We start from the raw sequence: 54,551 nt of genomic DNA, 5'->3' as shown, positions 1-54,551 counted from the left end.
TTACGAGGACGTGCTGCAGGTGGAAGGCGTGGTGCGCGCCCGCCATGCGGTGAACGACAAGATCGCCACCGGCAAGGTGGAAGTGATTGCCACCGCCATCACCGTGCTGAACAAGGCCGCCCCGCTGCCGTTCCACGCCCACGAGAACCCGGGCGAAGACACCCGCCTGAAGTACCGCTACCTGGACCTGCGCCGCCCGGAAATGCAGCGCATGCAGCGCACCCGCATCAAGCTGGTGCAGGCCCTGCGCCGTCATCTGGACGAGCGCGGTTTCCAGGACATCGAAACCCCGATCCTGACCAAGGCTACCCCGGAAGGCGCCCGCGACTTCCTGGTGCCGGCGCGCATGCACCCGGGCGAGTTCTACGCCCTGCCGCAGAGCCCGCAGCTGTTCAAGCAGATCCTGATGGTGGCCGGCTTCGACCGCTATTACCAGATCGCGCGCTGCTTCCGCGACGAGGCCCTGCGTGCCGACCGCCAGCTGGAATTCACCCAGCTGGACATGGAATTCGCCTTTGTCCGCGAGCGCGACGTGCAGGACTTCGTCGAATCGATGATCCGCGCCATCTTCAAGGAAGTGGTCGACGTCGAGCTGGCCGCCACCTTCCCGCGCATGACCTGGGCCGAAGCGATGCGTCGCTACGGTTCGGACAAGCCGGACCTGCGCATCGCGCTGGAACTGGTGGACGTGGCCGAGCTGGTCAAGGACAGCGAATTCGCCGTGTTCACCGGCCCGGCCAATGACGCCGAGGGCCGCGTGGCCGCACTGCGCATCCCGGGCGGTGCCACCCTGTCGCGCAAGCAGATCGACGAATACGCCGCGCACGCCGCCAAGTACGGTGCCAAGGGCCTGGCCTACATCAAGATCGCCGACAACGGCGAAGTCAGCTCGCCGATCCAGAAGTTCTTCAGCGAGGCGTCCTTCGCGGCCCTGGTCGCCCACGTGGGTGCCGGCAACGGTGACATCGTGTTCTTCGGCGCCGGTGGCTACAACAAGGTCTCCGACTTCATGGGCGCCCTGCGCCTGAAGGCCGGCAAGGACTTCGGCCTGGTCGCCGACGGCTGGGCCCCGCTGTGGGTCACCGACTTCCCGATGTTCGAGTGGGACGAGGAAGAACAGCGCTACGTCGCCCTGCATCACCCCTTCACCGCGCCGGCCGTGGACGACATCGCCGACCTGCGCGCCAACGCCCGTACCGCCGTGTCGCGCGGCTATGACATGGTGCTCAACGGCAATGAAATCGGCGGCGGCTCGATCCGTATCCACCGCCCGGACATGCAGAGCGCCGTGTTCGAGCTGCTGGGCATCGGCGCCGAAGAGGCCCGTGCCAAGTTCGGCTTCCTGCTCGACGCGCTGAACTACGGCGCCCCGCCGCACGGCGGCATCGCCTTCGGCATCGACCGCATCGCCGCGCTGATGGCCGGCACCGAGTCGATCCGCGACGTCATCCCGTTCCCGAAGACCACCGGTGCGCAGGATCTGATGACCGATGCGCCGTCGCCGATCGTCGATACGCAGCTGGCCGAAGTGCACATCCAGGTTCGCCCCAAGACCAACTGATCAGGAGATCCAGGCAATGACCGAGTTTGCGTTTTCGCTGGAGTGGGAAAAGCTGGGCAATGAAGGCTCCGAGGCCAACCTGGTCACCGAGCGTGCACGCGTCTTCGGTGGTTGGCTGGTCCGTGTCGGAACCAACCCGGCGGCGATGGCTCTGACCTTCGTCGCCGACGGCGAAGGCCGCTGGGACGGTGAGGACTTCGGCGTCGAGGATTACGAGGACGACGAAGAGGAAGAGTTCGACGAGGACGAGGAAGAAGAAGGCGAGGACGAGGACGAAGAGGAATACGAGGAAGAGGACGAGGAAGAAGAGGACGAAACCGAGTCGTCGGAACGGGCTTGACCCCGACCGTCGCCCTGGCGTCCACTCGACCCATGTATTCCATCCGCCGCGCCACCGTGGACGATGCGCCGACCCTGTCGGCGCTGGCTGCCCGCACGTTCACCGAGACCTTCGGCCATCTGTACCCGCCGCAGCACCTGCAGGACTTCCTTGAGGCGTCCTACACGGTGGAGCGGCAACGTACGATCCTGGCCCACCCCGATTACGCGGTGTGGTTGTTGGAGCTGGACGGGGAGGCGGTCGGCCATGCCGCCGCCGGCCCCTGCGGGTTGCCACACCCGGACGTGAAGCCCGGTGACGGTGAACTCAAGCGCCTGTATCTCATCAAGACCCAGCAGAGTTGTGGCTGGGGCAGCCGCCTGCTGGAAACCGCACTGGCCTGGCTGGAACAGGACGGCCCGCGCACCCTGTGGCTGGGGGTGTGGTCGGAAAACTTCGGCGCCCAGCGTTTCTATGCCCGCTACGGCTTCGAGAAGGCTGGCGAATACCTGTTCCCGGTCGGCGAAACCAACGATCTGGAATTCATCCTGCGCCGGGCTCCGCGTCCGGCGTAAGGTCGTTCACCGGCGCTTGCCGGTCGATTCTGTTCAATCACTGTACGTCCCGCCCCGCCGAACGCCAGGCTGTAACGCATGACTCCCCCCGTACTGCTGCTGCATGGCATCTGGAACGCCCGTGCCTGGGTCGGGCCACTGGCCTGGCGCCTGCGCGCCCGTGGTTTCCAGGTGCATACCTTCGGGTATTCCTCCATCTTTGGTGGCCCCGATGTGGCCGTGCCGCAGCTGCTGGAACGGCTGGCCGACGCCGGCCCGCTTTCGCTGGTCGGCCACAGCCTGGGCGGCCTGCTGGCGCTGGAGGCCCTGCGTCGCCAGCCGCAACTGGACGTGCAGCGGGTGGTCTGCCTGGGCTCGCCGCTGCGCGGCAGTGGCACGGCGCGTTCGCTGTCCGACCACGGCTGGGGCCTGGCCCTGGGCCGCAGCAGCGAACTGCTGCTTGATGGCCTGCCGGACTGGCAGGGCAGGGCGAAGGTGGGCCTGATCGCCGGTTCGGTGCCGCACGGGTTGGGCAGCCTGCTGGGCGCGCTGGATGACGTATCCGACGGCACCGTGGCCCTGGCCGAGACCCGGCTGCCGGGGCTGGCCGACCACTGCGTGGTGCGCACCAGCCACAGCGGCCTGGTGGTATCGCCCGACGCCGCGCGGCAGACCGCGCACTTCCTGCGCCACGGCCAGTTCGACCACAGCCGCGACGCCGCCGCCGCATAAACCGGTGGGTGCACGCCCTTCGCCGGGCATGGCCCGGCGCTACCGGTGCCTGGGTGGGTGCGAACTCCTCTCTCGGCGGGTGCGAACTCCTCTCTCGGTGGGTGCGAACTCCTCTCTCGGTGGGTGCGAACCTTGGTTCGCACGCTCTTCGTCGGCCATGCCCGGCACCCTCTCTCCGCCCTAGACACGGTTGCCGCCCACGATCAGGTAGAATCCGCGCCTTGATCCTGAAGCAGCCAGACGGTAGCACCCATGGGTAGAGGCCCCTCCATCGAAGCCCGCAAGAACGCGTCCGACGCGAAGCGTGGCAAGATTTTCACCAAGATCATCCGCGAGATCGGCGTTGCCGCGCGCGGCGGTGGAGGCGACCCCAACAACAACCCGCGCCTGCGCGTTGCCATGGACAAGGGCCTGGGCGTGAACATGTCCAAGGACGTGATCGAGCGCGCCATCAAGAAGGCCACCGGTGAACTGGAAGGCGTCGATTACGAGGAAATCCGCTACGAGGGCTATGCCCCGGGCGGCGTGGCCGTCATCGTCGACTGCCTGACCGACAACCGCGTGCGCACCGTGGCCGATGTCCGCCACGCGTTCAGCAAGTGCGGCGGCAACATGGGCACGGAAGGCTCGGTCGCCTTCATGTTCAAGCGCCTGGGCGTGCTGCACTTTGCCGCCGGTGCCGATGAAGAGGCCATCACCGAGGCCGCCATCGAGGCCGGCGCCGACGACATCGTGGTCTACCCGGACGACGGCGCGATCGACGTGGTCACCAGCCCGGACGCGTTCAACGCGGTCAAGGATGGCATGGCCGCCGCCGGCCATGCTGCCGACCACGCCGAGATCACCTTCCGCGCGGACAACGACATCAAGGTCGAAGGCGATGTCGCCCTGCAGGTGAAGAAGCTGCTGGACATGCTGGAAGACCTGGACGACGTGCAGGACGTGTATTCCAACGCCGAACTCGGCGCCGACGCCTACGCCTGAGCCGTCTTCGACGGCCTGGGCGCGGGCCGTTGAACGGTCACCGCGGACAGTCATGAGCCCATCGCCCTGCCAGCGTCATCCGTTCCACCCGGCCAGGAGCGCCGCATGACCCGCATCCTCGGCATCGACCCCGGTTCCCAGCGGACCGGGGTCGGCATCATCGATGTCGACGCCACCGGCAAGGTCAGCCACGTGCACCACCAGCCGCTGGTACTGCTGGGTGCCGACGATTTCCCCCAGCGCATGAAGCTGCTGGTGCTGGGCCTGGCCGATCTGTGCCAGCAGTTCCAGCCGGACGAAGTGGCCATCGAAAAGGTCTTCATGGCGCGCAACCCCGATTCGGCGCTGAAGCTGGGCCAGGCCCGTGGCGCGGCGATCTCGGCGGTGGTCCTGCGTGACCTGCCGGTGCACGAATACGCCGCCAGCGAGATCAAGCTGGCCGTGGTTGGCCGCGGTGGCGCCGAAAAGCAACAGGTTCAACACATGGTCGGGCTCATGCTCAACCTGAAAACCAAGCTGCAGGCCGACGCGGCCGACGCGTTGGCGGTGGCAATCACCCATGCCCACGTAAGGGCGACGGCCAACCGCCTGGGGCTCAGTGCCCGCCAGGCCTGGGGCCGCAAATGAGGAGCTGCACGCAATGATCGGTCGACTGCGCGGCATCGTCGCCTACAAGGCACCGCCGTGGCTGGTGGTGGACGTGAACGGAGTGGGCTACGAACTGGAGGCGCCGATGAGCACCTTCTACGACCTGCCCGAACTCGGCCGCGAGGTCACCCTGTACACCCACTACTCGCAGAAGGAAGACAGCGTCTCGCTGTACGGCTTCCTGCGCGAGGGGGAGCGCCGGCTGTTCCGCGATGTGCAGAAGGTCAGCGGCATCGGCGCGAAGATCGCGCTGGCCGTGCTGTCCGGCGTCACCGTCGAGGAGTTCGCGCGCATGGTCCAGGCCGGTGACATCACCGCGCTGACCCGCATCCCGGGCATCGGCAAGAAGACCGCCGAGCGCATGGTGCTGGAGCTGCGCGACCGCGCCGCCCAGTTCGGTGCCGGTGGCGCCCTGCCCACCGGCAGCGGCCCGGCCCCGGCCGATCCGCTGTCCGACGCCACCGTGGCCCTGCAGCAGCTGGGCTACAAGCCGACCGAAGCGGCGCGCATGGCCCGCGACGCCTTCAATGAAGGCGACGAAGTGGCCACCGTCATCCGCAAGGCCCTGCAGTCGGCGCTGCGCTGAAGCGCGCGCTGATCCTTTCCCATTCCCCCATCGCCTGAGCTTCGCCAGGAGTCCCATGTCCAGCAGTCAAACCCCGCACGCCGCCGCCCCCGGCGGCCATGGTCACGCCCCCCCGGCCGGGGGATTGGCGCTGATCATCGGTGCGATCGGCGTGGTCTTCGGCGATATCGGTACCAGCCCGCTGTACACCCTGAAAGAGGCGTTCTCGCCGCACTACGGGCTCAACAGCGACCATGACACCGTGCTGGGCGTGCTGTCGCTGGCGTTCTGGGCGCTCAACATCGTGGTCACCCTGAAGTACGTGACCATCATCATGCGCGCCGACAATGACGGCGAGGGCGGCATCATGGCGCTGATGGCGCTGACCCAGCGCACGCTGCGCAACGGGTCGCGCTCGGCCTACGTGGTCGGCATCCTCGGCATCTTCGGCGCTTCGCTGTTCTTCGGCGATGGCGTCATCACGCCGGCGATTTCCGTGCTCGGCGCGGTGGAAGGCCTGGAGGTGGCGGCCCCAGGCCTGCATGCGTTCATCGTGCCCATCACCGTGGTGGTACTGCTGGCGGTGTTCGCGGTGCAGCGCTTCGGTACCGAGAAGATCGGCAAGCTGTTCGGGCCGATCACCTCGATCTGGTTCATTTCGCTGGCCGCCATCGGCATCTACAACATCGTCGATTCACCGGAAGTGCTGAAGGCCTTCAACCCGTGGTGGGCCATCCGCTTCTTCATGGACCACGGCTGGCACGGCATCTTCATCCTTGGCGCGGTAGTGCTGGCGGTGACCGGTGGCGAAGCGCTGTACGCCGACATGGGCCACTTCGGCGCCAAGCCCATCCGTCATGCGTGGTATTTCTTCGTGCTGCCATGCCTGGTGCTGAACTACCTGGGGCAGGGCGCGCTGGTGCTCAATCACCCCGAGGCCCTGAAGAACCCGTTCTTCGAGGCCGTGCCGGACTGGGCGCTGTACCCGATGATCATCCTGGCCACCATGGCTGCGGTCATCGCCTCGCAGTCGGTCATCACCGGCGCGTTCTCGGTGTCGCGCCAGGCGATGCAGCTGGGCTACATCCCGCGCATGCGCATCAAGCACACCTCGCACGACACCATCGGCCAGATCTACATCCCTGGCATCAACTGGGGCATCGCAGTGATGGTCATCGGCCTGGTGCTGGCGTTCCGCAGCTCGTCCAACCTGGCCGTGGCCTACGGCATCTCGGTGTCGGCCACCATGCTCATCGACACCCTGCTGCTGGCCCTGGTGGCCCGCTCGCTGTGGCCGAAGGCACGCAACTGGATCCTGCCGCTGTGCGTGGTGTTCTTCATCATCGACCTGGGCTTCGTCATCGCCAACGGCGCCAAGCTGCTGCAGGGCGCGTGGTTCCCGGTGGTGCTGGGCATCTTCCTGTTCACCATGATGCGCACCTGGCGCCGTGGCCGCGAGCTGCTGCGCGATGAGATCCGCAAGGACGGCATCCGCATCGACACCTTCCTGCCGGGCCTGATGCTGGCGCCGCCGGTGCGCGTGCCGGGCACCGCAGTGTTCCTCACCGCCGACCCGACCGTGGCCCCGCATGCGCTGATGCACAACCTCAAGCACAACAAGGTGCTGCACGAGCGCAACGTGTTCCTGCACGTGGAAACCCTGCCCATTCCCTATGCGGTGGAAGGGCAGCGGCTGAAGATCGAATCGGTGGGCGATGAGTTCTACCGGGTCTACGTGCGCTTCGGCTTCATGGAAACCCCGGACGTGCCGCTGGCGCTGATGCGTTCGTGCGACCACGGCGGCATCTACTTCGACCCGATGGACACCACGTTCTTCGCCAGCCGCGAAACCATCGTCGCCACCGCCAACCGCGGCATGCCGATCTGGCGCGACAAGCTGTTCGCGCTGATGCACCGCAACGCCGCGCCGGCGACGGGCTTCTTCCGGATTCCGGGCAACCGCCTCGTCGAACTGGGCGCGCAGGTCGAAATCTGACCGCAGGGGTCGGATCCCTTTCCGCAGGAAAGGGCTCTGACCCCATGCGTCGCGCATCCGGCAGTGGGGTCAGAGCCGTTTTCCGTTGGAAAACGGATCCGACCCCGTGTCGACCAAGGTCGACACCTACCAGATCCGACCCCCTGTCGACCCACGGTCGGCACCCACCATCAGCAGCAGGTTCCCACAGCTCGCAGCAAACTGTCGAAGGCGGGGTGGGTCCGGTTGCGGGGGCGTGAGCCGCATGGATGCGGCGACCGAGCTTACATGGACGTACTTGCAGCGTCCCCCGCAACTGGACCCACCCCGCCATTCCCCAGGAAGCCCGCTTCGGCTGTTGCTCTGGATGTTGCCGTTGCTTCTGCGGGTGCCGGGCGCCGCCCGGCCGAAACCCACGCTTTTGCCGCATAATCACGGTATGACCGACGACCGCATCATCGGCGCCGGCGCCACCCGCGAGGATGACGCCGCCGACGCCAGCATCCGACCCAAGCGGCTGGCCGATTACCTCGGCCAAGCGCCGGTGCGCGAGCAGATGGACATCTACATCCAGGCGGCCAAGGCCCGTGGCGACGCACTGGACCACGTGCTCATCTTCGGCCCGCCCGGCCTGGGCAAGACCACCCTCAGCCATGTCATCGCCAACGAACTGGGCGTGGCGCTGCGGGTGACCTCCGGCCCGGTGATCGAAAAGGCCGGTGACCTGGCCGCGCTGCTGACCAACCTGCAGCCGCATGACGTGCTCTTCATCGATGAAATCCACCGCCTGTCGCCGGTGGTCGAGGAAGTGCTGTACCCGGCAATGGAAGACTTCCAGATCGACATCATGATCGGCGAGGGCCCGGCGGCCCGCTCGATCAAGATCGACCTGCCGCCGTTCACCCTCATCGGCGCCACCACCCGTGCCGGCCTGCTGACCGCGCCGCTGCGCGACCGCTTCGGCATCGTCCAGCGCCTGGAGTTCTACAGCGTCGAGGAACTGACCCGCATCGTGCGCCGGTCGGCCTCCATCCTGGCCATCGACTGCACTGCTGACGGGGCAGGGGAGATCGCCCGTCGTGCGCGCGGCACCCCGCGTATCGCCAACCGCCTGCTGCGCCGCGTGCGCGACTACGCCCAGGTGAAGGCCGGCGGCCACATCGACGAAACCGTCGCCCAGGCCGCCATGCAGATGCTCAAGGTCGACCCGGAAGGCTTCGATGAGCTGGACCGGCGCCTGCTGAAGACCATGGTCGATTACTTCGACGGCGGCCCGGTGGGCATCGAATCGCTGGCCGCGGCCCTGTCCGAAGAGCGCGGCACCCTGGAAGATGTGGTTGAACCGTACCTGATCCAGCAGGGCTTCCTGGTGCGCACCGCGCGCGGCCGCATGGCCACCCACAAGGCGTACCGGCACATGGGCCTGAAGCCGAAGAACCCGCCGCAGGACCTGTTCGCGGAGGTTCCCGATGTCGGTTGAGCCCCGATTCAGTTGGCCGACACGCATTTACTGGGAAGATACGGACGCTGGCGGGGTGGTCTACCACGCCCGCTACGTGGCCTTCATGGAACGGGCCCGGACCGAATGGATGCGCGCGCTGGGCTACGGCCAGGAGCGCATGCGCAGCGAGCACGGCATGGTGTTCGCAGTGCGTTCGATGCAGATGGACTTCATCAGGCCGGCCCGGCTGGATGACGCCCTGCAGGTGAGCGCCACCCTGGTCCAGCTGAAGAAGGCCAGCATGGTCTTCGACCAGCGGGTCGAGCGCGACGGCGAACTGCTGCTGTCCGCCCAGGTCCGCATCGCCGCACTGGACGCGGCAAGTTTCCGCCCGCGGGGCATGGACGAACCCGTCCTTGCCGCGCTGCAACCCCACCTCCACCCCGAATCCGAACTTTGAGGAACAACGGATGATCGCAACGCTCCTGGCCCTGCAGGCCACGGTCACCGAGGCACTGCCGGCCGATGTCAGCAACGCCGCGACCCAGACCCTTGCCCAGGCCACCACCGGCGGCGGCATCAACTACCTCGAACTGATGGCCAAGGCCAGCCTGCCGGTGAAGATCATCGTGCTGCTGCTGCTGATCGGCTCGTTCGTCAGCTGGGTGATCATTTTCCGCAAGGCCCGCGTGTTCAAGCAGGCCACCCGTGAAGCCGACGAGTTCGAGAACCGCTTCTGGTCCGGCGCTGACCTGGGCAAGCTGTACAGCTCGGCCACCGACCGCAGCCGCAATGTCGGCGGCCTGGAAGCCATCTTCGAAGCCGGTTTCCGCGAATACAGCCGCCTGCGCGACAAGCGTCGCCTCGACGGCCGCGCGCAGCTGGAAGGCGCCCAGCGCGCCATGCGCACCACCTACACCCGTGAAGTGGACCAGCTCGAGCGCAACCTCGAACTGCTGGCCAACATCGGTTCGACCGCCCCGTACGTGGGCCTGGTCGGCACCGTGTTCGGCATCATGGTGACCATGCACGACATGATCAGCAGCGGTGCCCAGGCCGGTATCGCCGCCGTTGCCCCGGGTATCTCCGAAGCGCTGTTCGCCACCGCCATCGGCCTGTTCGTGGCAATCCCGGCGGTGTGGGCCTACAACCGCTTCACCACCCGCGTGGAACGCATGTCGGTGCGGTTCGAGACCTTCGCCGAAGAGTTCAGCTCCATCCTGCAGCGCCAGAGCGCTGGCGACGAGTAAGCGACTGACCCGGGAGTCCAAGCCATGTCCGCTGCCATCGGTCGCCGCAAGCGCCGCAAGCTGAAATCGGAAATCAACGTCGTTCCCTATATCGACGTCATGCTGGTGCTGCTGATCATCTTCATGGTCACCGCGCCGCTGCTCACCCTGAGCTTCGATGTCGACCTGCCGCAGTCCAACGCCAAGGCGCTGGAAAGCAAGCAGGACCCGCTGATCGTCTCGGTCCGCCAGGACGGCCAGCTGAGCCTGAAGCTGCCCGACGCCAAGGAGCCGACCGCGGTCAGTGCCGAGGAACTGGAAGGGCGCCTGGCCGGCATCGCCGCGCAGGACAAGGACGTGCGCGTGATCGTCGCCGCCGACCGTGCCGTGGCCTATGAAAAGGTCATCGCTGCGATGGATGTCATCAAGCGCGCCAAAGTCGACAAGGTAGGCCTGGCCACCGATGCACGCTGACACCCTGCCACCGCCGCACAAGCAGGAACCAGGCTGGGGCCTGCCCCTGGCGCTGGCCGTGCTGGTGCACCTGCTGGTCGCACTGGTCTTCATCGTGGCCTGGCTGTGGTCGCCCGAGCGCAATACCGATGCCGCCGCAGGCGAGCCGTCGGTCGAAGCCAGCCTGGCGCTGTCCTCGTCCGAAGCGGCCGCCGCGCGCCAGGCCCTGCGCCAGTCGGAAAAGCTGGAAGACCTGCCCGAGCCGGTGCCTGAGCCGGTGCCAGCACCCGTGCCCGAGGACACCATCCCGCCGCCGCAGCCGATCGAGGCGCCGCGCCCGCAGGATGCGCCCACGCCGCAGCAGCAACAGGCGCAGGAACGCATTGCCCAGCCTGATACCAAGGACCAGGACGCCGCCAATGCCCTGGCCATTTCGCAGGAAAAGGCCAAGCAGGAGCAGGAGGCCAAGAAGCGCCAGGAGCAGATCGACCTGACCGAGCGCAAGCGCCAGGAAGAAGCCGAACAGAAGGCGCGCCTGGCCAAGCAGCAGGAAGCGGACGCCAGGAAGAAGATCGCCGAGCAGGAGAAGGTGGCTGCTGACAAGGCCGAGGCCGAGCGGCAGAAGAAGATCGCCGACATCCGCGCCAAGCGCGAGCAGGCCGAGAAGGAAGCCAAACTGGCCGAGCAGAAGCTGCGCCAGGTTGCCGCTGCCCGCAATGCAGCCGGCGCCGCCGCAGCCAGCAACAGCAGCCAGGCCCAGCCGGCGGGCGGCGGGGGCGGCACCAGCGATGATCTTTCGGCCAAGTACGCTGCAGCCCTGGTGAACAAGATCCGTGGTTCGTGGACCCGTCCGGACAGCGTGCCGCTGGGCCAGCGCTGCCAGATCACCATCACCCAGATCCCGGGTGGACAGGTGCTGCAGGCCAAGGTGGGCGCCAACTGTCCCTACGACGAAGCCGGCAAGCGCTCGATCGAGGCGGCCGTGCTCAATGCGCAGCCGCTGCCGTACCGCGGCTTTGAATCGGTGTTCGCGCGCACGCTCAACCTGACGTTCACCCCGCAGGACTGATCGCGGGTCGTCGGACAGCCCCGTCCGCCCAGTGCGGCGGGGCCATGATGTCAACGACGCGTGACCGCGCAGGCTGGCACTGACCCGGAATTCACGTACCCTTGGTTCATGATTGCGAAGCGGTTCACCCGCCGTTTGCTATCCCTCGTACCGGTTTCCCCCTATTGAGCGCTCCATGAAGAAGATGCCTCGCTGGCTTGCCGTGTTTGCGGCCCTGTTGCTGCCCTTCGCTGCCTTCGCGCAGCAGAGGAGCCTTGACCTTGAGATCGTCGGCGGCAATGCCTCCGCGCTGCCGATCACCGTCGTGCCCATGCCCTACCAGGGTTCGGCCGGTGCCCCGCAGACCGATGTGGCCGGTGTCGTCCGCGCCGATCTGGAACGCTCGGGCCAGTTCCGCACGCTGCCCGAAGCGCAGATCGTGGAAAAGCCGACCCGTGGCGGCGAGATCCAGTTCCCCACCTGGCGCGCGCTGAAGCAGAACTACATCGTGGTCGGCCGCGTGATGGACGCCGGTGCCGGCGCGTACCGCGTCGAGTACGAACTGTTCGACGTGCCCAAGGGCGAGCGCCTGCTGGGCCTGGCCATGACCGCGCGCGGCAACGCCATGCGTGATGTCGCCCACCAGATGGCCGATGCCATCTACGAAAAGATCACCGGTGTGCGCGGCGCCTTCTGGACCCGCATCGCCTATGTCACCGCCAGCGGCAAGGGCGACGCCATGCGCTACGCGCTGATGGTCGCCGATTCGGATGGCTACAACCCGCAGACCATCGTCCGCTCGGCCGAGCCGCTGCTGTCGCCGTCGTGGAGCCCGGATGGCGGCAAGCTGGCCTACGTCAGCTTCGAACGTGGCAACTCGGCCATCTACATCCAGAACATCTCCACCGGCGCCCGTGAGCTGGTCACCAGCTTCCGCGGCATCAACAGTGCCCCGGCCTTCTCGCCGGACGGCCGCAAGCTGGCCCTGACCCTGTCGCGTTCGGGCAACCCGGAAATCTACGTGATGGACCTGGGCAGCAAGCAGCTGACCCAGCTGACCAACCACTTCGCCATCGATACCGAGCCGACCTGGGCCCCGGACGGCAGCGCGGTGTACTTCACCTCCGACCGCGGCGGCCGTCCGCAGGTCTACAAGGTGGGCGCCGGCGGCGGCAGTGCCGAGCGCGTGACCTTCCAGGGCAACTACAACGCCAAGCCCTCGGTGTCCTATGACGGCAAGAAGATCGCCGTGGCGCAGGGCTCGGGCAACAGCTACAAGATCGCGGTGATGGACAGTTCGCGCGGTTCGGCCAGCTGGGATACGGTGTCGGTGGGTTCGCTGGACGAGTCGCCCAGCTTCGCCCCCAACGCCAGCATGATCCTCTACGCCGCCCGCGAAGGTGGCCGTGGTGTGCTGTATGCCGTCTCGGCCGATGGGCGCGTTCGCCAGCGCCTGGTCCTGGCCGATGGTGATGTGCGCGAACCGGCATGGTCCCCATACCGTACCCAGCGCTAAAAGAGTGTTAATATTTTCGCTGTCTTGACCCCTCATCGGCCTAGGAGCCACAAAGGTATTGCCATGAACAAGTCCACCCGCGTTCTGCTTGTTTCCCTGCTGTCTGTGGCCGTCCTGGCCGGTTGCACCAAGAAGGTGAAGGAAGAAGCCCCGGCTTCGGTCGACACCGGTTCGACCACCGCTCCGACCGCTCCGGCCACCTCCGGCCTGTACGGCCCGGGCGACCTGGACACCGACGCTTGCCTGCGCCAGCGCGTTGTCTACTTCGACCTGGACAAGGAAGACGTGAAGCCGGAATTCCAGGCGATCATGGCTTGCCATGCCAAGTACCTGCGTGACCGTCCGTCCTCGCGCATCACCCTGCAGGGCCACACCGACGAGCGCGGTTCGCGCGCGTACAACCAGGCCCTGGGCGAGCGTCGTGGCAACGGCGTCAACTCGGCCCTGCAGGCCAACGGTGGCTCGGCTTCGCAGCTGACCGTCGTGTCCTACGGTGAAGAGCGTCCGGTCTGCACCGAGTCGAACGAGTCCTGCTGGTCGCAGAACCGTCGCGTCGAAATCGTCTACACCGCGCAGTAATCCATGCGCATTGGCATCAAACTGATGCTGGTCGTTGCGGCAGCCCTCGTGGCTGCCGCACCGGCGCACGCACAGCGACAGAGCCTGGCCGACCGTGTCGGCGCGCTCGAGCAGCAGATGTACAACAACAGTGCCAACCAGGACCTGTTGAACCAGATCAATCAGCTGCGGCAGCAGGTCACCAGCCTGCAGTCGACCCTCGAGCAGATCCAGCACGAAAACGCCCAGCTCAAGCAGACCTCCCAGGACCAGTATCTGGATCTGGACAGCCGCCTGAACCGGTTGGAAGGGGGCGCTGCCCCGGCCCTGCCGCCCGTTCCGGCGACCACGTCGAAGGCCCCCGCGGCCCCGGCGCAGCCCACGGCGGCGGCCACTTCCGAGCGGCCGCCTTCAGTGCATGGCGACCCGGGCAGCCTGGCGGCGACCGGTGACGAACGCACTTCGTACAACGTGGCCTTCGATGCGCTCAAGGCCGGCAAGTACGACGATTCGGCACAGCTGTTCCTGAGCTTCCTGGAGCTGTACCCGAACGGCGTCTACACCCCCAATGCGCTGTACTGGCTGGGTGAGAGCTACTACGCCACCCGCAATTTCCCGATGGCCGAGTCCCAGTTCCGTGAACTGATCTCGCGCTATCCCACCCACGACAAGGCCTCCGGCGGCCTGCTCAAGGTTGGCCTCTCGCTGTACGGCGAAGGCAAGGTCGACCAGGCCCAGCAGACCCTGGAAACCGTCGTGGCGCAGTACCCGGGCTCGGATGCCGCGCGCACCGCGCAGGACCGCCTGCAGTCCATCCGCCTGGGCAAGCAGATCCGCTGATCCGCCTGCCGGGCGTACAATACGCAACCTGTAGAGCCGAGCCCATGCTCGGCTGCTTTCGTTTCCGGCGGCGGGTAAACCGGCCGCCCGCCCCATGAAGAACTGCCCGCCATGACCGCCGTTTCCCCGTCCGCCGCCGTCGCGACCCCCAGCGAAATCGTGCAGTCGCCGCTGCCCCGGCTGAAGATCACCGAGATCTTCACCTCGCTGCAGGGTGAAGCCGATACCGCCGGCTGGCCGACCGTGTTCGTGCGCCTGACCGGCTGCCCGTTGCGCTGCAACTACTGCGACACGGCCTACGCCTTCCACGGCGGCACCTGGTGGGATATCGACGACATCGTGGCCGAGGTGCTGGCCCAGGGCGTGCGCCATGTCTGCGTGACCGGCGGCGAACCGCTGGCACAGAAGCGCTGCCTGGTGCTGCTGCAGAAGCTGTGCGATGCCGGCATGGACGTCTCGCTGGAAACCTCCGGCGCGCTGGACGTCAGCGCAGTCGATCCGCGCGTGTCGCGCGTGGTCGACATCAAGACCCCGGGCTCGGCCGAAGCCGCGCGCAACCGCCTGGAAAACCTGCCGCTGCTGACCGCGCGCGACCAGATCAAATTCGTCATCTGCAGCCGCGAGGATTACGACTGGGCCAAGGGCATGCTGGCCGAGCACGAGCTGGTGAAGCGCTGCACCGTGTTCTTCTCGCCCAGCAAGGGTGAGATCACCGCGCGCCAGCTGGCTGACTGGATCGTCGAGGATCGGCTGCCGGTGCGCTTCCAGATGCAGTTGCATAAGATTCTGTGGAACGACGAGCCGGGACGATGAGCCCGGGCGTGGTGCCCTGATGTAGTTCCGGCGCGGGACAGCGTGCTGGCTTTCCCCTCCCAACCGGAAGATTTCTCCATGAAGAAGGCAGTCGTGCTTCTCTCCGGCGGCATGGATTCAGCCGCCGTCATCGCCATGGCCCAGGAACAGGGCTTCGCCGTCCATGCCCTGAGCGTGCGCTATGGCCAGCGCCACACCTCCGAGCTGGACGCCGCCGTGCGCGTGGCCAAGGCCCAGGGCGTCATCGCCCACAAGACCGTCGACGTGGACCTGCGCAGCATCGGCGGCTCGGCCCTGACCGATGACATCGACGTGCCCGAAGCGGGCGGCGAGGGCATCCCGGTCACCTACGTGCCGGCGCGCAACACCATCATGCTGTCGCTGGCCCTGGGCTGGGCCGAAGTGCTCGGTGCCAACGACATTTTCTGCGGCGTCAACGCGGTGGACTATTCGGGCTACCCGGACTGCCGCCCCGAGTTCATCGCTGCCTTCCAGGCGCTGGCCAACCTGGCCACCAAGGCGGGCGTGGAAGGGGCGGGCATCACCGTGCACGCGCCGCTGCAGTTCCTCAGCAAGGCGCAGATCGTCAGCGAAGGCGTGCGCCTGGGCGTGGATTTCGGCCTGACCGTGTCCTGCTACAACGCCGACGCCAGTGGCGCCGCCTGTGGCCACTGCGATGCCTGCCGCCTGCGCGCACAGGGCTTCGCCGATGCCGGCGTGGCCGACCCGACCCTCTACGCCTGATCGGCTTGCAATGGTGGGGGCCCCTCGCCAACGGGTGGGTGCGACTCGCCGACTGGTGGGTGCGAACCACCTCATTGGTAGGTGCGAACCTTGGTTCGCACTGCTCCTCGCCGGGCACGACCCGGCGCTACCTCGACTACCTTCCCACCAAGCCATCAAAGTAGGTTAAAATGCCGACCCCGCCGAAAGGCAGGGCATGCACGGGCCGTTAGCTCAGTCGGTAGAGCAGAAGACTTTTAATCTTTTGGTCGATGGTTCGAATCCATCACGGCCCACCAATGCAATCAACGACTTAAAGCGCCCGAGTGGCGCTTTTTTCGTCATATCCGTAATTCCCTCCGTAAAACCGGATCACGCCAGCGTTGCATTGCATGCTCGTCGCGTCACAATTGCGACGACAGCGGTGCAACAGGAAGGGGAGACATGGAGTCATCACAGAGAGCTTGGACCCATCTGCAGGTCATCCTCAGCTTCTTCCCGCGCGTGGATGCGATGCTCGCCGTACTGCTGGGCGTGAACACGGCCATGGCAGGGGTTCTGTTCTCCAAATGGCCCGGGGCAGCGGGCGCTGATGGATGGATAGTGATCACTACCATTTGCTTTGCTCTGTTCTCAGCGTTGTGTTACCTGGCTATATATCGGGCTGCATTCCCGAATCTCGAGCCTGCGGGGAAATCCACCATCTTCTTTGGTGACGTGGCGAAGCTGTCTGCGCCAGAATATTCGCGACTATTGCTTGATGTATCCGATAGAGAGTTAGCTTTGGAGATTGCCCATCAGGTGTGGAGGAACTCATCGATCTTGATGATTAAGTACGGATTCCTCAGAAATGCATTTGGTTGGTTGCTCGCATCAATCGCCCCCTGGGTAGTTTCGCTACTCTCCATCTCTGTTGCTCGCTAACGTAAAAGGAGTTCGTCGATGGGTCTCAAGGAAGATGTGCTCGCCGAGGTTGATGCGGTTCTAGCAACAGCTTGGGACTTGCGAAAATCCGAAGCAGTTCCAGCAGCAGAGGACGTGGCCCTAGGCTCAGGAGCCGTGGAAATTGACGCTGCGATGCTGTATGCCGACTTGGCTGAGTCCACCAAGATCGCAATGACACTCCCTGCATGGTTGGCCGCCGAGATCGCCAAAGCATTTCTGGCTACTAGTTGCAGAATAATCCGACACCATGGTGGCCATATTCGAAGCTTCGACGGTGACCGCGTCATGGGTGTTTTCGTTGGGAGTGATCGCTGCGCCAAGGCCGCCAAAGCATCTCTGCAGATCAACTGGGCGGTCGTGTATGTGCTAAGGCCCAAGTTTGCGAAGTACCCATCAATCTCAGCCAATGACATAACAATTCAGCATGGCGTCGGTATAGATGCCGGGTCAGTTTTCGTTGCTAGAACTGGGATTCGTAGAAACAACGATCTTGTCTGGATAGGAAGGGCCCCAAACGTCGCCGCGAAACTCGCAGCCATCCGAGAGCGGAATTTCAGCACGTACATCACCAAAAGCGTCTTCTCGCAACTGGATGATCGGACTTGGTGGCACTATCCGCCGGCTGGTGGGGCCAGGCAATTGATGTGGGAGGAGAGGAGCTGGCCTCAAGGACCGACGGGACTGTCGGAGCCGATCTACAGATCGAGCTGGTCTTGGGGTCCTTAGACCGGCTTAGCTACTAGAGCCGGAGGGTTTAACCCTTGGTACGCTCTTGTCGTACACCTTCATCATGGCATCGGTTACGCCGAGGGCATCTTGCCGCTCCGCCCGATTCCCGACCGTATCCGTGCCGCCTTTTCTTTTTAAGTCATGCAGGCTGAAGCGTTCTTCGGCCAGGATGACCTCTGAGCTGATAGCGAGTTGGATGAAGCGCTGCCACGTACTGTCCAGACTTGTCTTCTGCAAGGGTTCGCCATGCTCTGCAAGGAACAGATGGCGCTGATCGGCCCGCAACTGCACTGGCAAGCTGTGGCGCTCGATGATGGCTTCACGGCGTGCGATGGCGGCGTCCCATGCGCTCCTTAGCCGCGGGGTCCACTCCACCAGATTGTCGCGACTGCGCTTCCGGCGATTCGTGTGCAACCCCTCGACCGTGCCTTGTGCCTCGGTCAGCGTGAGCGTCTCAATGCCGCGCAGTCTGCAGAGGTAGCCCAGCTCCATGATCATCCACAGATAGGCCGGTACCGAACCCTCGGTCCGGGCCGTTCGCATGGAGCGCTCATGGGCGAATGCCAGCAGCTTTGCATAGGCTGCATCGGTAGGAAGACGCTGGCGCTTACGCTCCTTCGCCTGTTCCAGTCCCTGTGCGGGATTGTGGTCAACGATTCCTCGATTAAGCGCCCATCGGAACACGAGTCGCGAGTAGCGCAGCACCTTGTTTGCCTTTGTGGGCGTACCTGCCGATTCGATCTTGTCGACTAGGCGCTGGAAGTTGTGGTTCCGCAGCTTTGCCACCTGGAGTTTGCCGAATGGCACGCCAAGGTTGGTGGGATAGCTGATCAGCACGTTCCGCGCGGACTCGTAGTCGTCACGGGTGCCTGCTGCGAGGCCCTTGAACTTGGCGCTGTCGTGATACTGGACGCACACCCATTCCACGGTCCCGGTGTTCTCGCCCGTCTCCATGATGCTGTGCAGCTCGGACAGCTTCGCCTCCGGCCCGGCGACGGTGCGGCGGATCTTCTTGGGTCCGTCGATGCCCGTCGCCGTCGCCAGTACGTACCATCGTCCACGGCCGGTCGCATCCCAGTACATTCCCTTGGGGATCTTCGCCTGGTCTATGTGCGGCGGGATCGATGGATTGTGCTTTCTCGGTCGAGGTGCCATCAGATGACGTCGCTTCCATAGGTGTCGTTGGAGGCCTGCTGCAGGCCGAGTGCTGCGTTCATCGCGGCAGCGGTGGTCCAGATGCCACCCTTGCCGTCGTACTTGTAGCGAATCCCTTCCTTGCGAGCCCACGCTTCAACGGTGGACAGGCGTGGTCGTTCGCCAGGCCGGCAAAGTTCCTGCAGATCCTGAAACTGGAGAACTTCTCCGATCATCGATCCCCCTGGCCTGAGCGTGGGGGCGGATCTATCTCGCAGACAGCCGCGAAGGCATCGGTGAGCCGATACGCGGTCACGCGGCTACGGCCATGCTGTTGGGCACGCGGTCCAGATTGGCCTCGGCCAAGGCGCGCAGCGGCGGCGGGCTGACGCTGTTGCCCACCATGCGCACCTGCGCGGTGGTCTTGAGCAGTGTCCCGTTGGCAGTTCGGTCGATGATGTAGTCGGGCGGGAAGCCCTGAGCGCGGAACAGCTCATGCGGCTTGAGCATGCGCAGCTTGATATCCACGATGACGTAGGCCGCGCCCTTGATGTGGACGGTCACCAACGCGAGCCGGTCACGGGTGGTGATGGTGTCGACCGGGTCGGTCAGGCTGGGTACGTTTGAGCCGGTGCCGTAGTACTTCACCAGGAAAGCAGCCACGCGCAGCGCACCGGCCTCCTGTTCCGGGGTCAGCTCGGACAGCTCTGCGCTGACCAGCCGCTGCTGGCTGCCGCTGGCGGTGATCGTGCTGACCGGATCACGGGCATCGTTGCCCGCGCCCTGGTAGAAACCGCCGTTAGCCTGCTCGAGGAAGGCTGCCATCACCCCATGGCCGCCGCCGCTGGCGACGATGGTGCCGATAGGGCCCTGGATATCGTTGATGCCGTGGCTGAAGCGCCGGCCCGGTGTCTTCCCCTCACCATGGCCCATCTGGACGAGGCACGGCGCCACCAGCGCGGTGTCTGCCTTCGTGGTCATGGTGTAGAGCGGTTCGTCGCCCGAGCGCGGTTCGGACTGGCCGGCGCGGCCGCCGACGCCAGCAAGGATCGGCGTCACCACCGAGAAGTGGCCGCCCTTGACCCCGGCACACACCGTGCGCAGCGGTTCGTCGGCAGCCATGGTGCGCTGGTTGCTGGCGTTGGCGTGCTCCGCGATGAAGGGTGCCAGCTCCGGAGTAGCGAGCATCAGCTCGCCGCGGTTGGCGGCCGTGATCGTCTTGAGGGGCTCACGGATGCTGTGCACCCGGTCGGCGCCCTGGTGGGTGACCGGGACGATGAACGGATCGGCGGCCTCTATGACATGGCGCCGCACGCCCTTGGCGATGCGGCGCATGGTCGCGTCGGCCAGATCCTTCTTGCGGCCGAAGATCGAACGGCCGAGGTCGGAGAAGTCCAGGCAGTCGGCGGCGGTGACGCGGGGCGTCTGGCCCTGCGCGATGCCGTGGCTGACCTTCGGCCACGCGATGGCCTCGCCGTCGCGGCGCGCGAGAAGGAACAGGCGCTCGCGGCTGGTTCCGGCGCCGTAGTCGCTGGCCACGAGCTTGCGCCATTCGACCGCATAGCCCAGTGCACGCAGCGCGGCAACGAAGTGCCGCCAGGTGCGTCCAGCGTGACGCTTGTCCGGCACCAGCAGCTGGCATTCCAGCGGTACGCGCTCGCCCGGTGCCGCGACCTCGGTGCGCACGTGGACGCGCTCAGTGTCGACCTCGCCGGTCTTGCGCTTGACCTCGCGGAATTCAAACACCGCCTTGAACACCCGGCCGGTTTCCTTGCAGCGCTTAGCCACCAGCGGGCCCCAGGTCAGGATCTGCCAGACGTTCTCCATGGAGATGACGCGCGGCGCGGTGTTGGTGCCGTGCAGGCGGTCAGCACGCAGCAGTTGGCCAACCCACTTCAACACCACCCACGACAGGGCGCGGGTCTTCCGGCTGCGCGGCTGGCCGCCCTTGGCCTGGCTGAAATGCGTGCAGTCCGGGGAGGCATGGAACCAGCCGATGGGGCGGCCGGCCACGTCCACGCGCGGGTCGGCGTGCCAGATATCTTCGCGGTGGTGCTGGGTGAGCGGGTGGTTGGCGGCGTGCATGCCGATGGCCAGTTCGTCGTGGTTGTACGCCAGGGCGGGATCGATGCCGAGGGCCTGCTTGAGGCCTTCGCTGGCACCGCCGCCGCCGGCGAACAGGTCAACCACGATTTCGCCCGGGCGCAGGCGGGAGCGCTGCGGCGCGGGGAAGTTGAAGGAGCGGGAGCCGTCAGCCATTGGCGGAATCCTTGGTCCTGATGGAGGCCTGACCACTGGAAACGGCTCGATCCGTGAGCCGATTACGCTCGCTATTCGGCTCACGGCCAGCGTGGCTGTCGATCAGAGCCAGCAGGCGGTCGGCTTTTGCAATGCAGCGGTCGAAGTCGTGCGTCTGGGTTCCGTGCTTATCGCAATCACGCTTCCCCGCAACGGATTCAAGCCTGAACAGTTCGACCGCCTCCCGGAACTGCCCCAGGTCCACGGCCTGCGCAGCCGCATCGGCACGCGCCGCTTTCCAGAACGGCTCGGCCCAGTGACCGGCCGGCGGCCGCGTATGGCCCTGAGCGCCAAACGTCAAAACGTCGGAGATTACGCCGGCCACCATGGCGCGGATGCCTGATGGGTCGGCATCGAGCGAGTAGGGAAGGTCCACGGTCCGCGCGGGCGGGGCGGCGTAGAGCTTGGTTCCAAGCGGCAGACTTGGCGTGATGATGTTGCTCGTTCCGTCGGTGTTGAAAGATTTGCGGGACACTTCTGCCACCGGCTCCTGCGCCACCGGCTGCCCATCAACGCCCAGTTGTTCGACGTTTTCGACTACCTGATTTGATGCCACCGGCTGGCGGGCGGTGAGGGCGGCTTGAAGCGCGGCATAGGTCGCTTCCGAAATCTCGCCGTGGTAGTCGCCGCTATCAATGTCGCTGATTACGCGGCGCGCGGCTTCGACCAGCGCATCCGCCTGACTCACCGGGGAGGGCTGGGCGGCGGTGGCGGTATTGCCGGGTTTGGTGGCCTCGTACGCTGCGGCCGGATCGCGTTCCAGCAGCTTGCCCACAGCGGGGTTGAGCGCACACACGACGGACCACAGCGCGCTCAGGTAGTCGCTGTTGTCATCGAAGTAGATGGCGCTGACAGCTGCATGCAGTGCAGCCGACTGTCCATCCGTGGCGATCTGCGTCCCCTTCACCTTCTCCGCCAGCTCCATCAGGGTCAGGCCCGGCTGGCCGAACAGCGCCTCGCCGATCTGCGCGACCAGGCGATCACGCGCGCCGTCTGCCATCGAGGTATTCATGCGCGGACCTCCATGGCTTCGAGAGCGGCGATAGCCAAGGGCCGCACGAACCACGCGGCCAGGCCATCCTCCGTTTCGCCCAGCCAAACCAAACGCCAGTCAGCGCCAGGGGCTTCCGGGTTCCAGTCGATCATCTGCTGGATGTTGGCGTACACACCGGTACCGACCGATTCCTCCTCGAATTCGGCCTCCACCACGACCAGGTCGAAACCTTGGGCGTAGAACAGCGGCAGGAGGGACGACTCGCGGCCGTCAGCCCACGCAGGCACGTCCGGGTGGCACAGGATTTCGCCGTAGCCGTCGCGCGCCGGCAGTCGGGCGGGGTCATACAGTCCTCGCCACGGATCGGCTGGATCAATGCCGGTGCCATTCTGTCCGCGCACCAGCTGCAGCAGCTGCGCGGCATGCGCCAGCCGGGCCTTGGTGGTATCGCAGAGCGGCGTGTCGCCCTCCTGGAAGCTGCTGCGAAGCGAGGCGTACCACGCGGCAACCGGTGCCTCGAACACGCGCAGATCCTGCACGCGCGGCAGGCGGGCATGCAGGTCGAGCAGCGCGGTCGAAGCCTGGGCCAGAGGAACCACCTTTGCAGTGTTGGGAATCCACACCGCCTCTACGGCGATTGCCTCCAAGGTGCGGACGGCCTCGCGCAGCACGGGGCACGCGTAGGCGATGGGAAGTTGTTTCGTCGGTTGGGTCGCGGTCATCGGTGTTCCTGCTAGAAGTCGACGTCGGTGTTGACGAATGCGCCGCCCAGCGGCGCGAGGTTGGGCTCTGCTGCAGCGCCAGCCGGGCGAGGGGGAATCGGCCCGGCGCGGCGGTACCGGCGGTGTGGATCGGCCGCGTATCGGCCATCGTTCAAGCGGGTCACCTGGTACTGCGGGAACGCGTCCACTGGCAGGTAGGCCCTGGCCTCCGCAATAAGGCCGATGTAGCGCTCCTGCCACTCGGCCGGCATCGACTGCAGGGTGCGGCGGGGCACCACGAAGTACGCCGCGCGGGACTGGCCGAAGGCCTGGTGGGCAGGGCCGGTCGCGTACAGCACTTTCCTTGCCGTTGCAGCGTCGGTTGAGAGATCTGTGGAAGGGGCGCTCATCGATTTCACTCCGCGCTTCTGCCGGGCAGGCGGTCCATGTCGCCGCCGTGGTTGGCCGCATGGCGGCTCAGCGTTGGGCGCAGGGGCGTGGTGCCCAGCTGCTCGATACGCCCACCCTTGGCACGGAACGCAGCCAGATCCTCCGCCAGTTGATCCCGCTCGTAATCCTTGTGTCGCACGGTGGTCGACGCATCACTCGCGCGGCCGTTCTCGGGCAGCGCGGTGACCAGGGCGCGACAGGTCCTGCGCTCTCGGGGCTCAGCCGCGCGCAGCGGGGCAATCGCGTGCTGAACGTGAGGGGCGAGACGCCAGATACCGGTGCGGCCGGAGCGCGCGCAGGTTGCGTGGCCGGTGCGGGCCAGCCCGGTCAGCGTGAGGCTGATTGCGTGGCTGGACGCGTTGACGCGGCCGATGGTCTTCAGCTGCTCAATCGTTGCACCCTGCGGGAACTGCGCGAGGGCCTTCCGCACCAGGTCGGCGCGGCCGGTGTGCTGCGTCGAAGTACTCATGCGCGCGCCTCGGCAACCATCTGTCGCATCGCGCTACCCAAGTGCAGCACGCGGGACGACTGATGCGCGACGGCATCGGCGTTGTTGGTCAGCACCAGCGTGTCATCCAGCGGGTAGGCGGTGTGCCCATCCCAGTCGTCCAGCACATCCTTCATGCCGAAGTGCTCGCGCAGCTCCTGCGCGTTGGCGGTTTTGCCGCAGCGTTGCGGCCCATAGATCACGACAGAGCGGCTCATGCGTGGATTCCTTTCGTGCTGCGCGTAGCGCGGTTGTTGGGGGAGATCGACCGGACGCGCACGCCCTGCCGGTCGAGCCAGCGGTGTGCGGCCTGAGCGGCCAGACGGTTGAGAGGGAAGGTCGTGCCGCCCAGGCGCAGCGAGTTGTGCGAAACCCCCACGCTCCGGCTGGCGCTGGCGGCGAGCTGCAGGAGCGATTCGCGCGGCGCAGCGGTGTACAGCCCGGCCCAGATCCAGCCTTGGCACACCATCAGCACCAGCGACTCGCCCTGGTGACCGGTGGCGAACTGCTGCTCGACCGGAAGGGTTGCTGCGGCGCTCATGCGGAGGGCGCCAGGGCGCGGGCCTTGGCAACCTCTGCCTCGGCAGCAGCGAGGCCGGCGGCGGTCAAGGTCGCGGTGCGCGGCAGCTGCGGGTCGTCGTAGCGCATCAGCACACGCTCATCCAGCCAGTTCATGACGCGACGGGTGAAGACCTTTTCCGGGCGGTTGTTGGGCGCGAAGCCCGCACGAGTGCGGTGCAGTGCGTGGTCCGAAGCGGCATGCGCTGCCAGCAGCGCGGCGCGTTCTTTCGGCTTGAGTGCGGCGGCCATGGCGTGTCTCCTGGTCAGGCTGCGATGGAGGTGGAAGGGGCGGCGGAGGCGAGTTCGGCCAGTACTTCGCCGCGGTGGCGGGCGAGGTGGGAAATCGGAATGCGGTAGTGCGCCAGGGTGGGATCGGTCCAACGCAGCTCGGCCAACGCGGCGCGGTCGTAAGGCACAGGCCGGGTCGCCATGCCGCAGCGGTGGCACTCGATGTGGACCAGGTCGGGGCAGGCCGCCCCCAGGCGATGCCCGGTGGGCGCGCCGCTGGTGGTAACGATCTGGGGCCGGTGGCCGTGGCCGCAGGCGGGAACCGAGGTGGGCAGCGGGCGTGAGGTCTGGCGCATGGTCAGCCCCTCACCGAACTGCTGGCGGCCCAGCGGGCCTTGGCGGCATCGCGGTCGGCATGGGCGCCGTGGATCTCGGCGATACGCAACGGCACGACGACGGCCGCCAGCAGCGCAACGGCCAGCCAGGTGATGCGGAGGCGGCGGCTCACGCCCGCACCTCCGCCGACATATCCCGCGAGCAAGCTTCCAAGCGAAGGCTCGCAACCCCCATGCGGCGCGAGCGGCGCAGCTGGTTGCGGCTGTGCTCTCCCTTGCTGCGGGTCCACAGAGTACGGGCGGTGCTGTGATCGCGGGCCGCCAGCGCCAGCAGGGCCTTGACGGCCAGCAGCGGCAGCAGGGTGGGGCTCGGTTCGGCGTGGCGATGAGACATGGCGCGCTCCTGGTTAAGAGAGGGCGCCAGCGGGTCATCGGCCGTGGGGAGCGGCAGCGGCTGGGAAGGGAGGCCCGGGCCGCTTGGCGACCCGCTGGTCGCCCGCCAGCAGTGCTGGCAGACGGACCATACAAGCAAACTTGCGCGCAAGTCAACAAGAAAACTTGCGCAATTGCTGAGGCGCTGTGGACGCGCCTGAACGAGTTGATACCCTTAGGGCACCAGACAGGGAGTGGGAAAGATGGAACTGCTTATTAGCACCGTTGGCGCTTTCGGGATTGCTGTCATCACGCTGGCGCTGCTGTCGCTGATCGTGATGGGGCTGCTGATGCCGCTCGCTGTGTTCGGAATAAAGCCGCTGTTGCGTGTGGCTATCGAAGAGCTGCGCAAGACAAATCGGCTGCTCGCCAGGCAAAGCATGCGCGACCAGGGAGTGGACGCTGGTGGCATTGGCGAGATCGCTACGTCACGGGATGATTCGGCGCCACAGTCCTTGCAGGACTTCATCCGCGACCGCGATGCGCGGTCCTGACAAGCAGTAGGCACGTCTGCACGCTGGAAACGCAGCTGGGGCGTTTCCAGCGCTGCCGGGTTAGGGCTTCGGTAGTACCGAGGCCATGTTCTTGATCAGCCCTGTCTGCTCAAGGGGGAGGCCCTCTGTGATTGCTTCTCTGGCTTCCTCGAGTTCGATCAAGAGACAGCGCAGCTCGGTCGGCGACAGGTCGGTGACGCTCTCCCTTACTACCAGGTGCTGATCAACTAGCCAGCCGAGCTGGTAGGCGTCTGTAAGTATCCGAATGCGACGGATATACGCTGAATTTGTAGCGCTCGGATCCACGCCTTCTGGATAGATCGCGGGAAGGTCTCGGTCTGGAGGCCTGTCCCGTTTCCTAACTTTGGCCGCCAGCGCGTGTGCGAGTGCTTCCAGTGCTGCTGCTTCCTTCATCATCGACCCCCTTCGAAATCTGGCGCTTCCGCAAATGCGCGGTGAAGTCGACCACATTGTCCGGAGTGACTGCCTGCTCTGAGCGTGCACTGAGATACTGGTGCGCAAGTAGAACAATGGCAGCGTCGTCAGTGCTTTCTGGATCAAACGATGTTCCAAGAGCGAGGCACGCAAGCCGGACAAGTTGGTACGACGCGGCCAGAGTAGGGGCGTCGAGTTGCAGCGATTGAGACTGAACAGGATATGCAGCGAGGGATCCGTTTGCTGCGCCACCATCCCACTGTAGGAACTGCTCCACGGTCAAGCCAAAGGCCTTGGCGAGTTCGGGCAAGTATCTGGGGCGGCGGGTCGGGATGTCCAACAACTGCTGGAGGTGTTGGTACTTCACGTTAGGGGCGCCTGCAGCGCGCACGCGGGCAGCTAGCGCCTCGACCCCGAGGCCGTGCGCATCCATCAAACCTCTGGTTATGTCGCCTATCAACATGCAAGCAATCTTGCACTGTTGAAACACAAGAAAGATTGCGGTAGCTTTGCGCAAGGTTTCTTGTGTGAAGGCGTCCGATGACCCCGCTGGACAGAGCTATTTTGATCTGCGGCACCCAGAGTGAGCTGGCCCGGCGTGTGACCGGAAAGCCAGCCACTGGCTACGTCTACCACTGGCGCAAGAATGGTGTGACGGAAGAGGTCGCAATCGCCATTGAACGAGCGGTAACCACCGCGGTGGGAGAGGACCCGGCTGCGGCAGCACGCGCAGCAGCCAATGGTGGGGGCGTGACCGCAGACGAGCTTCTTCCTGGTGTGCGTTGGGAACGGGATGAGGCCGGGGCCGTCGTCGGCTACTTCAAGAACGTCCCGCCGTTGGCTGGAGTCACCGATGCCCATGCGTGATCCGGCTCTCACAGTTGCAATCGTGCGTCATGGCTGGGTTGCTGGGCACCGCCACTATCGGCTGCGTTGTCTCGGGGCAAAGCTCCGCAAGTGCGGGATGTCCGCCGCTTTTCTGATTCTGTCCGTTGCGATTGCTGCGAGCGTTTACCGGAGCCCAGAGCACCGCAACCACACCACCGATGCCGGTGGCGGTGTCATAGGTGCGGAGAGCGGTGAAGTGCATGCGCTGCGGGAAGCTGATGATCTCTGCCATGGCGCCAATGTTGCGCCGGCTGCCGGCCGCGTTCCTACGATGATCGGTGTAGCGTTTCAGGGGGGAGCATGACCTGCCAGCGCTCTGACCTGTACTGGCGGGACGCCCTGCACAACGCAGTGGCCCGCGCCCCCGGTGGCCTGCAGGATGCGGCAACGCACATCAGCAAGCGCCGCGGCAAGTCCATCTCTGCCGAGACGCTGCGCAAGAAGCTCAGGGGCATCGATGGAGAGTCCATCTCCATGGAGATGGCCGAGATCCTGACCGACTACCTGCAGCAGTTCGTGATCACGCAGGAGGCTGCCACCGACTGGGTGTGCTCCCTCGCAGGCCAATATGACCTGATGGTCGACTACGTCCCGCCTCCGCCCGAGGGTGGTTGGCCCGATGAGCTGGCTGCGATCCAGGCAAAGCTGCTGGAGCTGCACAAGCTGACCGGCGCACTCGCGGGGGCGGGTATCGACGCACTTGCCGACCAGCGCTTGACCATTCCCGAGGCGGATCGAATCCAGGACCTGTCGCGCGACGTGCGCAGGCTCTGCTACCGCTTGGAGCGAAACGCGTGCCGTGCTGCTGGTCAGCAGGGGATGGAGGACTGACGTGGCAACTGACCACGCCCATCGATCCCGATATCGACGGCGTGGCATAGCCAGCGCATCTGCGCGGCAAGCAATGGAACTGGCCGCCCTGGCGCTGACTGATGCGGTGCCCGGGTTGGTAGGTGAAGAAGCATTGGCAGAGCGCGAGCGCATCCGCCAGCGACAAGAGCAGATAGACAACCGGCAGCACAGCCTGCCTTTGGGGAACCCTGATGTACCACGCAAGCATTGATTCGGCCCCATCCCCCCGGGTGGCTCGTGAAAGGCCGCGTGCTGCCCGCGCTACTGAATCCGCCCTGGCATTGCGAGCCATTCGCGATACCGGCGATGGGTCCTCCCTGGCTTTGGCGGACGCGGGTAATCAGACGCGCATTTCCTGGGTAGATAGCGGACCGGGAAACTACTGAATGTCTGAGAACTATGGGGATGTGCTGCAGCAGCTGCAGTCCGCCGGCCTTCTGGTCACCGAACTGGACACCACCGGGCGCATGGTCCGCTGCCGGGTCGAGGGCTCCCGCGAGCGCCGCGGCTGGTACGCGCTTCACGAACTGAACACCTCGGCGGGCGAAGTGCTGGTCGTCGGCACATACGGCGTCTGGCACGGCAACGAGAACGGTGCGACGAAGGTTGATCTGCGCAAGCGCGACAAGACTTTCTCCGATGAACAGCGCGAAGCGCTGCGCAACCGGCTTGCCGAGGACCGCCGCAGGGCCGAATCTGCCCGCCAGACCCAGGCGAAGCGCGCCGCTGAGAGGGCAACGTCGGCTTGGGCGAAGGCCAACGCCGTTGGCGACTCCGACTACCTGGTCAGCAAGGGCGTGCAAGGTTTCGGCCTGCGCTATGGCACCACGGGCGCCGCACTGGTCCCGCTGCTGGACGTCAACGGCCAGGTGCACGGCTTGCAGGTGCTGCGCAGCGCGAGATTGGCGGCGGAAGGGCGCAAGCCCGCCAAGGAATACTGGCCGGCCGGTATGGTCAAGAAGGGCCACTTCCACCTGATCGGCGGAAGCCCGCAGTGGATCCTGCTGGTGGCCGAGGGCTATGCCACGGCGGCCACGCTGCACATGGCGACGGGCTACCCGGTGGCCGTGGCGTTCGACGCCGGCAACATGCTGGCCGTCGCCTCGGCCCTGGCGAAGCGCTATCGCGGCATCAAGATGCTGCTGTGCGCCGACGACGACGTGTTGCAGAAGTGCCGGCACTGCAAGACCCGCCTGGTGCTGGCCGACCATCCGCAGTTCTGCCCATCCTGCGCGCAGCCGCATGGCGCGGCGAATGCCGGCCTGCTCGGTGCAGAGGCCGCAGCGCTGGACGTAGGCGGCGCGATGTTGCACCCGGTCTTCGCCGATGAGCCGGGCAGGCGCGAGCGCTTCATCGACAACGGCCGTAAGGTCAGCGACTTCAATGATCTGCACGGACAAGAGGGCCTGCATGTCGTGCGGTCGCAGGTCGAAGCCCGTCTCACGGAGCTCTCATGGCGGGTGCCTGCAGAAAAACGCGCGCCTTCCATCACCAGCGACGGGGGCGAGGGGAATGATCGCCTGTCCCCCATCCATTCGCTGACCGAGCTGCTCGAGCGCTTCGCGTTGGTCTATGGGCAGGGCGGCACGGTGTTCGACCACAAAGAGCACATGCTGGTTGCCCTGGGCGACATGCGCGATGCCTGCGTGCGCAAGGAACTGCACCGTGCGTGGATGGAACACTCGGATCGGTCCATCGTGCGTGTGCGGGAGGTCGACTTTGACCCGTCGTGCGAAAAGCCTGGGGTGACCTGCAATCTCTTTGCCGGTTGGCCGACCGTACCGCAGGAGGGCAACTGCGACCGGCTGCTGCAGCTGCTCTGGCACATGTGCGGCAACGAGGCCAACCAGAAGGCGCTGTACGACTGGGTGGTCAAGTGGCTCGCCTACCCACTGCAGCATCCTGGCGCCAAGATGAAGTCGACCATCGTCATTCATGGTCCGCAGGGCACCGGTAAGAACATGTTCTTCGATGAGTACATGAAGCTCTACGGCGAATACGGTCGCGTGCTTGACCAAGCTGCTCTGGAAGACAAGTTCAACGACTGGGCGAGCCGCAAGCTGTTCCTGCTGGCCGACGAAGTCGTTGCGCGCACCGAGGTGTACCACCTCAAGAACAAGCTGAAGGCGCTGATCACGGGTGATCGCATCCGCATCAACCCGAAGAACATCCAAGCCTACGAGGAAGACAATCACGCCAACCTGGTGTTCCTCTCGAATGAAGCGATGCCGGTCGTTCTGGAAGAGGACGACCGGCGACACGCGGTGATCTGGACGCCGGAGAAGCTGAGCCTGGAGTTCTACACCGAGGTGCTGGCCGATATCCGCAACGGCGCGACGGCAGCGTTGCACCACTACCTGCTGCAGGTTGACCTGACCGGGTTCACCAACGGCACCCATCCGCCGATGACCCATGCGAAGGAAGAGCTGATCGGCTTGAGCCAGGACAGCCCGCAGCGCTTCCTGGACGAGCTCTACGGCGATGACATTCCCGGGCTGAAGCCCATGCCGGCGCTCTCGAAAGAGTGGTACGAGGTCTACAAGGCCTGGTGCGCGCGTGAGGGCTTGCCGCGCCCGGCACCGTCACCAAAGTTCATCAACGCATTGGTGCGCAAGCGCCAGATCATCCACCCCGACCGGGCTCGGAAGCGCTACCAGATCGAGCAGACCGTGAACGGGCCACATGGCTTCCTGATGCTCGGCGATTGCAAGGTGCCTGACGGGAAGACAGAGGCAGCATGGCTGGGCGACCAGGTCGTGTCCTTCCGCCGTATGTACTCCGACTACAAGGGGCGTGCGTGATCACTATGCCCATTGACGTGCGGTGTGTGCGGGATGTGCGGGCAGATGTGCGGGCATTGAATTGCCGTGAATCGCTTGCGGCAGTAGGCGTGTGCGGGACGTGCGGGCATCGGCCTACATGGGCGGGCGCGGGCGCGAACGGGTATCGCGTTGCTACGCCGCAATGCGCCTCGCGTGCGTATGTGGGTGACCGCACATCCCGCACAAGCCGCACACGCCTTGTGCCGCGTCGATTCAGCGGCTATCGCGTCCCGCACATGCCGCCGCACAGCCCGCACATGCTCACGCGCGCGCGTTTTTCCGCTTTAACGATCTTCGAAGGAAATGGAGAAGGGGGTAGTAATGTCTGAGGGAGACGTCACGATCACTGGCAAGGAGCTGGCCTCGCTGATCGGCTGCAAGCCGTCCTACGTGGTCGACCTGAGGAAGAAGGGCAGGGTGGTGGTGGGCGAGGGCGGCAAGGGATTCCTGAAGGCTGCCTCCCTGGAGCTCTACGCTCGCACCGCAGACCCGGTCTATGCCGGTGTCGCCCAGCGCCACGCAGATGAGCGCGGTAGCGCGCTGGTGGGGAGCGGGGAGGCGGCCAGCGCTGGCGACGCCGACATCGATGACGATGAAGAGGATGGTGACGACGACGATGCCAGGCCCTCTCGCGCCGGCCGCCCGCAGACCCCGGATTCCGCACGCAAGGCCAAGGCGCTGGCCGACAAGGCCGAGACCGACGCGCACATGGCCCACATCGCGCTGCAGAAGGAGCTGGGGCTGCTGCTGCCGCGCGCGGACGTGGAGGCATTCCTCGCTGAGCATGCAACGACGTTCCGGGGTGCGATGGAGCGCCTGGCCGACACGCTGGCGCCGCAGCTCGCCGCAACGTTGGATGAGGCCGGTTGCCGGCGGCTGGTCTGGGATGAGGTGAGCCACGCCCTGGAAGAACTCAGCCAGGGCTTCCGCACGTTGGCGGCCAAGGCGGCGGAGGCTGCGGAATGATGGAGGCACAGAGCTGCCTGGCGTCGGTGCTGGCGCGCTCGCTGCAGCCGCGGCGGCCCATGAGCGTTTCGCAGTGGTGCGACGAACACATGCGCCTGTCCACCAAGAGCGGCAGCAAGCCCGGGCGCTGGGTGACGGACCGCAACCCGCCACTGCGCGAGCCGATGGACAACATGTCCGCCCGTAGCCCGGTGCATGATCAGGTCTGCATGTTCCCGATCCAGTTCGGCAAAAGCCAGCTGGCGACCAATGCCATGGCCTACTGGATGGACTATGCGCCGGGCCCGATGATGTATGCGCTGCCGGGTGAGGTGTCCATGAACAAGTGGATCGCCCAGAAGCTGAACCCGATGATCGAGGTCTGCGCAGCAGTTAAGAAAGCGCTGACCAGCACCGCCAGCCGCGACAGCGCGAACCAGCGCACGTTCAAGGACTTCGCTGGTGGGCAGCTGTTCGTGGAGCACATGGGTAGCCCGCAGCGCCTGAAGTCCTCGACGGTGAAGTACCTGCAGGTGGATGAGATCGATGAGGCGCCACAGCAGCTCTCCACCGGCGACGACCCGGTGAAGATGCTGGACGGCCGCACGTCGTCCTTCCCGACCACTTACAAGCGCCAGTACATCAGCACGCCTGGCATCGCCGGACTCAGCCGGATTGCGAAGCTGTACGACAAGAGCGACCAGCGCCGGTATCACGTACCGTGCCCCCACTGCGGCCATTACCAGGCGCTACAGTGGAGCGGCCTGGTCTGGTCGCCCGACAAGAGCCACGCGTGGTACGCGTGCTGCGAGTGCGGTGTCGCCATCGAGGAACACTTCAAGACCGACATGATTGCCAACGGGCGCTGGGTGGCGGCCAACCCTGACTCGCCGATTCGCGGCTATACCATCAATTGCCTGTACTACCAGTTCGGCCTGGGACCGCGCTGGCTGGACCTGGTGAAGGAGTGGCTGGAAGCCCAGGGTGATCCTGCCTCCCTCAAGACTTTCGTGAATGACCGGCTGGCCGAGACGTGGGAAGACCCGTCGATGCGCGCGGTCAAGCACAACGTGATCAAGGATCGCGCCGAGCCTTACGCCCTGCGCTTGGCTCCCCTCGGGGTGCTGGCGGTGACGGTCGGTGTCGATACCCAGGATGGACGCTTGGCGGTCCACACCATTGGCTGGGGGCGTGGTATGACCGCCTGGACCCTCGACTATGTGGAACTGCAAGGCGATCCCGCAGAGGATGCTGTGTGGGTTGCGCTGACGGATCTGCTGAACCGCGCCATCGAGCGAGCGGACGGCGCTCTTCTGCGGCCGATGGCAGTTGCTATCGATGCCGGTGGCCACCGCACGGAGGCAGTAAAGAACTTCGTGCGCCAGCGTCGTGTCACCAGGCCCATGTGCATTTTCGGCGCCGTTCCGAATAACGCGCCGGTGCTGTCGAAGGGAAAGCTGGCTGACGTGACCTGGAACGGCAAAACGGACAAGCGTGGCATCACCATCCACCACGTCGGCACCGTGGCCGCGAAGCACTATCTGTATAGCCGCCTCTCCGCCGATGCAGAGCGCGCCGTCGAGTCGCGCCTGGTGCACTTCAGTGATGAGCTGCCGGATGAGTACTTCCCCGGGCTGGTGTCGGAGGTCTACAACCCGGTGAAGAACCGATTCGAGAAAAGGGTCACACGCAATGAGCCGCTCGATACCTGGGTATACGCATACGCTGCCGCGCATCACCCGGAGGTCCGCCTGCATCGATACACGCGAGCCGACTGGGACGTGCTGGAGGCCCGCCTGCTGCTGACCGTGAACAGCTCGGATTCCCGTGAAACAGAGGAGGCGCCTGCCAAAATCGAGGCGAAGAGTGTTTCGCGTGGAACGCAACAGGTACGGCCGCGTAGCAGCGGACTGGCGCGAGATGGGTGGGCGCTGTAATGGCAAAACGTACCGAGTCAGCCGAAGAGCTGAGGGAGCGGATCCTAGCCGCAATGCGGGCCGACATCGGAATCAGCGAACGCATGGCGCTGCCGTTCGTTGAATCAGTGATGCAGTGCTTTGCCGGTGAGCGACCATATTTCCCTGCGGCGCCTCGGGAGTACCCGATGGCTGAAATAAGAGCCGCGCTGGTAGCTGGGATTCCCGTGAAACAGGTCATGTCCAAGTTTGACCTTTCCCGGGCGAAGCTCCACGACCTGTTCCCGGGAGGGCTACCGAGGGCCACGAAAGGGCAACTGTCCACGACTTTGACAAAAGTGGAGACAAAATAGTTTTTCTTTCCTTGTAGATCAGTGAGTTGCGACCGCCACTGTCCACGAGTTTGCCTAGAACGTGGACAGTCGTGTGCCTAGCCTATGTAGTCATGAAGACTGCTCAGGAAATGCTGGATTTCTACATCGACGCGGAGGTCGCCGTCCTTTCGGGCCAGACCGTTCGCATCGGTGATCGCCAGTTGACCCGAGCGGACCTGGCTGAGATTCGTTCCGGTCGGAAAGAGTGGCAGGCGGTGGTCCTGCGTGCAGGCTCTGCTGCCGGTCGGCGTGCGCGCTGGGCCAATGCCGACTTCGGTGGGGTGACCTGATGTCATCCGCGCAGATCGCCAAGGCACGATTGGACGCCGCACTCGGCGCGGATCGCGCCATTCAATCGGCGCGGGCACAGATGGCTCCGGTCATCGCCCGCGCGCACGAAGTCACGCGGCCCTCGCGAAACCGAAAGCTGGCGAGGGACTGGGGCAGTGGCAATGCCATCGCCGGCATGGATGCCCGCCAGCTCCGCGATCAGGCCCGCCATCTGGAGCGCGACCTCGATCTGGCGGACAACGCGTTGAACGTCCTGGTCCAGAACACGGTTGGCTCAGGCATCGACGTGCTCTCTGCACCTCGGCTCCCCGGGCAGCCGATCAACCGCGATCTGGCACTGCAGCTGGACGATCTCTGGGACGCTTGGTGGGACGCGCCCGAGGCCACCCGCACGCACGACTACGGCATGTGCCAGCAGCTGCTGGCACGCAGCTGGTTCCGCGACGGTGATGCGTTCTACCAGGACCTGATCGGCGCCGTGCCGTATTTCGAGCACGGCACCGTTGTGCCGTACAGCTTCGAGATGTTGGAAGCCGATCTGGTGCCGTTGGACTTCAACGATCCGGCACGCAACATCCTGCAAGGTGTCGAGCGCAACGCCTGGGGGCGGCCTATCGCGTTCCACGTCTACAAGAGTCATCCGGGTGATCCGATGGGCACGCGGCTGGAGACCAAGCGGGTCTCTGCCGAGTTCATGCACTGCATCGCGCTGATGAAGCGCCTGCACCAGGTGCGTGGGCTCAGTGTGTTCGCGAGCGCCATGTCCCGCTTTGAGGACGTGAAGGACTACGAAGAATCCGAGCGCATTGCTGCCAAGGTGGCGGCGTCGATGACGTTCCAGATCAAGAAGGGCAGCGGCGAGCAGTACGGCGCGGACTTGGGCGGCCAGGCCATCCTCCAGGACGGTGTTCCGATTCGTGAGCTGCGCCTTGCCCCCGGTGCGATCTTCGATGATCTGTTGCCCGGCGAGTCGATTGAGAGTCTGGGCACCGACCGGCCGAATCCCAACGCCGCCACCTGGCGGAAGGAGCAGTTGCGCGCAGCTGCCGGTGGCATCGGTGTCAGCTATTCCAGCCTGTCGCTGGACTACAACGGAACCTATTCGGCACAGCGTCAGGAGCTGGTCGAGAAGTGGGGCAGCTACCTGATGCTGGCCGAGCGCTTCATTGCGCTGTGCGTGCGACCGCAGCGCATGCGTTTCGTGGAGGCATGCGTGCTTTCGGGCCGCGTGCGCCTGCCCCGTGGCTGGACGCTGCGGGATCTGGCCGCCTCAACGTACGTCCGACCGGTAATGCCGTGGATTGATCCGTTGAAGGAGGCCTACGCGCGCGGCGAGGCTGAGGACCGCGGCTGGGTGTCGCCGCAGCAGAACACGCTTCAGTACGGCAACAACCCCGCTGAGGTCCTGCGTCAGCGTCAGGACTGGCAGGAGCAGACCGAGACCCTTGCGCCGCCGGCGCCCCACACCAGTGCAGAAGCGCGTGCCCAAGTCTTGGGCCAGCTGACGCGCGATCTCTCCAGGAGCGAATGACATGCGTGCACGCCTGTTGGCCAGCGCGATCCAGAACACCATCCGCGCGGACGCGGCAACCGAAGCCCAGCTCGGCCCGGCCTTGTATCAGGTCCGGGCAGAGGCCGATGTCTCCGACGTGATGATCTATGGCGCCATCGGTGGCTATCTGTTCGAAGAGTCGGTGTCCGCTGCCGACCTGGTCGAGCGGATCGGCCAGATCACGGCAAGCACCATTCACGTGCGCTTGAACAGTGTTGGTGGTGTCGTCGCTGACGGCATGGCAATCCACAACGCGCTGCAGGCCCATCCGGCGCACAAGATCGTCACCGTGGAAGGGCAGGCCGCTTCCATCGCCTCGCTGATCCTGCAGGCCGGCGATGAGCGGCGGGTCTATGCCAGCTCCCTGGTCATGGTTCATGCGCCGCGTACCGTTGCTGCCGGCAGCGCTACGGCATTCCGCCAGAACGCAGAGGCCTTGGACGCGCACGCGTCGGCCATGTTGGAGGCCTACGCGGCCCGCTCTGGCCGGCGTGAAGAGATGGAGCGATTGCTTACCGACGACGCCGACCACTGGTTCTCCGGTCCGCAGGCCGTCGATGCCGGTCTGGCCGACCTGGTGGTGGATGCCGACCCCGGGGCCACAGCCATGTGGTCGTCGGCATCTACCGTCGCCATCAGCGGCTATCTGCAGTCCATCGAGGGTGCTGGCGCGCCCGTGTTGTCCCAGCTGCGTCGAAGCATCGTCGCCAGCCTCTCTCCGCAAGTATTCGCCTCGCTTCCCGAGGTCAGCCAGTCGGCCGTGATCGGCCATATCGAGGATCCAACCATGAAGAAGCAGTACAGCGCCATCCTCGCGAACGCCGGTCGACAGAGCCCGGCAGTCGCAACCACCGCTGCCGCGCCAGTCACCCCGGTCGTCGCCGCGGCTCCCGTTCCCGCGTCGACGCCGGCCGATCCGGTCCAGGCCGCTCTGGTCGCGTTGCGTGAGCGCAACACCCAGATCCAGGCCATTGCGCTCCCGCACATGGGCAACGCGCAGGTCCGTGAGTACGTGGATGGCGTGATGGCGCAGGCAGACTCCAACATCACCGCCGACGCGGTGGGTCGCCACATCCTGGCACTGCTGGGCAGCAACGCTGCACCGCTCAATGGTGGTGCGGCCGTCACTGCTGGTACCGACCAGCGCGATCTGACCCGCTCGGCCATGTCCAATGCGATCCAGGCTCGGGCCGGCCTGGTCCAGGCGACGGACGGTAACGCCTTCCGTGGCATGTCCCTGACCGAGATTGCCCGCGCCTGCGTGCAGCAGGCCGGTGTGGATACCCGTGGTATGGAGCGACTGGAAGTGGTGGGCATGGCCTTCACCCACAGCAGCTCGGACTTCCCGCAGCTGCTGGGGGACGCCTCGCGCCGGGCGCTGCTGCAGGGTTACCAGGAAGTGGAAGAAACCTTCGACCAGTACACCCGCCCGGTGAATGTGAGCGACTTCAAGCCGACCAACCTGGTCGGTCTGGGCGCCTTCTCTGATCTGGATGTCGTCCCGGAAGGCGGCGAGTACAAGCAGGGCTCGTTCTCCGAGCAGTCGCAGGCCATGAAGATCGTGACCTACGGCAAGCTGTTCACCATCACCCGCCAGGCCATCATCAACGACGATCTGGGCGTGTTTGGCGACGTGCCGCGAAAGATGGGCCAGGCTGCACGCCGTACGCTCGCCAAGGCGGTGTTCGACCTGATCAACAGCAACCCCAGGCTGGCTGATGGGAAGACCCTTTTCCATGCTGACCACAACAACCTGCTGCCGGCTGCGTTGATCAGCACCGCCAGCGTCGGCGCGATGCAGGCCGCCATGCGCCTGCAGAAAGATGCTGATGGCAATCTCATCCAGGTGCCGATGCGTGGCCTGCTGACGCCGGTGGCCCTCAGCGGCTTGGCAAAGACCGTACGCACAGCCCAGTTCGCCGTGGGCGCGGGCGTTGGCAGTAATGACCCCAACATCGTGCGTGAGACTTTCGAAGTCTGGGACGACGGTCGTCTGGACGCCAAGAGCGCTCAGGCCTGGTACGGCATCTCCAACCCGGCCTACGTCGACGGCATCGTGGTGGGCTATCTCGATGGTAACCAGACGCCGTATCTGGAACAGCACCAGGGCTTCACCGTCGATGGCGTGGCCTGGAAGGTGCGCCTGGATGCTGCACCGGCCATTGCCGACTACCGCGGCATCTACAAGAACCCCGGCAACCCGGCACCCGCCCAGGGCTGATCGCCCGGCATGGAGATCGCCGCAATAGCGGCGGCCTCCTGAACCCCTTCACGCATCCGGAGAGTATTTATGAAGAACGCACATCAGGACGGTCGCGTGCTCGACGTGACCCTGACCGCTGACACCAAGAGTGGCGAGCTGGTGGTACAGGGCAAGCTGGTCGCCGTCGCCGTGACCGATGGCAAAGCCGGCGAGACCATCGCTACGCACGTCGAAGGCGTGTTCGAGCTGCCCAAGCTGCCGGCCGCCGTCTTTGCTGTCGGTACCGCCGTCAACTGGGACACCGATGCTGGGCACGCGACCGCCGGTGCAACCGGTGCCGAACAGGTGGCCGACATCGGCTTCGCTGTCTACCCGGCCGAGGCCGGCGCCCTGACCGTTTTCGTCCGGCTGACGCCGGGCTCCGCCGCAGTAGGCGCGTAACCGAACAGGCCGGCACCGCTCACAGAAGCCCGGGTGGCGTGAGCGGTGCCGGTTCTTCCACAGCGACAATGGGGGGATCGCATGGGCACCACCAGCACGCCGCGTGGCGTACGCAACAACAATCCTGGCAACATCGACCGCACCAGCACGCCGTGGCAGGGTGAGGATCGGTCCGCCGCGGCGATCGCCCGCGAGCAGCGCTTCTGCGTGTTCCTGACGCCGCAGGCCGGGTTCCGTGCCTTGGCGAAGACCCTGCTCACCTACCAGCGCAAGCACGGCCTGCGCACTGTGAAGGAGATCATCGGGCGCTGGGCGCCGCCGGTGGAGAACAACACCGGTGCCTATGTACAGCAGGTTGCCACTGCCGTGGGCGTCGCGCCCTCGGAAGTCATCCGGCTGGACAACGTGGTCACCCTGTGCCGCCTGGCCTCGGCCATCGCCAAGCACGAGAACGGTGGCATGTACTGGCGGCCCGATGTGATCGAAGCGGGCGTTGCAGAGGCGCTGCGCTGATGGTCGGCGGCGGCGTTACCGCCCAAGCGCCCTGGTGGGCAGCCGGAAGCGTCGTCGCGCTCTGGCTGTTTCGTGAGGCCTGGACGGCATTGCTGGCGCGTCGTAAAGACCGCACCGAAACCGATGCCAATGTCGATCTGCTCAATGGGCTCATCCAGCGCGTGAAGTCGCTGGAAGAGTCACAGGCTCAGACCACCTTGAAGCTCACTGAAGAAATCAAACTGCGCATGACTGCGCAGGAGCAAGCTCACCGGCTGCGGTTGCGGATCATGTCGCTGGAGGCGGCGATGCGCGGGGTTGGTGCGGTCATTCCCCCTGAAGAGCCTGTGGAATCCACATGACGCGCGCCCTCATCGTCGCCATCCTACTGCTGCTGGGCGTCATCGTCTGGCAGCGCGGCTCGGTCTCCATCGCGCACCGTGCTGCCGACCAGGCCGCGTCGAGCCGTGATGCCATGGAAGGTGAGCGTGATGTCGCACGCGCTGAGGCCGATGCCGCGACCGAAACCCTGAAGGCAGAGCGCAGCAGCGCCGCCGCCGCGAACGCCCTGGCCTCCCAGTACGAAAAGGAAAAGTACGATGCACAGACGGCATCTGATCGCCTTGTCGCTGATCTTCTCAATGGTAACAAGCGCCTGCACCAGCGTTGGCAAGCGTCAGTCGCCACCGCCGAGCTGTCCGCGGCCGCCGCTGCCGCCAGCCAGCCTGATGGTCGAGCCGACGACCGAATTGAAAGTGTCGGCCGAGCTGTTGGCGCCGCCGCCCAGTGCGACGCCCAGGTGAGGGGGCTGCAGGCTTACGCGCTTCTGTGCTCGGGAGGTGCCTGGTGAGCGAGCGGGATTTCCTGCGGCACATGGACGCAACCATTCATGGTGCGCTGGCAATCGCCGGCATGGTCTCCACTGCCACGGTCACGTCAGAGAAAACCGGCGTCGTGACTGCGGGCGTACGGATCTACATCGACCGCGACGTGGAGACCATCGGGGATCTACAGCAGTTCGTTGCTGGACGGGTCGAAATCGTCTATTTGCGAGCCGATGTTGATCCGGATCAGGGTGATCGTGTCGAAGTTGATGGCGAGACCTTCGTGAGCGCGAAGAGGCTCAGTGACGACGGCTCCCGCAGCCGCTGGCTGGTGCGCCGTGGCTGAGCTGGCTGAGCCTCTTTCCTGGCAGCTGGTCGAGTTCCTGCGTGATCGCGTGAAACTGATCCGTACCTCGGCCGGCTTCCGCACCGATATCGGCGGCGGCCTGATCGTGGTGGACGATGACGAGGTGAGCGAGGACCAGTCCGAGCCCGCCACCGTCATCTCGGTCCCGCAACTCTCGCGCAGCGGCGGCAGCAGCGCCCAGGTCAGCTCCGATGCGGCAATCACCATCGAGTTTGAAGTGCCGCGCGGAAGTGGCCGGGAGAACCCGAAGCTGCTTGTGCACCGTGCCAGGCACGACTTGATCCGTGTGTTGACCTTCAACCCGAAGCTGCTGCCGAAGGGCGTCACTGCGTTCGAGCTGGTTTCAACCCAGATGGCAACCCTGGAAGACGACGCAGGGCATTCCGCCGTCGTCGCTCAGATCACTGCGCGGGCTGGTCTGACCGAGACCTTCGAGCCCGTCCCCAACCCGAACCCGTAGGAGCAACACCATGGCACAGCCCAAAGTCCGCAAGTTCGCAGGCGACCTGCGTTTCTGGGAGCACGGCGCGAACGGCGCCCGCATTCCCGTCATCCCCGAGCCGGCCGACAAGTTCGGCAACCAGCCGCTGGAACAGTCGTCGCTGACGTTCAGCTATGAAGCCGGCGACTCGGTGGAGATCAAGAGCAAGCGCCGTGATGCGCGTTACCAGCAGATCATCCACAAGGACTCCAACCCTGGTGTCACCAGCGTGTCCATCACCGCGCTGGAAGTGCCGACCGCTATCCTGGCCCGCATGCTGTACGGCACCCTGGTGGCCACCCAGGTTGCCGCTGGTACCGCCAGCGACGTGTCCGTGACCGTCGGTAGCGTGGACACCCCGGTCAAGCTGCCCCACAACTTCCTGATGGCCGACACGCCGCCGAGCTTCAAAATGGGCTCCGTCGACCTGGTGGAAGGCACCGACTACACCCTCGATCCGGTGCATGGCCTGCTGATCCCGAAGCCCGGCGGCGCGCTGCAGGCAGGCAACACCGTGGTGGCCAACTACACCTACGACGCCTATCTGGAAACCGCCATCAGCGGTGGCACCACGCCCAGCAAGTCCTTCCAGATCCTCGGCGACATGCAGGACCGCATCAGTGGCGATGAAGGCCTGCTGACGATCCCGAACGTCGACCTGACCGTGGACGGCGACGTGGACTGGTTCAGCGATGAGCCGATCCAGGTGACCCTGACTGGCCCGGTGATCTTCCAGTCCGGCGAGACCGATCTTTACACCTTCAAGATCGCGGCGCAGTCGGCGGGCTGAGCGGGCTGGTGACCTCGGCAAGGGGAGGGCGCCTGTGCGGCGCCCTCCCGGCATGAATTAGGAAGGGCTTCGTGGCATCCAATCGCGCCAACAACCTGCTCAAGTACTACGTCAGCGGCCGTCGCGCGAAGGGCTTCCACGGCCTGACCGACCTGGCCGGCGAGGTGCTGAATCGCTATGACCTGTCGGTGCAACGGGCATTCATTGGGCTGCAGCGGCGCGCTGGGCCGGCCACCACGCAGGAGGTCCGGTCCTCCTACAACATCAAGGCGTCCACGCTGCGGGGGAAGTACCGCGTCGAGACCGGCGAGCGGGGCTACAGCACGGGCAAGCGCGGCAAGGACGATTTCCTGTCCATCTGGGCGAGCACGCGCCAGATCTCGCTGATTGAGTTCGGCGGCCGCTGGGCGGGCCGGAAGTCAAAGGGCGCGACGGCCAGCATCGGCCTGGGCGAGTCGAAGACCTACGAGGGCGCCTTCATCGCCACGATCAAGGGGCGCAAGGCCATTCGGGTGCGCAGTTGGGATCGTGCGCAGCAGAAGCGTCACGGCCGCGGCCCGGTTCGCATCCTGCGCGGGCCCAGCCCGTTCGAGATGCTCTCCGGCGCTGATGGCAACAGTCGCGCCCTGGCGGCGCGCCGCCGGTTGATCGACCGCTTCCACACCACCTACCTGACTGAACTGCGCCGCCAGTGGCGCATCAACGGAAGTTCCAATGGCTGATCGGCTGGAAGAAGCAATTCGCGTTGTCATCGAGACGCAGGGTCGCGAGGGCGTAGACGACCTGCGCGCGGCGTTCGGCGAACTGGGTGATGTGTCCGTCGAGACCGCGGGCAAGGCCTCCAAACTGCTCGACTCGCTCACCGGACTGAACGCGGCGGCAGCGAAAGCGGACGCCTACGACGGCATGCTGACCGACCTTGCCGAGCTGGAAAAGCAGTTCGGAGCCAACCAGCAGGCTGCGCTGTCCCTCAGCCTCAGCATCGGCGAGATGGAGAAGCCGTCACGCGAGGTGCTGGCTGTCCAGCGCGAGCTTCGCAAAGAGGGCGAGCGGCTGCAGAAGGCGCTTACCGAGCAGTGGGACGCGGTTGCCAAGGCAGATACCGAACTGTCCTCGCTCGGCGTCAACACGGCCAACCTGGCCGATCACCAGCAGCGTCTGCGTGTCGAGGCCACTCGCAGTGCTGCCGCGCTGACCGAGCAGGCCCGTGCCGCCGCCGCCGAGGCCGAGGCCGGCCGCCGCCGCAAGCAGCAGATCGAGGAAGGCGAGGCCGCCTTCCGCAAGCAGGCCACCACCAGCAAGGCGGCCGCAAAGTCGCTGGCCGAGTACCGCGAGCGTGCCGCTGATGCTGCCGCCGGCAGCGGTGACCTGGCCTCCGCCACCGAGAGCACAGTCAGTTGGTTCGGCAAACTCAAGGCCGTGGCCGCTGGTGCGATCGCATTTGTCGGCCTGAACCGGGTGGTCGATGGCATCAAGGCCATCGTGAAGGAAGGCAGCGACGCGGAGCAGGAGCTGGCGCAGCTGGAAGCCGCCCTGCACGCCACCGGCCGTACCAGCGAGTTCACCGCACAGAGCCTGGCGGCGATGCGCCAGCAGCTGCAGAGCGGGCTGTTTGATGATGGGCAGATCAGCGCCGCGCAGGTGCGCCTGCTGTCCTATACCAACATCGTGGGCGAGCAGTTCCCGGCAGCAATGCAGATCACCATCGACCAGGCCCAGCGGCTGGGCATGTCGTTGGAGCAGTCGGCCGAAACGGTGGGCAAGGCCCTGCAGACACCATCCAAGGCGATGGAGAGCCTGAGCAAGCAGGGCTTCACGCTGGATGACAGCCAGAAAGCTCTGATCAAGAGCCTGGAGGCAACGGGCCAGGTGGCCAAGGCGCAGGCGGTCATCCTCGATCTTCTGGCCGAGTCCTACGGCGGCGCGGCGGCGGCCGCGAAGGTGGGTACCATCGCTGGCCTGTGGAAGACGGCCACCGATCGCTTCAAGGATTGGAAACAGGAAGTCGCCGACCAGGGCGTGCTGACCTATTTCAAGGAACAGCTGACCACCCTGCTGACCACGCTGGATCGCCTGGCCGCCGATGGCAGCCTGTCGCGCTGGGCCAAGCAGACCGCACAAGCCATCATCACAATGGCCGAGGCGGTGAAGGGCACGACGCAGTGGGTAGTCGACCACGCTCGCGTGATCGGGCTAATGGCCGCCGCGTATGCCCAGTTTAAGATCGTCGGCGCGCTGATCCAGCTGAACGCTTGGCGCGCCGGTCTGATCGCGGCCACGAATGCCCAGATCGCCAACAACGCCGCAGTCGCCAGTGGTGGGCGAGGCATTACCCGGTTCGGCGCTCTGTTGCGCGGCCTGCCTAAGGCCGTGTCCATCACCGTGGCCGTGCTGGGGCTGGAAGCGGCCATGGGTGGCTTGGACGCGCTCAAGATCGTCGCCCAGGACATCTGGAAGCACCACGACCCGGCACTGAAGCGTGCAGGTGAGGCACAGCGCGCATACATCAACCAGGTTCGCGACTCGGCGACCCAGCTACGGCAGCAGTCGCTGGAGTTCATCGCCTATCGTGACGTGGTCATCAAGTCGGCCGAGGAGGTCTCCAAGCTCGGTGAGGCTGAGCGGCTGGCCTACGAAAAGCGCCTGTCCGGGCTTGAGCAGTACCTGACCGCGCAGGAAGGCTTCCTGCTGATGCAGCAGAAGTCCGGCATGGCGACGGCGGAGCAGCTGCAGCAGCTGGGCCAAGTGACGCAGCAGCTGCTGGACGTATCGACCGGATTCGCCGCGCTGCGAACGGGCGTCCAGACTGCGGCCGATGCGATGAAGAACGGCATCGGCGGCGCGGCGCAGCAGGTTGTGACGCAGCTCGAAGGCATCGACAGCAATGCCAAGCTGGCGAACGAGTCCATCCGCAAGATGTTCTCCGGGCTCAACTTCGCCGACACCGCCACGCTTGCCTCCGTAGGCGAGGCATTGGGCTTCATCGCCACCCAAGGTGGCGCGGCCGAGCGCAACGTGCGTGATGGGCTGCTGGCGACGCTGCAGCAGCTGTCGGGTGAAGAGCTGGCCCGGTTCCAGGGCGCCGCCCAGGCGGCGTTCGACTCGTTGCCGCAAGCCGCGGTGAATGCCGCAGCGGTGCTGCAGACCACCCTGCTAGCTGCGATGACCAAGCTCGGCGTGGCCTCGGGCCAGCTGGGTGTCAGTTTCACCCAGGCGGGCCGGGATGCCATTGCCGCCTTCGGCGCCGTCACCGAGAACGCGGTGGCCACGGGCACGCAGATCGAGGCGGCATTCAAGGCGGCGCTGGGCAATGTCGCCACGCTGGATGAGGCGCGCACGCTGGGTAACCTGCTGCAGGCCGCCGGCGAGCAGGGGCGGGTAGGCTTCGATTCCGCTGCCCGAGCAGCCTCCGCGCTGCGTGCTCGGCTGCGGGAGATCGAGGCAGGCCTGAACCCGCTGACTGATGAGTTCCAGCGCTTGGGTATCCAGTCCCAGCAGTCGCTGAACGCTGCTCGCGATTCGGCCTGGGAAGCGTTCGAGATCATCCGCAAGGGGGCCGCGAACGGCAAGGCGTCGGTGGAGGATGTTCGCCGTGCCTTCCGCGCCTACTCGGATACGGCCAAGGCCGCAGTGGCCGACAGCGATGCTTGGCGCCGCGCTCAGGTGCAATCACAGCTCGATGTGCAGGGCGCCATCTACGACACCGGCGAAGCGATGGGCGATCTCGGTGACAAGGGCGAAACGGCCATGGGCCGGGTCGAGCAGGGTGCACAGCGTGTCTCTGGCGCATTGCGTGAGGTCAAGCAGGCATCGGATGAGGCGGGTAGCGGGGTCGAGCGGGTCGCCGAGGGCGCGGATGCGGCGGGAAAGAGCATGAGCAGCGCATCGTCTGCCGCCGGCGGCCTTTCCCTGAACATGGGTGAGGTCTCCGAGCGTACCCGTGAGCTGCTTGCTCAGATGAGCGGCCCGAACGGCCTGCAGCAGTTCGCCAATGTCTGGAACGCGCTGTTCGAGCAGCGGCAGGACCTGGCGAAGTACACCGAGGAACAGAAGAAGCTGCTGGACGGGATGGAAGAGATCTCCGGCAAGCGAAAGGAGCTGGCCGAGCGCTTCGACCTGGTCGGCTCCAGCGAGCTGGATGCCATCGTCCAGCTGGAAAGCCAGATCGAGTCCAAGCGGCTGGAAAAGGAGCGGGCAGCAAAGCAGGCGGCCGAAGAGCGCCGCCGCGCGGCCCTTGCCGAGGCTGAGGCCCAAGCCAAGGCGGACGCCTCGCGAATCCAGGCCGGCGACAACAAGGAACAGGTTCTGACCATCGACTGGAAGGCGCCCAGCAAGGAAGTGGTGGCCGGCGCCACGGCGGCAGAGATTCAGCAGGCCGAGCGCATCGCCGGCCTGGTCGCTCCCATCGTGCTGCGCAGAATCGAGCGCAGCCGCGCGGTCTCGGTGAGGGGGGCGCGATGAGCCGGGTCGTGCTTGCCGGGATCGAGCTGCCGGCGGACCTGAAGTGGACCGATGAGTTCACCGCCTGGCGCATTGGGCAGCAGGTGCGCACCAGCCTCAGCGGTGCCCTGATCGTTCAGGAGTCGGCGCGGCAGTCCGGTCGGCCGATCACCCTGCAGACCACCCGCGACGGCCAGGCGTACGTCGGCCCGGTGCGGCTGGATGCGCTGCGCCAGCTGCAGGAGTTGAGCGGGCAGCTGCAGGTTGCCCCATTGACGCTGATCCTGCCGGCGCACAACGGCGGCGACCGCGCATTCCAGGTCCGGTGGCGCCGGACCGAGGGGGCGGCCGTCGAGGCCGATCCCTGCCGATTCGCGGTGCCGGCGCTCGATGCCGACTACTTCTCCATCACCCTTCGCCTTATGACGGTCTGACCCAATGACGATCCTTGCAACCGATATCAAGATGCGCCAGTCGCAACGCCTGACCGACAACCCGGATGGCGGCGGCCGCATGGTCCAGACCGAGATCATCGACGGGGCCATGAACAACCTGTTCCCCGACATTGGCGATGAAGAGCGGACCACCGGCCGTTCCACGCTGCGCAAGATGTTCGTGCACGTGGATACCCCGGGCCCGGACGTGCTGAAGGATGCAATCGCGGTGCTGATCAACCCGCCGTCCGACCCGCGCGTGACCGTGACCATGTTCGCTACCGGTTCGTACAGCGACGTGCGCTTGGATGCCAAAAACCGCGTGGAGAGCTACATCACCCGCGGCACCGAATCGCGGTTCATCCTGCTGGGCGACCACTTCATCGGCCAGATGACCATCCAGGTCTACACCACGAAGGATGCGCCCAGCCCGGACATCAACGACAACCTGAGCCTGCTGACGGCGGCTGCCACGGGCCGCGACCCGGGCGAGCAGTATGTGCGGGTGAAGAATGTGCTCTCCCGCACCACACGGACGTTCACCGATGACCAGGGCTCCTTCGAGCGCGATGTTCTGGTGATCGAGCTGGTCAACGCGTTGCTGCTCAACTTCTACGGCCAAGAGGTGATCCGCTACTCGGCCACGAAGCCTAGCACCCGGGTGTATGAGACCAACGTGGTGGACGCCACCAGCTACCACAGCGTGAAGCGGCTGACGGCTGCCGGGAAGCCCGGCGACCTGTCGGTACAGATCGACTCGCCCTATGTGCCGATTGTCCCCACGTCCACCGCAGAGACGGCCGTGAGCGACGTTCTGGCGGGCATGGGCACGCTGAGCCACATTCCTTCGGGGCCGGCCAACAGCCTGGCGCTGAACTTCAGCAGCGCGTTCGCGGCGGGTGTGGCGGTGACCCGCTTCCTCGGCACGGGCATGGCGGTGGGAAGCGTGAAGGTTCTGGTGGGCAGCATCGAACTGACGGACGATGGCACGGGTGGCCTGGCTTCTGCTGCGGTGACGCCTTGGGCTGGAACCGTCGACTATCAGTCCGGTGCTGTCTCGCTGGTTCACTCCACCGGTGTGGGCAGCACCAGCGTCAGCATCACCGCGACCCCGGCCGGCACGATTCCCATGCAGGGCTTCACCGATGAGATCGCGGTGACCCAGAACAACCAAGGCATGGTGTGGCTGGCGCAGCTGGAGCCGCTGCCGGCGCCGGGCACGGTGGTCGTGGACTACCGTGCGCTCGGACGCTGGTACCGGCTGACCGACAACGGCCGCGGTCACCTCGTTGGTAAGCCGGGGCAGGGTAGCGGCACCATCAACTACATGACCGGCTCTCTGGTGCTGACCACCGGAGCGCTGCCCGACCTGGACAGCAGCATCATCACTGCCTGGGGTACCTCGATCATCGCCGAGGCACGGGCTGGTGATACCAACATCAAGGCGCCGGCGCTGAGGTTCCTCCTGGGGCACGCCGGCGCGACGCCTGGCACCGTTCGCCTTACCGTTCGGGTGGGTGGCGCGGATGTGAGCGTGACCGACAACGGCGTCGGTGGCCTGCTCATCGCCGGACAGCTCCGTGGCTCGGTCGTCTATGCAACCGGCGAGTGCCTGCTGCAGCTGGACACGCTGCCGGACGCCAACACCCAGATGTCGGTCAACTACGAATGGGCGGAGTCGCTTCACGCCGCGCCGCAGCCCGTTCCCGACGGCAACGGTCTGGTGTCCTTCACCCTTCCGCAGGGGCCGATCAGGCCGGGATCGGTGATGCTGGACTGGGTCATCACTGTGATGCGGGATGCCTACGATCTGGCCTCCGCGCCGCAGCCCATGCGCGTTATCGCAAAGGACGATGGCAACGGCAACCTGGTGGCGGTCTCCGTGGGCGACACTGCGGCGACCACCGCGCTGGGGGCAATCAACTACAGCACCGGCGCGGTGACCCTGCAGGCCGGCAAGTTCTTGGTCCGCCAGGTGTCCTACCCACAGTACGAGCTGCGCTCTGGGCGGCTGAAGGTCGTCGGCTACGGCCGCACGGACGTGCTGGCACAGTTCTCGGCCGGCACGCTGGTCTCCGCAGGGTGGACGCTCGCGGGTGCAGGGGCTGAATCGGCTGAAGAATCGCTGCAGCTTCCCCCGGTGTCCCTGCAGCTGACGCCGACCATCAGCGACAGCATCGTGCCTGGCAGCGTGAGGTTTACCTTCCGAGGCCGCACCTACGTGGATCGCAGCGGCGGCCTCTACCACACCGTTGATCCGCTGACCGGGGCGGGTGTCTACGCTGGCACCATCGACTACACCGCCGGCGTGGTGAGCCTGACCCAGTGGCTGGCTGGCGGCGCCAATGCCGTGCAGATCCAGTCCCTGCTGACGCGCATCGGCGACCCCGGCGTTGCCAACAGCTTCTTCCGCGCGCCGGGCTCGCCGCTGCGGCCCGGCATGTTCTCGCTGCGGGCAAGCCGGTTGGACGGCGAGCTTCTCACAGCGACGGCCGACATCAACGGGGTGATCTCCGGTGCCCAGATCCGCGGGACCGTAGATTGGGAGAGCGGTGTTGCCAAGGTGCAGTTCGGCCAGTTGGTGCCGGTTGCCGGCAACGAGGGCCAGCCCTGGTTCGATCCCGACCTCGTGGAGGGAGACCGTGTCTGGCGGCCGGCGCTGGTGCAGGCGGGCTCCATTTACATGGGCGCGGTTGTCTATCGCTCGATCCCTCTGTCGGAAGTCGTCATCGGCCTGTCATCCGTGCGCTTGCCCAGCGATGGCCGGGCCCCGGCGTTCAAGCCTGGGCAGACGGTGTTGATTCACCACACCGCCAAGCATGTGGTGGCCTCGCCGCAGGCAAATCAGACGGTCTCCTTCGGTCGCGGCCGGGTTGCGGCCATCGAGGTGCGTGACGCCCTCGGTGCTCCGGTGGATGCGGCATGGTTTGTGGCTGACCTGGATGCGGGCACGCTCAAGTTCAGCGATCCGCTGAACCTCTCTGCCTACACGCTGCCCATCACGATCAGCGAGCGCGTGGAGGATCGCCGGCTGGTGGTTCAGCCGCAGATCACGGGTGAGATCGAGATCAATACCGGCCTGACCCATGACTACCCGGTGGGCGAGGCGATGATCAGCACCGCGCTGCGCTTGGGCGAGGCGAATGGCTCGCTGGATCTGCAGGCGCGGGTGGTGAGCCTGTTCGATCAGGCGGCCTGGACGAACGTATGGGCGGATCTGCCGTCAGGCAGCGTTGCCCCGGGCACGTACAACGACACCGACTACCCGCTGGTGGTGACCAACGCGGACGCCATCACCGAGCGCTGGGCTGTGCGGTTTACGTCGGCGACGCAGTTCGAACTGATCGGCGAGACGGTCGGTGTGATCGCTTCGGGAAATACCACGACCGATCTGGCGCCGGTGAACCCGCGAACCAACCAGCCTTACTTCCTGATGCGCAAGGAAGGGTGGGGCGGTGGCTGGTCTACCAACAATGCGGTGCGCTTCAACACAGTGGGCGGTTTGGCTCCCGTGTGGATGATCCGCACGACGCTGCCGGGTACACCTGAGGTAGCAACTGATTCAACTCGCATCCAAGTAATCGGCAACATCGAAGGAGCTGCATAATGACCTCGCTGCCCAGAATCTATCGATCCACCGATCCGGGCGCGCCCCAGTTGAGCGGTGTGGCTGGCAGCCTTGTGGCACTGCTGGATGCGGTCTTGGTCACCGGATATGGCGTGGGTTCTGACTTCAAGCCGGGCGCAGGCTGGGTTCGTACCTTCAGTGCGACCAACAAGCGTGTCTACCGGAATAACCATGTTGATGGATCTGGTGGGTACCTGCGCGTGGAAGAGCCGAGTGCGACGCCAGGGTACGGATTCGCGCGAGCGTATGAAACGATGAGTGACATCGATTCTGGTACTGGCCCCGCACCAACTGCCACACAGAAGGCGAACGGAATTCTCCTGCTGAAATCAAGCGAAAACAATGGCAACTCGCGGCCATGGGAAATCATTGCTACGGATCAGGCGATGTACTTTTTTGTCAACTACTACAGCTTGGGTGCTTCCAACGAGTACGCGACGATCCCGGCATTTCCATTCTTTGCTGGCGACTTGGAATCTTTTGTTCCGGGTGACAAGTCGCACTTCATGGTTGCGGGTAACTCTATGACAACCCCGGCCCAGGCGGTTGCCGATGGTCTGATGTACACAACGACCGGTCTTTCTAGTGCTGTATCGGCCGCCTCTTGCTATGCGCTGAGAGCATACACACAGCTGCCGGGATCTATCCCGCTGAGTTTGGCAAACCCAAGTCATGGTGCCAACGGAAATGCGATTGGATCCACAGGTGGTTCATTCCCGGATCCGGTCTCTGGGGGGGCATTGTTCGAACGACCTTTGATGAGGGAGGGAGCCTATTTGGCGAGAGGCTATCTTCCCGGCGCATACACTCCACTTCATGTGCGGCCCTTTGCCAGCGGAGAAATGCTGAGCGATATCGACGCCTTTCCCGGCAGAACCTTCTATGTCAAGTTCTTTAACGTGTTGAACAACAATTCTCCATCTTCCGTGACGCAGTATGCGGGTCAGGTCTTGATCGACATGACGGCAAAGTGGTGACTTATGCGCGCTATGGTCCGATCTTTCGTAGTATCTAAAGCCATAATTTTCAGAGGGCATTTTTTCCTCGGTGGGAGCTTGCCGATTGACCCGGCAAATCCAGATAGTCCCGACGGACGCGCGCGCGTACTCAACCAGCCGGCGGTGGTCAGAATTCGCGTCCTGGAGCGGCGCACGATGGCGCTCGTGGCAGACGTTCGTAGCAACCCGGACGGCTCGTGGAAAGTCGAACGAATCGCAGACGTCGAGTACATCGTTCTTGGTTTGGATGAGGCGGGTCGCGTCAACGGTGCCATTCAAGACTGGGTTCGTCCTGCGCCCATGGTGAGCTGATGGCAGTGCTGGGAGCATTTGCATCGCTCAATTTGGGGCCGCGGCATTCTGGGTCTGGCGCGTACCTACCTCTGAACCTGGGCGTCGAGTGGGACGACGAGCCGGCCGAGCCGGTGGTTCGGGGAATTCGGCAACAGACTCGACTCACTTGGATGCGGCCGGCCCACCGCAGGGTGCTGAGCCAGATTGGGTGGGGGGAGGGCAAAGCGCTGGCCGCTCAGGCCAGTGTTTACTGGCGGCCCGGCGAGCGCTTGTCATGCGCGAATGCGTGGTCGTGGAGTGCCGCGGGAACTGCTCGGCGAGAGCTATCGACTACTTGGTGCTCCAGCCTTGAGCGGGTGGCGCATAAGTCTGATCTTGAATGGGGGCGGCAGGGCTTGCTGACTCCCTCCTATGTGCTTCGTTGGAATGGCCGTCTCGGCACAGTCGGGCTCATTGCCTCCCTGCAGTGGCAAGTGCTCGGTACGAGCCGCCAGTTGCTCACGTTCCTCTGGTATGGGTTTAGAGCGAGAGCTGGTGCGGTCGCCGGGTTGGCTTGGCGTGCTCCCTCTGCCAGCCGTGGCTACGCGCGGCTGCCTTGGGCTGCTGCTGGCAGACCGATGTGGGGTGTGCGTCCGGGGACTGGTCCTGGCCCTGACCCCGATCCCGAGAGCCCCTTCCCGCGCGGCGACTACGTCGGTCTGAACCTTGGGTGTCCGGTGGTTGGTGCCTTGGGCGTTGTCCCCCTGAATCTTGGCGTCGCCGCTTGTTACGTGGTGCGCCCCCAACGCAGGACTCATGTTGTGATCAACACAGTTTCTCTTGTGCGCCTCCCTGATCGCACGCCCATCGAAGTCACTCGGATCTCGCTCGCCGCCAGTCGCGGGGCATGGGGCTGGACGTTCGATATCGAGCTGGCTGATCCGCAGCAGCTCGCGCTGCTGAAGCCCTCCGCAGCCGGGCCCAGGCAGTTTGAGGTCGCCCTCAACGGCTACGTCTGGACCGGCATCATCGAGAGCTTCCAGAAGCAAAGGGAGTTCAGCGGTGGTGGCGTGCGCCTGACCGGCCGCTCCCGCACCGCGCTGATGGCCGCGCCCTATGCGCCGGCTCGGGTCAAGGCCACAACGGAAGAGCGCAGCATGGCGCAGCTGGTAGCGGAGGAACTGGCCGACACGGGCTTCACCAGCGAGTACGACACCGTCGACTGGAACGTGCCGGCCGGTGCCTGGTTCTATGACGCCAGCACGCCGCTGGACGCCATCAGCGCGCTCGCAGAGGCGAGTGGAGGCGTCGTGCAGTCGGACCCCGCAGCGCTCGCCATGCGCGTGCGGGCGGCCTATCCCGTGAGCCCATGGGACTGGCGGACCACACCGCCGGACCATGTGCTGCAGGAGGACGTTGTGCTGACCGAGAGTCTGCAGATGCGCAGCGCGCCGCTGTACGACGCCGTCGTGGTGACGGGCGAGCTGGCCGGCAAGGGCGTCACCTGCAAGGTGCGCAGGTCGGGAGAAGAGGGGCGGCTCTATGCCCAGCAGGTCAGCAGCCCGTTGATCACTGTGCCGGCCGCTGGCGCGGAGCGTGGCAGGAACATCCTGTGTGATCGCGGCGAGCAGGCTGCTGTCGACCTGACGGTGCCGCTGTTCGCTCAGCCGCTCAAGCCTGGGGAAGTCGGGCTGGTGCTGCCGCTGGATCTGGTCGAGGTGGTTGGTGCTGATGGCACCTGGCACGGGCAGTGCGAGTCGCTGCGGATCGAGGTATCAGCCGACGACCAGGCTGTGGTGATTGAGCAGACAGCAACCCTGGAGAGGCACTACACCGATGCGGACTGACCTGTGGGACCAATTCGGCGACTTGGTCGGCGGCAGCCCGAGGCTGATCGCCACCGTCACCGCGCACAACTCTGATGGCACCAGCAGCTTGACCACCTATGACGGCGTGCAGATGCGGGCCTTCGGGCAGCTGCCGCTGGCGCTGCCCTACAACGTGTGGGTGCGTGGCGGCCGGCTGGTCGAGGCTGCGCCCAATCTTCCGCTTTACGAACTGACCGTCTAACGAAACAGGGCACTGCCCGGGTGCCGGCAAGCACCCGGGCAGTGCCGCAACACAGGTGATCTCAGCACCTGGCATTGGCCGCGTCCCTGTCGCCCTCGAGAGCGGCTGGGATTCTCGGCCCTACCCATCGCAAAACCTGAGATCCCATGACCAAGCCCATCATTTCCTGGCCGGGCGGCAAGCGCCGGCTCCTGAAGCACCTCTATCCACACTTCCCTGAGCACGACTGCTACGTGGAGGCATTCGCCGGCGGCGCCGCCTCCCTGCTCATGCGTCCGTACCCGGCAGCGACGGAAGTACTCAACGACATCAACGGCGAGCTGGTCGGGCTGTATCGCTGCGTCCGGCATCACCTGGACGAATTCGTGCGCATGTTCCGCTGGTCGCTGGTGTCGCGGCAGATGTTCGAGTGGGCGCAGATGGAGCGCCCCGAAACCCTGACCGACATCCAGCGTGCGGCCCGCTTCTACTACCTGCAGAAGCTGGCATTCGGCGGCAAGGTGCAGGGGCAGACGTTCGGCGTGGTGACCACGGGCGGTCCGCGGCTCAACCTGCTGCGGATCGAGGAAGAGCTCAGTGCGGTGCATCTGCGCCTGGCCAACACCATCATCGAGTGCCTGCCGTGGCAGGACTGCGTGCGCCGCTATGACCGACCCGGCACGCTGTTCTATCTGGACCCGCCGTATTGGGAGACTGAGGGCTACGGCGTCGACTTCCCGTTCAGTGAGTACGAGGCGATGGCGGAGCTGATGCGCAGTGCTGCTGGCCGGTTCGTCGTGTCGATCAACGACCACCCGCAGATCCGCGAGGTGTTCGCTGGGTTCGACCTGGTGCCGCTGCAGCTCGACTACACGATTGGCGGCGGGCAGGGCCGGGGGCGCAAGTTCGGTGAGCTGATCATCAAGAGCTGGGACGATAGGCAGGCGGCGCTGCTGTAAGGCTCAGGCGACAGGTTCCAGCAGCCCCTCGGCGTTGTTGCGAGGGGTGTTGACCGCTCGGCTCACGCGGTAGGCCTCCATGGCAGGGGCCTGGCTGGCCAGCAGCATGGCCATCGCGTCCTCGGCGCTGGCTGCCATCCAGTCATCGATCTGGCCGGCCTGCAGCCATACCGGCATGCGGTCGTGGATATCCGCCGACACGCCGCTGCTGTCTCCAGTGATGATGGTGAACGTACCCAGGTTGCCATCGGGCAGCAGCGGGCTGGTGGCCTCCCAAAGGCCGGCCGCCAGCAGTGGGCCGGTGGCATGAATGAACCAAGGGTCTTTCTTCCCGTCCTCGGGGCTGACAG

The 54,551-nt window shown here is 65.4% G+C and carries 61 protein-coding genes and 1 tRNA gene (2 of these 62 running past the window's edge); 46 read left to right on the top strand and 16 right to left on the bottom strand.

Annotation, left to right across the window (positions count from 1 at the left end):
* The 21 genes from aspS to VER16_RS11290 form a co-directional block, all read left to right on the top strand.
* Positions 1 to 1,561 carry the 3' portion of an aspartate--tRNA ligase gene (gene aspS, locus VER16_RS11390; RefSeq protein WP_324808199.1) on the top strand. Its footprint begins 191 nt before the window's first position, so 1,561 of the gene's 1,752 nt are visible here — the last part of the coding sequence; its start codon lies off the left edge, out of view; it ends in the stop codon at positions 1,559 to 1,561.
* 16 nt (positions 1,562 to 1,577) lie between these two features.
* Positions 1,578 to 1,901, top strand: a complete 324-nt coding sequence (locus VER16_RS11385; protein WP_164074485.1) for a DNA primase — start codon at positions 1,578 to 1,580, stop codon at positions 1,899 to 1,901.
* A 32-nt stretch (positions 1,902 to 1,933) separates the two neighbouring features.
* Positions 1,934 to 2,455: a GNAT family N-acetyltransferase gene (locus VER16_RS11380; protein WP_324808194.1), complete on the top strand. Its 522-nt coding sequence runs from the start codon at positions 1,934 to 1,936 to the stop codon at positions 2,453 to 2,455.
* 78 nt (positions 2,456 to 2,533) lie between these two features.
* Entirely contained in the window at positions 2,534 to 3,166 is a 633-nt protein-coding gene (locus VER16_RS11375; protein WP_116864268.1) for an esterase/lipase family protein, read from the top strand.
* A gap of 252 nt (positions 3,167 to 3,418) precedes the next feature.
* Positions 3,419 to 4,150: a YebC/PmpR family DNA-binding transcriptional regulator gene (locus VER16_RS11370; protein WP_324808189.1), complete on the top strand. Its 732-nt coding sequence runs from the start codon at positions 3,419 to 3,421 to the stop codon at positions 4,148 to 4,150.
* 105 nt (positions 4,151 to 4,255) lie between these two features.
* On the top strand, positions 4,256 to 4,777 hold the full coding sequence (gene ruvC / locus VER16_RS11365) for a crossover junction endodeoxyribonuclease RuvC (protein ID WP_324808187.1): 522 nt from the start codon (positions 4,256 to 4,258) through the stop codon (positions 4,775 to 4,777).
* A 13-nt stretch (positions 4,778 to 4,790) separates the two neighbouring features.
* Positions 4,791 to 5,384 carry a Holliday junction branch migration protein RuvA gene (gene ruvA, locus VER16_RS11360; protein WP_182266578.1) on the top strand — a complete coding sequence of 198 codons (594 nt, stop codon included), beginning with the start codon at positions 4,791 to 4,793 and terminating at the stop codon, positions 5,382 to 5,384.
* A gap of 55 nt (positions 5,385 to 5,439) precedes the next feature.
* Positions 5,440 to 7,359 (top strand): potassium transporter Kup, encoded by a 1,920-nt coding sequence (locus tag VER16_RS11355; protein WP_324808184.1) that lies wholly within the window; start codon positions 5,440 to 5,442, stop codon positions 7,357 to 7,359.
* A 418-nt stretch (positions 7,360 to 7,777) separates the two neighbouring features.
* Positions 7,778 to 8,818 (top strand): Holliday junction branch migration DNA helicase RuvB, encoded by a 1,041-nt coding sequence (ruvB, locus tag VER16_RS11350; RefSeq protein WP_324808182.1) that lies wholly within the window; start codon positions 7,778 to 7,780, stop codon positions 8,816 to 8,818.
* Positions 8,808 to 9,239: a tol-pal system-associated acyl-CoA thioesterase gene (gene ybgC, locus VER16_RS11345; protein ID WP_324808180.1), complete on the top strand. Its 432-nt coding sequence runs from the start codon at positions 8,808 to 8,810 to the stop codon at positions 9,237 to 9,239. Before ruvB ends, ybgC begins: the two co-directional genes overlap by 11 nt.
* Before the next feature lie 10 nt (positions 9,240 to 9,249).
* On the top strand, positions 9,250 to 10,029 hold the full coding sequence (gene tolQ, locus VER16_RS11340; protein WP_313441698.1) for a protein TolQ: 780 nt from the start codon (positions 9,250 to 9,252) through the stop codon (positions 10,027 to 10,029).
* Positions 10,030 to 10,053: 24 nt separating this feature from the next.
* Positions 10,054 to 10,482 (top strand): protein TolR, encoded by a 429-nt coding sequence (gene tolR / locus VER16_RS11335; RefSeq protein WP_324808176.1) that lies wholly within the window; start codon positions 10,054 to 10,056, stop codon positions 10,480 to 10,482.
* Positions 10,472 to 11,530, top strand: a complete 1,059-nt coding sequence (tolA, locus tag VER16_RS11330; protein ID WP_324808174.1) for a cell envelope integrity protein TolA — start codon at positions 10,472 to 10,474, stop codon at positions 11,528 to 11,530. The genes tolR and tolA overlap by 11 nt, the downstream gene beginning before the upstream one ends.
* A gap of 175 nt (positions 11,531 to 11,705) precedes the next feature.
* Positions 11,706 to 13,025 (top strand): Tol-Pal system beta propeller repeat protein TolB, encoded by a 1,320-nt coding sequence (tolB, locus tag VER16_RS11325; RefSeq protein WP_324808172.1) that lies wholly within the window; start codon positions 11,706 to 11,708, stop codon positions 13,023 to 13,025.
* A gap of 63 nt (positions 13,026 to 13,088) precedes the next feature.
* Positions 13,089 to 13,604 (top strand): peptidoglycan-associated lipoprotein Pal, encoded by a 516-nt coding sequence (gene pal, locus VER16_RS11320; RefSeq protein WP_324808171.1) that lies wholly within the window; start codon positions 13,089 to 13,091, stop codon positions 13,602 to 13,604.
* Between the two features lie 3 nt (positions 13,605 to 13,607).
* Positions 13,608 to 14,423: a tol-pal system protein YbgF gene (gene ybgF / locus VER16_RS11315; protein ID WP_324808169.1), complete on the top strand. Its 816-nt coding sequence runs from the start codon at positions 13,608 to 13,610 to the stop codon at positions 14,421 to 14,423.
* Positions 14,424 to 14,534: 111 nt separating this feature from the next.
* A complete protein-coding gene (gene queE / locus VER16_RS11310; protein ID WP_313146405.1) occupies positions 14,535 to 15,236 on the top strand; it encodes a 7-carboxy-7-deazaguanine synthase QueE in 702 nt (233 codons plus the stop codon).
* A 78-nt stretch (positions 15,237 to 15,314) separates the two neighbouring features.
* Positions 15,315 to 15,980, top strand: a complete 666-nt coding sequence (gene queC / locus VER16_RS11305; protein WP_324808165.1) for a 7-cyano-7-deazaguanine synthase QueC — start codon at positions 15,315 to 15,317, stop codon at positions 15,978 to 15,980.
* A gap of 202 nt (positions 15,981 to 16,182) precedes the next feature.
* Positions 16,183 to 16,258, top strand: a tRNA-Lys gene (locus tag VER16_RS11300).
* A gap of 145 nt (positions 16,259 to 16,403) precedes the next feature.
* A complete protein-coding gene (locus VER16_RS11295; protein ID WP_324808163.1) occupies positions 16,404 to 16,883 on the top strand; it encodes a Pycsar system effector family protein in 480 nt (159 codons plus the stop codon).
* Between the two features lie 18 nt (positions 16,884 to 16,901).
* Positions 16,902 to 17,630, top strand: a complete 729-nt coding sequence (locus VER16_RS11290) for an adenylate/guanylate cyclase domain-containing protein (protein WP_324808161.1) — start codon at positions 16,902 to 16,904, stop codon at positions 17,628 to 17,630.
* 6 nt (positions 17,631 to 17,636) lie between these two features.
* Here VER16_RS11290 and VER16_RS11285 read toward each other — a convergent pair whose 3' ends face one another.
* The 13 genes from VER16_RS11285 to VER16_RS11225 form a co-directional block, all read right to left on the bottom strand.
* The gene (locus tag VER16_RS11285; protein WP_324808159.1) at positions 17,637 to 18,788 is read right to left on the bottom strand and encodes a site-specific integrase; all 1,152 of its coding nucleotides are present in this window, start codon (positions 18,786 to 18,788) and stop codon (positions 17,637 to 17,639) included.
* Positions 18,788 to 19,003: a hypothetical protein gene (locus tag VER16_RS11280; protein ID WP_324808157.1), complete on the bottom strand. Its 216-nt coding sequence runs from the start codon at positions 19,001 to 19,003 to the stop codon at positions 18,788 to 18,790. The genes VER16_RS11285 and VER16_RS11280 overlap by 1 nt, the downstream gene beginning before the upstream one ends.
* A gap of 76 nt (positions 19,004 to 19,079) precedes the next feature.
* Positions 19,080 to 21,026, bottom strand: coding sequence for a DNA cytosine methyltransferase (locus tag VER16_RS11275; protein ID WP_324808155.1), 1,947 nt, complete (start codon positions 21,024 to 21,026; stop codon positions 19,080 to 19,082).
* On the bottom strand, positions 21,019 to 22,077 hold the full coding sequence (locus VER16_RS11270) for a hypothetical protein (protein WP_324808153.1): 1,059 nt from the start codon (positions 22,075 to 22,077) through the stop codon (positions 21,019 to 21,021). Before VER16_RS11270 ends, VER16_RS11275 begins: the two co-directional genes overlap by 8 nt.
* Positions 22,074 to 22,781 (bottom strand): hypothetical protein, encoded by a 708-nt coding sequence (locus VER16_RS11265; RefSeq protein ID WP_324808151.1) that lies wholly within the window; start codon positions 22,779 to 22,781, stop codon positions 22,074 to 22,076. The genes VER16_RS11270 and VER16_RS11265 overlap by 4 nt, the downstream gene beginning before the upstream one ends.
* An 11-nt stretch (positions 22,782 to 22,792) precedes the next feature.
* Positions 22,793 to 23,170 (bottom strand): hypothetical protein, encoded by a 378-nt coding sequence (locus tag VER16_RS11260; protein WP_324808149.1) that lies wholly within the window; start codon positions 23,168 to 23,170, stop codon positions 22,793 to 22,795.
* Between the two features lie 5 nt (positions 23,171 to 23,175).
* The gene (locus tag VER16_RS11255; protein WP_324808147.1) at positions 23,176 to 23,679 is read right to left on the bottom strand and encodes a hypothetical protein; all 504 of its coding nucleotides are present in this window, start codon (positions 23,677 to 23,679) and stop codon (positions 23,176 to 23,178) included.
* Complete coding sequence (locus VER16_RS11250) at positions 23,676 to 23,915, bottom strand: hypothetical protein (protein WP_324808145.1); 240 nt, start codon at positions 23,913 to 23,915, stop codon at positions 23,676 to 23,678. Before VER16_RS11250 ends, VER16_RS11255 begins: the two co-directional genes overlap by 4 nt.
* Positions 23,912 to 24,238 (bottom strand): hypothetical protein, encoded by a 327-nt coding sequence (locus VER16_RS11245; protein WP_324808143.1) that lies wholly within the window; start codon positions 24,236 to 24,238, stop codon positions 23,912 to 23,914. Before VER16_RS11245 ends, VER16_RS11250 begins: the two co-directional genes overlap by 4 nt.
* Positions 24,235 to 24,507, bottom strand: coding sequence for a hypothetical protein (locus VER16_RS11240; protein WP_324808141.1), 273 nt, complete (start codon positions 24,505 to 24,507; stop codon positions 24,235 to 24,237). The genes VER16_RS11245 and VER16_RS11240 overlap by 4 nt, the downstream gene beginning before the upstream one ends.
* Positions 24,508 to 24,521: 14 nt before the next feature.
* Positions 24,522 to 24,842 carry a hypothetical protein gene (locus VER16_RS11235; protein ID WP_324808139.1) on the bottom strand — a complete coding sequence of 107 codons (321 nt, stop codon included), beginning with the start codon at positions 24,840 to 24,842 and terminating at the stop codon, positions 24,522 to 24,524.
* 2 nt (positions 24,843 to 24,844) lie between these two features.
* Complete coding sequence (locus VER16_RS11230) at positions 24,845 to 24,994, bottom strand: hypothetical protein (RefSeq protein WP_324808137.1); 150 nt, start codon at positions 24,992 to 24,994, stop codon at positions 24,845 to 24,847.
* A complete protein-coding gene (locus tag VER16_RS11225) occupies positions 24,991 to 25,215 on the bottom strand; it encodes a hypothetical protein (protein ID WP_324808135.1) in 225 nt (74 codons plus the stop codon). The genes VER16_RS11230 and VER16_RS11225 overlap by 4 nt, the downstream gene beginning before the upstream one ends.
* Positions 25,216 to 25,456: 241 nt before the next feature.
* Between VER16_RS11225 and VER16_RS11220 the strand changes: the two genes are divergently transcribed.
* Positions 25,457 to 25,747, top strand: coding sequence for a hypothetical protein (locus VER16_RS11220; protein WP_324808133.1), 291 nt, complete (start codon positions 25,457 to 25,459; stop codon positions 25,745 to 25,747).
* A gap of 60 nt (positions 25,748 to 25,807) precedes the next feature.
* On the opposite strand, the gene VER16_RS11215 is transcribed toward VER16_RS11220, so the two are convergent.
* Positions 25,808 to 26,161, bottom strand: a complete 354-nt coding sequence (locus VER16_RS11215; protein ID WP_324808131.1) for a hypothetical protein — start codon at positions 26,159 to 26,161, stop codon at positions 25,808 to 25,810.
* Between the two features lie 561 nt (positions 26,162 to 26,722).
* Here VER16_RS11215 and VER16_RS11210 point away from each other — a divergent pair.
* The gene (locus VER16_RS11210) at positions 26,723 to 27,049 is read left to right on the top strand and encodes a hypothetical protein (protein WP_324808129.1); all 327 of its coding nucleotides are present in this window, start codon (positions 26,723 to 26,725) and stop codon (positions 27,047 to 27,049) included.
* On the opposite strand, the gene VER16_RS11205 is transcribed toward VER16_RS11210, so the two are convergent.
* Positions 27,030 to 27,302: a hypothetical protein gene (locus VER16_RS11205; RefSeq protein ID WP_324808128.1), complete on the bottom strand. Its 273-nt coding sequence runs from the start codon at positions 27,300 to 27,302 to the stop codon at positions 27,030 to 27,032. The two genes, VER16_RS11210 and VER16_RS11205, sit on opposite strands and share 20 nt — an antisense overlap.
* Positions 27,303 to 27,370: 68 nt before the next feature.
* Here VER16_RS11205 and VER16_RS11200 point away from each other — a divergent pair, with 68 nt between their 5' ends.
* The 23 genes from VER16_RS11200 to VER16_RS11090 all read left to right on the top strand — a co-directional run bounded on the left by VER16_RS11200 (position 27,371) and on the right by VER16_RS11090 (position 54,201).
* Complete coding sequence (locus VER16_RS11200) at positions 27,371 to 27,901, top strand: hypothetical protein (protein WP_324808126.1); 531 nt, start codon at positions 27,371 to 27,373, stop codon at positions 27,899 to 27,901.
* A gap of 73 nt (positions 27,902 to 27,974) precedes the next feature.
* Entirely contained in the window at positions 27,975 to 28,133 is a 159-nt protein-coding gene (locus VER16_RS11195) for a hypothetical protein (protein ID WP_324808124.1), read from the top strand.
* 175 nt (positions 28,134 to 28,308) lie between these two features.
* A complete protein-coding gene (locus VER16_RS11190; RefSeq protein ID WP_324808123.1) occupies positions 28,309 to 30,723 on the top strand; it encodes a DUF5906 domain-containing protein in 2,415 nt (804 codons plus the stop codon).
* A 342-nt stretch (positions 30,724 to 31,065) separates the two neighbouring features.
* Positions 31,066 to 31,710 carry a hypothetical protein gene (locus VER16_RS11185; protein WP_324808121.1) on the top strand — a complete coding sequence of 215 codons (645 nt, stop codon included), beginning with the start codon at positions 31,066 to 31,068 and terminating at the stop codon, positions 31,708 to 31,710.
* Entirely contained in the window at positions 31,707 to 33,626 is a 1,920-nt protein-coding gene (locus VER16_RS11180; RefSeq protein ID WP_324808119.1) for a phage terminase large subunit family protein, read from the top strand. Before VER16_RS11185 ends, VER16_RS11180 begins: the two co-directional genes overlap by 4 nt.
* Before the next feature lie 442 nt (positions 33,627 to 34,068).
* Positions 34,069 to 34,269: a primosomal replication protein PriB/PriC domain protein gene (locus VER16_RS11175; protein ID WP_324808117.1), complete on the top strand. Its 201-nt coding sequence runs from the start codon at positions 34,069 to 34,071 to the stop codon at positions 34,267 to 34,269.
* Positions 34,269 to 35,801 (top strand): phage portal protein, encoded by a 1,533-nt coding sequence (locus VER16_RS11170; RefSeq protein WP_324808116.1) that lies wholly within the window; start codon positions 34,269 to 34,271, stop codon positions 35,799 to 35,801. The genes VER16_RS11175 and VER16_RS11170 overlap by 1 nt, the downstream gene beginning before the upstream one ends.
* Position 35,802: 1 nt before the next feature.
* Positions 35,803 to 38,043, top strand: a complete 2,241-nt coding sequence (locus VER16_RS11165; RefSeq protein WP_324808114.1) for a ClpP-like prohead protease/major capsid protein fusion protein — start codon at positions 35,803 to 35,805, stop codon at positions 38,041 to 38,043.
* A 69-nt stretch (positions 38,044 to 38,112) separates the two neighbouring features.
* Entirely contained in the window at positions 38,113 to 38,466 is a 354-nt protein-coding gene (locus tag VER16_RS11160) for a DUF2190 family protein (protein ID WP_324808112.1), read from the top strand.
* 81 nt (positions 38,467 to 38,547) lie between these two features.
* On the top strand, positions 38,548 to 38,979 hold the full coding sequence (locus VER16_RS11155) for a structural protein P5 (RefSeq protein ID WP_324808110.1): 432 nt from the start codon (positions 38,548 to 38,550) through the stop codon (positions 38,977 to 38,979).
* Positions 38,979 to 39,320 (top strand): hypothetical protein, encoded by a 342-nt coding sequence (locus VER16_RS11150; protein ID WP_324808108.1) that lies wholly within the window; start codon positions 38,979 to 38,981, stop codon positions 39,318 to 39,320. The genes VER16_RS11155 and VER16_RS11150 overlap by 1 nt, the downstream gene beginning before the upstream one ends.
* On the top strand, positions 39,317 to 39,808 hold the full coding sequence (locus VER16_RS11145) for an endopeptidase (RefSeq protein WP_324808107.1): 492 nt from the start codon (positions 39,317 to 39,319) through the stop codon (positions 39,806 to 39,808). Before VER16_RS11150 ends, VER16_RS11145 begins: the two co-directional genes overlap by 4 nt.
* Complete coding sequence (locus VER16_RS11140; RefSeq protein ID WP_324808106.1) at positions 39,805 to 40,128, top strand: head-tail joining protein; 324 nt, start codon at positions 39,805 to 39,807, stop codon at positions 40,126 to 40,128. The genes VER16_RS11145 and VER16_RS11140 overlap by 4 nt, the downstream gene beginning before the upstream one ends.
* Positions 40,121 to 40,609 (top strand): hypothetical protein, encoded by a 489-nt coding sequence (locus tag VER16_RS11135; RefSeq protein WP_324808104.1) that lies wholly within the window; start codon positions 40,121 to 40,123, stop codon positions 40,607 to 40,609. The genes VER16_RS11140 and VER16_RS11135 overlap by 8 nt, the downstream gene beginning before the upstream one ends.
* 10 nt (positions 40,610 to 40,619) lie before the next feature.
* Positions 40,620 to 41,420: a hypothetical protein gene (locus tag VER16_RS11130; protein ID WP_324808102.1), complete on the top strand. Its 801-nt coding sequence runs from the start codon at positions 40,620 to 40,622 to the stop codon at positions 41,418 to 41,420.
* A gap of 71 nt (positions 41,421 to 41,491) precedes the next feature.
* Positions 41,492 to 42,142, top strand: a complete 651-nt coding sequence (locus VER16_RS11125) for a hypothetical protein (RefSeq protein ID WP_324808100.1) — start codon at positions 41,492 to 41,494, stop codon at positions 42,140 to 42,142.
* Entirely contained in the window at positions 42,135 to 45,881 is a 3,747-nt protein-coding gene (locus VER16_RS11120; protein WP_324808098.1) for a Laminin subunit alpha-2, read from the top strand. Before VER16_RS11125 ends, VER16_RS11120 begins: the two co-directional genes overlap by 8 nt.
* Positions 45,878 to 46,294, top strand: a complete 417-nt coding sequence (locus VER16_RS11115; protein WP_324808096.1) for a hypothetical protein — start codon at positions 45,878 to 45,880, stop codon at positions 46,292 to 46,294. The genes VER16_RS11120 and VER16_RS11115 overlap by 4 nt, the downstream gene beginning before the upstream one ends.
* Positions 46,295 to 46,298: 4 nt before the next feature.
* Positions 46,299 to 49,901, top strand: coding sequence for a hypothetical protein (locus VER16_RS11110; protein ID WP_324808094.1), 3,603 nt, complete (start codon positions 46,299 to 46,301; stop codon positions 49,899 to 49,901).
* A complete protein-coding gene (locus tag VER16_RS11105; protein WP_324808093.1) occupies positions 49,901 to 50,899 on the top strand; it encodes a hypothetical protein in 999 nt (332 codons plus the stop codon). Before VER16_RS11110 ends, VER16_RS11105 begins: the two co-directional genes overlap by 1 nt.
* A gap of 1,115 nt (positions 50,900 to 52,014) precedes the next feature.
* The gene (locus VER16_RS11100; RefSeq protein ID WP_324808091.1) at positions 52,015 to 53,040 is read left to right on the top strand and encodes a hypothetical protein; all 1,026 of its coding nucleotides are present in this window, start codon (positions 52,015 to 52,017) and stop codon (positions 53,038 to 53,040) included.
* Entirely contained in the window at positions 53,030 to 53,263 is a 234-nt protein-coding gene (locus VER16_RS11095) for a hypothetical protein (RefSeq protein ID WP_116862938.1), read from the top strand. Before VER16_RS11100 ends, VER16_RS11095 begins: the two co-directional genes overlap by 11 nt.
* A gap of 146 nt (positions 53,264 to 53,409) precedes the next feature.
* On the top strand, positions 53,410 to 54,201 hold the full coding sequence (locus tag VER16_RS11090) for a DNA adenine methylase (protein WP_324808088.1): 792 nt from the start codon (positions 53,410 to 53,412) through the stop codon (positions 54,199 to 54,201).
* Positions 54,202 to 54,204: 3 nt separating this feature from the next.
* Here the strand turns inward: VER16_RS11090 and VER16_RS11085 are convergent, their stop codons facing one another.
* Positions 54,205 to 54,551 carry the 3' portion of an SOS response-associated peptidase gene (locus tag VER16_RS11085; RefSeq protein ID WP_324808086.1) on the bottom strand. Its footprint extends 319 nt past the window's final position, so the window shows 347 of its 666 coding nt (coding positions 320-666); the start codon falls outside the window, past its right edge; its stop codon occupies positions 54,205 to 54,207.

It is taken from the genome of Stenotrophomonas sp., assembly GCF_035634915.1.
Classification (GTDB): Bacteria; Pseudomonadota; Gammaproteobacteria; order Xanthomonadales; family Xanthomonadaceae; genus Stenotrophomonas.
The sequence above is the reverse complement of the archived record's forward strand: the minus strand, read 5'-3'. Positions and strand labels throughout refer to the sequence as shown.

What these genes read in the sequence shown, in the direction of transcription:
- VER16_RS11385 (WP_164074485.1), top strand. Translation starts at nt 1,578, where the DNA reads ATGACCGAGTTTGCGTTTTCGCTGGAGTGGGAAAAGCTGGGCAATGAA.
- VER16_RS11380 (WP_324808194.1), top strand. Translation starts at nt 1,934, where the DNA reads ATGTATTCCATCCGCCGCGCCACCGTGGACGATGCGCCGACCCTGTCG.
- VER16_RS11375 (WP_116864268.1), top strand. Translation starts at nt 2,534, where the DNA reads ATGACTCCCCCCGTACTGCTGCTGCATGGCATCTGGAACGCCCGTGCC.
- VER16_RS11370 (WP_324808189.1), top strand. Translation starts at nt 3,419, where the DNA reads ATGGGTAGAGGCCCCTCCATCGAAGCCCGCAAGAACGCGTCCGACGCG.
- ruvC (WP_324808187.1), top strand. Translation starts at nt 4,256, where the DNA reads ATGACCCGCATCCTCGGCATCGACCCCGGTTCCCAGCGGACCGGGGTC.
- ruvA (WP_182266578.1), top strand. Translation starts at nt 4,791, where the DNA reads ATGATCGGTCGACTGCGCGGCATCGTCGCCTACAAGGCACCGCCGTGG.
- VER16_RS11355 (WP_324808184.1), top strand. Translation starts at nt 5,440, where the DNA reads ATGTCCAGCAGTCAAACCCCGCACGCCGCCGCCCCCGGCGGCCATGGT.
- ruvB (WP_324808182.1), top strand. Translation starts at nt 7,778, where the DNA reads ATGACCGACGACCGCATCATCGGCGCCGGCGCCACCCGCGAGGATGAC.
- ybgC (WP_324808180.1), top strand. Translation starts at nt 8,808, where the DNA reads ATGTCGGTTGAGCCCCGATTCAGTTGGCCGACACGCATTTACTGGGAA.
- tolQ (WP_313441698.1), top strand. Translation starts at nt 9,250, where the DNA reads ATGATCGCAACGCTCCTGGCCCTGCAGGCCACGGTCACCGAGGCACTG.
- tolR (WP_324808176.1), top strand. Translation starts at nt 10,054, where the DNA reads ATGTCCGCTGCCATCGGTCGCCGCAAGCGCCGCAAGCTGAAATCGGAA.
- tolA (WP_324808174.1), top strand. Translation starts at nt 10,472, where the DNA reads ATGCACGCTGACACCCTGCCACCGCCGCACAAGCAGGAACCAGGCTGG.
- tolB (WP_324808172.1), top strand. Translation starts at nt 11,706, where the DNA reads ATGAAGAAGATGCCTCGCTGGCTTGCCGTGTTTGCGGCCCTGTTGCTG.
- pal (WP_324808171.1), top strand. Translation starts at nt 13,089, where the DNA reads ATGAACAAGTCCACCCGCGTTCTGCTTGTTTCCCTGCTGTCTGTGGCC.
- ybgF (WP_324808169.1), top strand. Translation starts at nt 13,608, where the DNA reads ATGCGCATTGGCATCAAACTGATGCTGGTCGTTGCGGCAGCCCTCGTG.
- queE (WP_313146405.1), top strand. Translation starts at nt 14,535, where the DNA reads ATGACCGCCGTTTCCCCGTCCGCCGCCGTCGCGACCCCCAGCGAAATC.
- queC (WP_324808165.1), top strand. Translation starts at nt 15,315, where the DNA reads ATGAAGAAGGCAGTCGTGCTTCTCTCCGGCGGCATGGATTCAGCCGCC.
- VER16_RS11295 (WP_324808163.1), top strand. Translation starts at nt 16,404, where the DNA reads ATGGAGTCATCACAGAGAGCTTGGACCCATCTGCAGGTCATCCTCAGC.
- VER16_RS11290 (WP_324808161.1), top strand. Translation starts at nt 16,902, where the DNA reads ATGGGTCTCAAGGAAGATGTGCTCGCCGAGGTTGATGCGGTTCTAGCA.
- VER16_RS11285 (WP_324808159.1), bottom strand. Translation starts at nt 18,788, where the DNA reads ATGGCACCTCGACCGAGAAAGCACAATCCATCGATCCCGCCGCACATA.
- VER16_RS11280 (WP_324808157.1), bottom strand. Translation starts at nt 19,003, where the DNA reads ATGATCGGAGAAGTTCTCCAGTTTCAGGATCTGCAGGAACTTTGCCGG.
- VER16_RS11275 (WP_324808155.1), bottom strand. Translation starts at nt 21,026, where the DNA reads ATGGCTGACGGCTCCCGCTCCTTCAACTTCCCCGCGCCGCAGCGCTCC.
- VER16_RS11270 (WP_324808153.1), bottom strand. Translation starts at nt 22,077, where the DNA reads ATGAATACCTCGATGGCAGACGGCGCGCGTGATCGCCTGGTCGCGCAG.
- VER16_RS11265 (WP_324808151.1), bottom strand. Translation starts at nt 22,781, where the DNA reads ATGACCGCGACCCAACCGACGAAACAACTTCCCATCGCCTACGCGTGC.
- VER16_RS11260 (WP_324808149.1), bottom strand. Translation starts at nt 23,170, where the DNA reads ATGAGCGCCCCTTCCACAGATCTCTCAACCGACGCTGCAACGGCAAGG.
- VER16_RS11255 (WP_324808147.1), bottom strand. Translation starts at nt 23,679, where the DNA reads ATGAGTACTTCGACGCAGCACACCGGCCGCGCCGACCTGGTGCGGAAG.
- VER16_RS11250 (WP_324808145.1), bottom strand. Translation starts at nt 23,915, where the DNA reads ATGAGCCGCTCTGTCGTGATCTATGGGCCGCAACGCTGCGGCAAAACC.
- VER16_RS11245 (WP_324808143.1), bottom strand. Translation starts at nt 24,238, where the DNA reads ATGAGCGCCGCAGCAACCCTTCCGGTCGAGCAGCAGTTCGCCACCGGT.
- VER16_RS11240 (WP_324808141.1), bottom strand. Translation starts at nt 24,507, where the DNA reads ATGGCCGCCGCACTCAAGCCGAAAGAACGCGCCGCGCTGCTGGCAGCG.
- VER16_RS11235 (WP_324808139.1), bottom strand. Translation starts at nt 24,842, where the DNA reads ATGCGCCAGACCTCACGCCCGCTGCCCACCTCGGTTCCCGCCTGCGGC.
- VER16_RS11225 (WP_324808135.1), bottom strand. Translation starts at nt 25,215, where the DNA reads ATGTCTCATCGCCACGCCGAACCGAGCCCCACCCTGCTGCCGCTGCTG.
- VER16_RS11220 (WP_324808133.1), top strand. Translation starts at nt 25,457, where the DNA reads ATGGAACTGCTTATTAGCACCGTTGGCGCTTTCGGGATTGCTGTCATC.
- VER16_RS11215 (WP_324808131.1), bottom strand. Translation starts at nt 26,161, where the DNA reads ATGAAGGAAGCAGCAGCACTGGAAGCACTCGCACACGCGCTGGCGGCC.
- VER16_RS11210 (WP_324808129.1), top strand. Translation starts at nt 26,723, where the DNA reads ATGACCCCGCTGGACAGAGCTATTTTGATCTGCGGCACCCAGAGTGAG.
- VER16_RS11205 (WP_324808128.1), bottom strand. Translation starts at nt 27,302, where the DNA reads ATGGCAGAGATCATCAGCTTCCCGCAGCGCATGCACTTCACCGCTCTC.
- VER16_RS11200 (WP_324808126.1), top strand. Translation starts at nt 27,371, where the DNA reads ATGACCTGCCAGCGCTCTGACCTGTACTGGCGGGACGCCCTGCACAAC.
- VER16_RS11195 (WP_324808124.1), top strand. Translation starts at nt 27,975, where the DNA reads ATGGAACTGGCCGCCCTGGCGCTGACTGATGCGGTGCCCGGGTTGGTA.
- VER16_RS11190 (WP_324808123.1), top strand. Translation starts at nt 28,309, where the DNA reads ATGTCTGAGAACTATGGGGATGTGCTGCAGCAGCTGCAGTCCGCCGGC.
- VER16_RS11185 (WP_324808121.1), top strand. Translation starts at nt 31,066, where the DNA reads ATGTCTGAGGGAGACGTCACGATCACTGGCAAGGAGCTGGCCTCGCTG.
- VER16_RS11180 (WP_324808119.1), top strand. Translation starts at nt 31,707, where the DNA reads ATGATGGAGGCACAGAGCTGCCTGGCGTCGGTGCTGGCGCGCTCGCTG.
- VER16_RS11175 (WP_324808117.1), top strand. Translation starts at nt 34,069, where the DNA reads ATGCTGGATTTCTACATCGACGCGGAGGTCGCCGTCCTTTCGGGCCAG.
- VER16_RS11170 (WP_324808116.1), top strand. Translation starts at nt 34,269, where the DNA reads ATGTCATCCGCGCAGATCGCCAAGGCACGATTGGACGCCGCACTCGGC.
- VER16_RS11165 (WP_324808114.1), top strand. Translation starts at nt 35,803, where the DNA reads ATGCGTGCACGCCTGTTGGCCAGCGCGATCCAGAACACCATCCGCGCG.
- VER16_RS11160 (WP_324808112.1), top strand. Translation starts at nt 38,113, where the DNA reads ATGAAGAACGCACATCAGGACGGTCGCGTGCTCGACGTGACCCTGACC.
- VER16_RS11155 (WP_324808110.1), top strand. Translation starts at nt 38,548, where the DNA reads ATGGGCACCACCAGCACGCCGCGTGGCGTACGCAACAACAATCCTGGC.
- VER16_RS11150 (WP_324808108.1), top strand. Translation starts at nt 38,979, where the DNA reads ATGGTCGGCGGCGGCGTTACCGCCCAAGCGCCCTGGTGGGCAGCCGGA.
- VER16_RS11145 (WP_324808107.1), top strand. Translation starts at nt 39,317, where the DNA reads ATGACGCGCGCCCTCATCGTCGCCATCCTACTGCTGCTGGGCGTCATC.
- VER16_RS11130 (WP_324808102.1), top strand. Translation starts at nt 40,620, where the DNA reads ATGGCACAGCCCAAAGTCCGCAAGTTCGCAGGCGACCTGCGTTTCTGG.
- VER16_RS11120 (WP_324808098.1), top strand. Translation starts at nt 42,135, where the DNA reads ATGGCTGATCGGCTGGAAGAAGCAATTCGCGTTGTCATCGAGACGCAG.
- VER16_RS11115 (WP_324808096.1), top strand. Translation starts at nt 45,878, where the DNA reads ATGAGCCGGGTCGTGCTTGCCGGGATCGAGCTGCCGGCGGACCTGAAG.
- VER16_RS11110 (WP_324808094.1), top strand. Translation starts at nt 46,299, where the DNA reads ATGACGATCCTTGCAACCGATATCAAGATGCGCCAGTCGCAACGCCTG.
- VER16_RS11105 (WP_324808093.1), top strand. Translation starts at nt 49,901, where the DNA reads ATGACCTCGCTGCCCAGAATCTATCGATCCACCGATCCGGGCGCGCCC.
- VER16_RS11095 (WP_116862938.1), top strand. Translation starts at nt 53,030, where the DNA reads ATGCGGACTGACCTGTGGGACCAATTCGGCGACTTGGTCGGCGGCAGC.
- VER16_RS11090 (WP_324808088.1), top strand. Translation starts at nt 53,410, where the DNA reads ATGACCAAGCCCATCATTTCCTGGCCGGGCGGCAAGCGCCGGCTCCTG.